This is a genomic window from Streptomyces sp. NBC_00224 (genome assembly GCF_041435195.1).
Classification (GTDB): Bacteria; Actinomycetota; Actinomycetes; order Streptomycetales; family Streptomycetaceae; genus Streptomyces.
On sequence record NZ_CP108106.1, the window covers coordinates 5,304,874 to 5,362,544 of the forward strand.

The window sequence follows — 57,671 nt, forward strand, 5'->3', positions numbered from 1 at the left end:
CCGCGGCAAGGTCGTCTTCCACGGCGCGGTGCCGCTGCTGCCCATCGACAACAACATCTCCTCCAGCGGCGCGATCAAGGTGTACGACGGCTACACCGACGCCAAGGGCAAGTGGGACCAGCTGGGCTTCGCCGCGTTCTTCGTGCCGACCTACGGCGGCAAGGGCAACGGGACGATGTTCTCCCAGTTCCCGGCGCTGGACTTCCCCGTCCTCAACGTCGGCGCGTACCACGGAAGCCTCGGGGTCAACTCCGGGCTGCCGCAGAACGTGTACCAGCTCGACACCGACAAGATGAAGCCGTTCAAGGACGACCAGGGCAAGGTCCTCAAGAAGACCCTGCTGCCCGGCGAGACGCTGTCCCTTCCCGAGGGCGCCGGGTCGATCACCTTCGACAAGGACATCAAGCAGTGGGCGAGCTTCCAGATCTCCCAGCAGCCGGGCAACAACCTCGCCCTGGCCGGCTCGGCCCTGGCGATCGCGGGCCTGGCCGGCTCGCTGTTCATCCAGCGGCGCCGGGTGTGGGTCCGCGCCGTACCCGGTAAGGACGGCGTCACCGTCGTCGAGATGGCGGGGCTTGGGCGGAGCGAGTCCGCGAAGCTCCCCGAGGAGCTGGCCGATCTCGCGGTCACGCTCATTCCAGAGGCGCCGACCGCGCCTGATCCCGCACCTGAGCCCGCCAGGGACCAGGTGGCAGAACCTGCCGAAGCTGAAGGGGCCGAGAAGTGATCCTCGCCGCCACAACCAACGAGAGCCTGGCGCACACCAGTAACTACCTGATCTATTCGGCGATGGCGGTCTATCTGCTGGCCTTCTTCGCGCACATGGCGGAGTGGATCCTCGGCAGCCGCAGCAAGGTCGCCCGCACGGCGGCCGCGCTCACCGCCGAGGCCGCGCAGGAGGACGGCGCCGGCACGGTGAAGGTGCAGGTCGCCAAGAAGGGCGGCGGCACCGCCGTACTGGAACGGCCCAAGGTCGTCACCCGCTCCTCGGCCGGCAACCGTGACGTGCCCGACGGGCCGGGCGCGGCCGCAGGCGATGTGAAGGGCGACCTCTACGGCCGTATCGCCGTGTCCTTCACCGTCCTCGCGTTCATCGTCGAGGCCTCCGGTGTGCTCACCCGCGCGCTCTCCGTGCAGCGGGCGCCGTGGGGCAACATGTACGAGTTCAACCTCACCTTCTCCACCGTCGCCGTCGGTGTGTACGTCACGCTCCTCGCGCTGAAGAAGAACGTGCGCTGGCTGGGCCTTCCGCTGGTCACCTCGGTCCTCCTCGACCTCGGCCTCGCTGTCACTGTCTTGTACACCGCCAGCGACCAGTTGGTTCCCGCCCTGCACTCGTACTGGCTGTGGATCCACGTCTCCACCGCGATCTTCTGCGGCGCGGTCTTCTACGTGGGCGCCGTCGCCACGGTGCTCTACCTCTTCCGGGACCGCTACGAGGCGAAGCTCGCGGAGGGCGGCAAGCCGGGCAACTTCGCCACCTCGGTCCTGGAGCGGCTGCCCGCCGCCGCCTCCCTGGACAAGTTCGCGTACCGGATCAACGCGGCGGTCTTCCCGCTCTGGACGTTCACGATCATCGCGGGCGCGATCTGGGCCGGCGACGCGTGGGGCCGCTACTGGGGCTGGGACCCCAAGGAGGTCTGGTCCTTCATCACGTGGGTCGCGTACGCCTGCTACCTGCACGCGCGCGCCACGGCGGGCTGGAAGGGCCGCAAGGCCGCGACGCTGGCGCTGCTGGCCTTCGGTTGCTGGCTCTTCAACTACTACGGCGTCAACATCTTCGTGAACGGCAAGCACTCGTACGCGGGCGTGTAGCCCCCGCACCACGGCGTGCGCGGGCGCCGCGCGCCCGTTCGGGTGACACTGGTGCCATGACGGATGTGATCCTTCATGGCACCAGTGAGACCCACGACGGCGCCTGGCTCCTCCGCTACGAGGTTCATCTGCCCCACCCGCAGGAGCGGGTCTGGGCGGCCGTGGCCACCCCCGAGGGCCTGCCCGGGTGGCTCTGCGCGGCCGATGTGCTGGAGCCCCGGCTCGGCGGCGCGGTGACGCTGCGCTGGCTGAACGCGGACCCCGACAACGACACGGCGGTCCACTCCGGCCACGTCACGGCCTGGGACCCGGAGACCGTCGCCGAGTACACGGTCGACCTGCACGGCCGGATCCGCTTCCACCTGGAGCGCACGGGTCCCTCCGCGACGGTGCTGCGCTTCACCAACGAGTTCCCCGGCGACGACGCGCTGCGCCTGGACTGCCTGGCGGGCTGGCACAACCACTTCGAGTTCCTCGCGGACGCCCTGGAGGGCCGCCCGAAGGACTGGTCGACGTGGTCGCCGGGGCAGTGGCAGAAGCTGCGGAACGCGTACGCGAGCGGCTAGGCGCGACTGGGCGCGACGCGGGCTCACTGCTTGGGGTCGTCGTCCTTGGGCCGGTTCAGGCTCGCCAGGAACTCCGGGTTGTCGTCCGGGGCCGTCCACGCGGGGCCCGGCGGCGTACGGCGCGGGCGGCCCGCGAACAGCCAGGCGACCGGGCCGACCAGCACCTCGCCGAAGAGCAGGATGATGATGACCCACACCACCTTGGGGAGGCCGCGGACCTCCTTCTCCGGGGTGTTCAGACAGTCGATGAACGCGTAGATCCACAGCGCCAGGACCAGCAGGAACGGCAGATACCTGAGCATGTTCGGGTGGTCCCCCCAGGGAACGGCGGCGGGGCGTCCGGCAGCCCCGGTGACCGGCCCAGGGTAACCGGTGCCCGATACTTGACCCCATGGCTTACGACGATCTTCGCTCGCTCCTCCGGGCGCTGGAGCGCGAGGGCGACCTCATCCGTATCAAGGCCGAAGTCGACCCGTACCTGGAGGTCGGGGAGATCGTCGACCGCGTCAACAAGGCCGGCGGGCCCGCGCTCCTCTTCGAGAACGTCAAGGGCGCCGCCATGCCCCTGGCCATGAACGTCTACGGCACGGACCGGCGGCTCCTCAAGGCCCTCGGACTCAAGTCGTACGAGGAGATCAGCGAGAAGATCGGCGGGCTGCTCAAGCCCGAGCTCCCGCACGGCTTCGTCGGCGTGCGCGAGGCCTTCGGCAAGCTCGGCTCGATGGTCCACGTCCCGCCGAAGAAGGTGAAGGACGCCCCGGTCCAGGAGGTCGTCCTCACCGGCGACGACGTCGACCTGGAGCAGCTGCCCGCGCTGTTCACCTGGCCGGAGGACGGCGGGTCCTTCTTCAACCTGGGGCTCACCCACACCAAGCACCCCGAGACGGGCGTGCGCAACCTCGGGCTCTACCGGCTCCAGCGCCACGACAAGCGCACCATCGGCATGCACTGGCAGATCCACAAGGACAGCCGCAACCACTACGCCGTGGCGGCCAAGAAGGGCGAGCGGCTGCCCGTCGCGATCGCCTTCGGCTGCCCGCCCGCCGTCACGTACGCCTCCACCGCGCCGCTCCCCGGCGACATGGACGAGTACATGCTTGCCGGGTTCATCCAGGGCAAGCGCGTCGAGATGGTCGACTGCAAGACCGTGCCGCTCCAGGTCCCGGCGCACGCCGAGGTCGTCATCGAGGGGTGGCTGGAGCCCGGCGAGATGCTGCCCGAGGGGCCGTTCGGGGACCACACCGGCTTCTACACGCCGCAGGAGCCGTTCCCGGCGCTCACCATCGACTGTGTGACCATGCGCCGGCGCCCGCTGCTCCAGTCCATCGTCGTGGGGCGGCCCCCGACCGAGGACGGGCCACTCGGCCGCGCCACCGAGCGGTTCTTCCTGCCGCTCCTCAAGGTGATCGTGCCGGACATCGTGGACTACCACCTGCCGGAGTCCGGCGGCTTCCACAACTGCGCGATCGTCTCGATCGAGAAGAAGTACCCCAAGCACGCGCAGAAGGTGATGCACGCGATCTGGGGAGCGCACATGATGTCGCTCACCAAGCTCATCGTGGTCGTCGACGCCGACTGCGATGTGCACAACCTGCACGAGGTGTCCTGGCGGGCCCTCGGCAACACCGACTACGCCCGTGACCTGACCGTCGTCGAGGGGCCGGTCGACCACCTCGACCACGCCTCGTACCAGCAGTTCTGGGGCGGCAAGGCGGGGATCGACGCGACCGCGAAGTGGCCCGAGGAGGGCTACACCCGGGACGGCGGCTGGCCGCACATGGTCGAGTCGGACCCGGACACGGCGGCGAAGGTCGACCGCCGCTGGAAGGAGTACGGGCTCTAGTGAGTGCCTCAGCCGCAGCAGTACCGCAGCCCGGCCGGACCAAGGCGTTCCTGCGCCTGGTCATGATCGAGCACTCGGTCTTCGCGCTGCCCTTCGCCTACATCGCCGCCCTCACCGCGATGTTCCAGCTGGACGAGGACATCCACTGGGGCAAGCTGCTCCTGGTCACCGTCGCCATGGTGGGGCTGCGGACGTTCGCGATGGCCTGCAACCGGATCATCGACCGCGAGATCGACGCCCGCAATCCCCGTACGGCCTCCCGCGAGCTGGTCACCGGCGCGGTGACCGTGCGCTCGGCCTGGACCGGCGCGCTCGTCGCCGTCGTCGTCTTCCTCGGCGCGGCCGCCCTGCTCAACCCGCTGTGTCTGGCGCTGGCGCCGATCGCCGTGATCCCGATGGTCGTCTATCCGTACGGGAAGCGGTTCACCAACTTCCCGCACGCGATCCTCGGTCTCGCGCAGGCGATGGGGCCGGTCGGCGCCTGGCTCGCCGTCACCGGTGAGTGGTCCGGGGACGCGGTGATCCTGGGGCTCGCCGTCGGCGTGTGGATCGGCGGGTTCGACCTGATCTTCGGCAGCCAGGACGTCCAGGCCGACCGCGCCCATGGCGTGAAGTCGGTGCCGGCCCGCTTCGGCGTCCCGGCCGCGCTGTACGGGGCGCGCGCCTGTCACGTCGTCACCACGGCGCTCCTCGTCTGGTACGCGCTGGCCACCGATGCCGGGGTGTTCTTCTGGGCCGGGCTCGTGGTCGTGGCGGTGGCGTTCGTCTACGAGCACACGATCGTCAAGCCGCACGACCTGTCGCGCCTCAACCGGGCGTTCTTCACCACGAACGGGTTCATCGGGATCTCGCTCTTCGTCTGCGCGCTCCTCGACCTGCTGGTGCGCGGGCTCTCGGCGTGACCGTTCCCGCCCCCGGGTGGCCGGATAGGCTCGGACACGTGGAGCAGGTGAACGTACACAGTCAGCGAGAGGCGGGGCAGCCGCGCACGCCCTGGGTCGTCGGCGTCTCCGGCGCGTCCGGGACGCCGTACGCGGCGGCCGTGCTGCGGGGGTTGCTGGACGCGGGCGAGAGCGTGGACCTGGTGGTCTCGCGGGCCTCGCGGCTGACGCTGCTCGACGAGACGGGGATCGCCTTCCGTGACGCGCACTGGCGCGAGGATCTCGCGAAGTGGCTGGCGCGGGGGGCGGACGGGAAGCCCGGGACCTTCGACGTGGACGAGGCCCGCCTCGACGGCGTACGGCACTGGAGCGCCGGGGATCTCGGCGCCGGGCCGTCGTCCGGTTCGTATCCGGTGAAGGGGATGCTGATCGTGCCCGCCAGCACGGCCTGTGTGGCCGGGGTGGCGCTGGGGCTTTCGAAGGACCTGTTGCAGCGGGCCGCGAGCGTGACGCTCAAGGAGCGGCGCCGGCTGGTGGTCGCGGTGCGGGAGACGCCGCTGAACGGGCAGACGCTCAAGCACCTGGTGACGCTGGACGAGGCGGGCGCCGTGGTGCTGCCCGCCTCTCCGGCGTTCTACGCGGGGGCGACGCACATCCAGGATCTGGTGGACTTCGTCGCGGGGCGGGTGCTGGACGCGGCGGGTGTGCCGCACAGCTTGTACCGCCGTTGGGAGGGCGAGCTGGGAGGAGGCTCCCGCCCTTCCGGTTAGCGCTTCTTGGCGGCGCGCTTCAGAGCGCGGCGCTTCGTCGCGGTGGGCTGGTGGGCACGCGAGCGGTTGGCCAGGTCCTGAAGCTCGCGCATACGGGCGTAGGCCATCTCGATCGTGTACACGGTGTCAACACTCCTGAAAGATCGTCTTTGATCTGCTGGAAAATGATGCAAGCAGCTGAATGATTCGCAGGGCGTCGACCCTGTGTGCCTTAGATTCTACACCTATACTCGCGGTATTGCTGAACAATGGAAGGCTTCAGGCATATGGACGCCGTGGACAGGCAGCTCATCCAGGCTCTGCGGGAGAACGGCAGGGCCTCGTACGCCGAGCTCGGCCGGCTCGTCGGTCTCTCCGGGCCCAGCGTCACCGACCGCATCAACCGTCTTGAGGCGGCCGGGGTGATCACCGGCTACCGCGCCACCGTCAACGCCGCCTCGCTCGGCCTCGGCGTGACCGCCCTCATCGGCATCTCGCTCTCCGACGCCGCCGACCACGAGGACGTCGCCCGACGGCTGCGCGACCTGGAGGAGATCGAGGACTGCTGGTTCATCGCGGGCGACGACTCGTACATGCTCAAGATCCGCGCCTCGGACGTCGACGGCCTGGAGAAGACCATCCGCCGCCTCGGCTCCACCAAGGGCGTCTCGCGCACCCGGACGACGATCGTGCTCTCCACCAAGTGGGAGAACCGGGTCGGCGAATTGCCCGAGTAGTCGGGGGCGTAACGTGGTGGAGGCTGTGTACGGAGATTATTGGGAGGCCGCCGCATGACCGCATCCATCACCGATGTGGGCTTCAAGCGCGAGCTGGAGGCTAAGGTCCGGGCCGGTGAGCGGCTGTCCCGCGAGGACGGCATCGCGCTTTACGAGTCGGACGACCTGGCCTGGCTGGGCGGCCTCGCGCACGAGGTGCGGACGCGGAAGAACGGCGACGTCGTCCACTTCAACGTCAACCGTCACCTCAACATGACGAACGTGTGCACCGCGTCGTGCGCGTACTGCTCGTTCCAGCGCAAGCCGGGCGAGAAGGACGCGTACACGATGCGCATCGAGGAGGCGGTCAAGCTCGCCAAGGCGATGGAGGGCGAGAACCTCACCGAGCTGCACATCGTCAACGGGCTCCACCCGTCGCTGCCCTGGCGCTACTACCCGCGTTCGCTCAAGGCCCTCAAGGAGGCCCTGCCGAACGTCGGCCTGAAGGCGTTCACGGCGACGGAGATCCACCACTTCGAGACGATCTCGGGGCTGACCGCGTCCGAGATCCTCGACGAGCTCATCGACGCCGGTCTGGAGTCGCTGACCGGTGGCGGCGCGGAGATCTTCGACTGGGAGGTCCGGCAGCACATCGTCGACCACGCCACCCACTGGGAGGACTGGTCGCGGATCCACCGCCTCGCCCACGAGAAGGGTCTCAAGACCCCCGCGACGATGCTGTACGGGCACATCGAGGAGCCCCGTCACCGCGTCGACCACGTGCTGCGGCTGCGCGAGCTCCAGGACGAGACGAACGGCTTCCAGGTCTTCATCCCGCTGCGCTACCAGCACGACTTCGTGGACATGAAGGACGGCAAGGTCCGCAACCGCCTCCAGGCGCGCACCACGATGGCGACCGGCGCGGAGGCCCTGAAGACCTTCGCGGTCTCCCGCCTCCTCTTCGACAACGTGCCGCACGTGAAGTGCTTCTGGGTGATGCACGGCCTCCAGACCACCCAGCTCGCGCTCCAGCACGGCGCCGACGACATGGACGGCTCGGTCGTCGAGTACAAGATCACGCACGACGCGGACAACTACGGGACGCCCAACAAGCTGACCCGGGACGACCTCCTCGACCTGATCCGCGAGGCCGGGTTCCGCCCGGTGGAGCGCAACACCCGGTACGAGATCATCCGCGAGTACGACGGTCCGGACCCCGCGCTGCGCGAGTCGCCCCAGGCGATGCGGCTCTGAGGGCCGATCCCCCTGAATTGATCGAATATCGGACGTGCTTCACTGGTCGGGCAGGATCGCCGTACGAGAGAGAAGGTCAGCCGTGAACATCGCCAAGCCGAGCGCAACCGTCCGGTACACCGCGATGCGCGTCGCCGTCTTCGTCGGCTGCCTGGTGTTCGTCGCCGCCCTGGTCCACTTCGGGGTCATGCCCGCCGGTCTCGGGGACGCCAACGTGATCTGGGTCGTCCTGCTCGCCCTGGTCCTGTCCGCGCCGCTCAGCTTCGTCCTGCTGCGCAAGCAGCGCGACGAGATGTCCGCGCAGATCGTCACCAAGGTCGAGTCGGCGAAGGCCCGCCTGGAGGCGAACCGTACCCAGGAGGACGGCGCGGTCCAGTAACCGCCCCGCACGTACCCTTGCCCGGGATCAGGACAGCGGCCCGGGAGGATACGGACTGATGGGTGCGGGTGAGGATTCGGGTTCGGCCTCGGGTCCGGGTTCGGCTTCGGGTCCGGGTTCGGGGAAGTCCCGGCGGATGCCGCGGGCCGTGCGCGAACAGCAGATGCTGGACGCGGCCGTACGCACCTTCGCCCGGCTCGGTTACCGGGCCGCCTCCATGGACGGGATAGCCGAGCTGGCCGGAGTCTCCAAGCCGCTCGTCTACCTCTACCTGAACTCCAAGGAAGACCTCTTCACCGCCGTGATCCGGCGGGAGTCCCGCGCGCTCGTGGAGGCCGTACGGGCCGGGGTCGAGCCCACGCTGCCCGCCGACGCCCAGCTGTGGTCCGGGCTGCGGGCCTTCTTCGTCCACACCGCCGAACACCCCGACGGCTGGGCGGTACTCCACCACCAGGCACGCACCCACGGCGAGCCGTTCGCCGCCCAGGTGGCGGTGATGCGCGAGGAGATCGTCACGTTCGTGACCGCCCTGATAGCGGCGGCGGCCCGAGAGGCCCACGGCGCGGGGGAGCTGGCGACCCGGGACGTGGCGGGCCTCGCCCAGGCCCTGGTGGGCGCGGCCGAGTCCATGGCGGGCTGGGCCAACGAGACGGAGGGAGTCTCGGCGAAGGAGGCGGCGGGGACGCTGATGAACTTCGCCTGGGCGGGCCTCGGAAACCTCATGCGGGGCGACCGCTGGTCCCCGTCCCGCTGACGCGAACGTGCCCGCCCCCGAGTGATCGGGAGCGGGCACAGTTCCGTACGAGCGGGTCTAGAACAGCCCCACCAGATCCTGCACCAGCGTCGCGTCCCCCACGATCGACGACGTGCCGTGGGCAGTCGCCGTGCCCGGGTAGAAGCGCAGGCCGCCCGGGGCCGCCTTGAAGACCGCCCAGAAGTCCGGGGTCTCCTGGCCGGTCGTCGGGACGAACTTCAGATACGTGCCGGTGTCGACGACCGTGCCCTGGGCGTTGCCCGCGCCCGCGAAGAACGGGATGTTCGTCGACTGCCAGGCGCTCGGGCCGTAGACGGTCCGGGCGCCGATGCCGTACGTCGTGTTGCCCGAGGTGTCCGTGGCGCGGGTGCCCGGGTACAGGTACAGCTTGCCGTAGTCGGCGTGCGCCGTGTCCGTGGTGACGTGGCGGCCGAGCAGGTCGGGGACGCCGTCGCCGTTGACGTCACCGGGGGCGGTGAAGTCGAAGCGGTCCCAGGAGGTGAAGCCGAACTGCTTGGCGGGGAGCAGCTTGTACGAGCCGGGCTCGGCCGCGAGCGGGCCCTCGGCGGTGCCGGAGTACAGCCACATCCCCTCGCCCTCCTGGACGACGAGGTCGGCGCCGGGCATGCCGTCGGCGTCGCCCGGGGCGAGGATCTGGCCGGTGCCCGACCAGGTGCCCGGGACCGTCCAGTCCTGGGTCGCGTCGCCGTCGCACGCGAGGATCTGCGCGGCCGTGCCCTTCACCACCGCGCCGCCCGCCACGTCCAGGCAGCGGCCGGAGCCCTGGTTGAGCAGGGAGCCGTCACCGCGGTCGAGCCACTGCTGGGCGGGGCTGCCGTCGCAGTCGTCCAGCTGGACCGGCGAGGCGAGGTCGGTGCCCGCGGCCGCCGCGCACTTGCCGAGCACCTTCAGGGCGCCGCCGGTGAGCTGGAAGTCCTGCGCGGTGGTGGCGTTGCAGGTGTAGATCTGGAGCGGGGTGCCGTTGGCGGTGCCCGACGACTTCACGTCGAGGCAGAGTCCGCCGGGGCCGGTCAGCGGGCCGTTGTCCTTGCCGGTGGGGCGCAGCAGCTCCTTGCGCCCGCCGCTCACCGGTACCCCGTTGCCGTCGCCGGGGTACAGGTACAGCTTGTTGCCGATCTTGGCGAAGAAGTCCTCGTACCCGTCCATCGTCTGGCCGTCGGTGGCGGCGATGACGTCGCCCCGGTGGGCGAGGCGCGCGCCGTTCCAGCCGCCCGAGGCGATGGTGCGCGCCGCCTTCAGGGTGCCGTCGCCCTTGCCGCCGAGCAGCCGCAGGGTGCCGTCGGAGGCGGTGGCCAGCAGGTCCGTCTGGCCGTCGCCGTCGAGGTCGCCCGCCAGGTCGCCGTGGACCCGCCCGGCCGCGTCGTGCACGAACGCGGGCCGGTCGGTGACGATCAGGGTGGAGTCGGTCGGGGCCGAACCGCCGTCGTACGCCGAGGTGTTGCCCGCCTTGTCGTACGCCTCCACATGCAGCTTGTTGTTGGGCCACAGGCTCGGCTTGACCGTCACCGTGGCGGTGCCGTCGGCGCCCGCCTTCACATACGTACCGCTGGGGCACTTGAGGTTCGAGACGGACAGCGGCTGGTTGAGCGCGTAGCAGAACCCGTCAATGCCGCTGCCGCCGCCGGTGTCGGTGGAGGCGAACTTGACCGTACGGTCGGTGCGCGCGGGCACCTCGGCCACGTCCAGGGCGTGGCCGTCGGTGGCGGTGACGGTGGGCTTGGCGGGCGCGGCCTTGTCCACTCCGAAGCCGCAGCTCGTGGTCCACGCCGAGGTGTCCAGGCCGTCACGGGACTGGACGGACCAGGTGTAGCGCTTGCCGGTGGCCAGCAGTGAGCCGTCGATCCGGGCCTGGGCGGTGCCGCCCGAGGTCACCGTCGAGGTGGGGGATGCGACCACCGCGCCCGTGTCGTGGTCCTTCAGCTGGAAGGCGCCGGTGATCTGGCCGCCCTCCGGGTCGGAGATCTTCGCGGTGAGGGTGAGGCCGGTGTTTCCGACGACCGGGAACGCGGCCGGGTCGGTGGCGCAGGCGACCTGCACCAGCCCGCTCGCGCCGGGTGCCCAGGAGCCCTGGTAGGCGGCCGAGGAGTCCACCTTCGGCGCGGAGTTGTACGTGATCTCCAGGCTCGGGTCGTTCTGGAACTTCTTCCAGCTCTGCTCGTTGCCCTCGAAGTCCTGGCGTGAGCGCAGGCCCAGCGTCATGTCGTTGTCGCCGGTGTCCGCGACCGCCTGCACCGCCGTCTTGATCGTGGCGGCGTCGAAGTCCTCGCCAGCGGCGGCGCACTGGGTCGAGGACCAGCCGTGGGCGAACGTCTTCTCCTGGAGGGTCTGCTTCCAGGCGGGCTGGTTGTTCCAGGTGGTGGAGGTGGAGATGGGGCCGGTGAGGCCGAGCTCCACCGGGGTCTTGGTGCACGACCACGAGTAGCTGTTGAAGACGTTGAACTTGGCCGAGATGATCTTCGACCCGGCCAGCCCCTTGGTGTTCAGCTGGAAGTACGAGCGGGCGGTGCCATTGGTCGACGTCTCGTGGCCGACCCGGGCGATCTTGTCGCTGAACGTGCCGCCGTTCCAGTACGCGGTGTTGGCGATCGAGGAGTTGCCCGACTGCTTATAGGCCATGGCCCAGTTGTTGCGGCCGCCGCCGGAGAAGATCGGGTCGATGACGACCGGGAAGACCGTCCCGGGGTCCTTCAGCATCGCCGCGTCCGGGGTGATCCGCAGCCGGTCGGCGGTGACCTTCGTACCCATCGCGACGAGCTTGGGCGGCGCGGTCTCGGCGGCCGGGCGGGCGCCGCGCACCAGCTGGGCCGCCGCCTGCTTCGGCAGGTGCGAGGAGTCCCACATGGTGGGCGCGGGGGCGCTGAACAGCCGGGCGCCGGACCGGGTGTCGGTGGCCGTCAGATTGCCCTTGGCGTCCGCCTTCAGACTGGCGCCCGCGGTGTGCAGCGCCAGCGAGAGCTCGGCCAGGCGCGGGTTGGTCGCGGCCTCGCGCGTCTTGACGACCAGGTGCTGGGCGAACCCGTCGACGTCGGCGCGCAGGGTGAGGTCCACACCGGGCAGCACCTCGGGGTAGAGGGCCGTGTCGCCCTCGACGCGGGGCTGCGGCAGCGCGTCCGGCCAGGAGACCGAGAGGGTCCTGCCGTTCTTCGTCATCGTGGCGAGCGGGCCGGTGCCGCCGCCGGAGAAGGAGATGCCGAAGGTGGCGGCGGCCGGGGCGAGGCGGCCGTCGGCGCCCTGCTTCAGCGTGGCGTCGGCGGTGCGCCAGGCTCCGCCGACCCGGGCGAAGGCAGGGCGTACGTACTGGCGCATGGTGAGCGACCCGTCCGGGTTGGCCAGCACCTGCGTCATCTCGTCACGGCGGTCCAGGATCTCGACCTGGCGGCCGGTCTTCTTCGCCTGTGCGCGCGCCTGCGCTTCCCCGGTACCGGAATTGTCGCTGCCGGAAGTGTCGCTACCTGAATTACTAATTCCGGCCACGGAATTCTTGATTCCATGTGCACTTGTCCGGTTCTGTATACCGCTGTTGGCGGTCTCGCCCGCAAATGCCGTCTGTGCCGCAGCCAGTTGAGCCAGGCCGCCCGCGCCGAGCGCGGCTGCCATCAGCGCGGCCGGCAGCCGTCTGCCCCGGCGCATGTGATGTCCCCTCACCAGTCCCCACCCTCATATCAGTTAATGCTGCTTGCAGAGCGGGAGCGTAACGCCGGAATAACGTCCGAACTAGCCTGTTCGCACCCTTGGCTGCGCCTTTGAGTGCGTATGCTTCGGCGATTGTTCTCCTCTCGTTACATCCCCTCCCAACTGCGATGTTCGCGCGGTGAATTGTTCTTCCGCCGGTAAATTCCTTGGTGTTAAGTTCCCCCAGGCGCCCCTCCCTTGGGGCGCCTTTTGAGCTGAATACGGAGAGTTGGAGAGTTCCAGGTGACTCGTTCAAGGGTGGGGACGTTGAGATACGACGAGGACTCGGGCGGATTCAGACGCCGCCGCGCCACTGCGGCGCTCGGCGCGCTCACGGCGAGCGCGGTGCTGGTCACGCTGCTGCCGAGCGTCGCGGCGGCCGCCGGGAAGGTCGACTTCTCGGTGCGGTCGGTGCAGAAGACGGCCTCGGTGCCCGGTTCCCAGCTGGGCAAGGGCGGTTCCGCCGCCAGGAGCGAGACCGCCGGGCGGCCTTGGCGGGCCCCCAAGGTGACCTGGCCGAAGGCCGGGGACAGTGAGGTCGACCTGAGCCAGGTCGCTCCCGATGCGTTGGCAAAGAGTGCGGCGGGCCGGAGCGTGGCCGGATCACGTCACGCGGCCGCGCCGGGGAGCCCCGTCGGGGTCGCCCCGCTCGCGCCGAAGGCAGCCAAGGGCGCCGTCGCCGCGGGGGGTGCGCCCGCCAAGGTCCGGGTGCGGATGGCGGACCGCGGGGCGGCCGACCGGCTGGGCCTGGACGGCGTCGTCCTCGGGGTCGCCCGTGACGACCGGGGGGCCGCGGCGGGCCGCGCGTCCGTCCAGCTCGACTACAACGCGTTCCGCGGGGCGTACGGGGCGGACTGGGCGAGCCGGCTGCGGCTGGTGCAGCTGCCGTCCTGTGCGCTGACGACGCCGGATCGGCCGGAGTGCCGTACGGTCCAGCCGCTGGCGACCCGCAACGACTCGAAGACCGGGCTGCTGACGGCCGAGGTGGGCCTGGCGGCGGACAAGAGCGCGGCCGGGCCCGCCGCCGCCTTCACCGTCCTCGCCGCCACCGCCGCCCCCGACGGGGCCAACGGGGACTTCAAGGCGACTTCGCTCTCGCCGTCCGGGAGTTGGGCTGCCGGGGGCAATGAAGGCGGGTTCTCGTGGGAGTACCCGCTCCAGGTGCCGCCGGTTCCGGGGGACCTGACCCCCAAGCTCGCCCTCGGGTACTCCTCGTCCTCCATCGACGGCCGTACCGCCTCCTCCAACAACCAGCCCTCCGCGCTCGGCGAGGGCTGGTCGATGGAGATGGGGTTCATCGAGCGGCAGTACCTGGGCTGCAAGGACGACAACGGCACGGGCACCAACGCCCCGGCCAAGTCCGGTGACCTGTGCTGGCGTTCGGACAACGCCATGATGTCCCTGAACGGCTCCTCGACCCCGCTGGTCAAGACCGGCACCGGCGACGTCTGGCGCCCCGCCGACGACGACGGCTCCCGTGTCGAGCGGATCAAGGGCACCGCCACCGACACCAACAACGGCGACGACGACAACGAGTACTGGAAGGTGACCACGCTCGACGGCACCCAGTACTGGTTCGGCAAGAACCGCCTCCCCGGCTGGGCCACCGGCAAGACCGAGACCGGGTCTACGTACACCGTTCCGGTCTATGGGAACCACGCCAACGAGCCCGGTCACGCCACCGCCTTCACGGACTCCGTCCGCACCCAGGGCTGGCGCTGGAACCTCGACTACGTGGTCGACCCGCACGGCAACGCGATGGCGCTCTTCTACACCCAGGAGAAGAACGCGTACGCCAAGAACTCCGGCGGCTCGACGACCACCAAGCCCAAGGCGGACGCGAGCTACACGCGCGGCGGCCACCTCGACCACATCGAGTACGGCCACCGCGCCGGACAGGTCTACGCGGCACAGCCCGCCGCCAAGGTGAACTTCACCATGGCCGACCGCTGCCTGGGCACGGCCGCCGACTGCGCCTTCGACAAGGCGCACGCCTCCAACTGGCCGGACACGCCTGTCGACGAGGTCTGCACGGTCGGCGCGGACTGCCTCAACGGCTCGCCGTCGTTCTGGTCGAAGAAGCGGCTGACCTCGGTCTCCACCCAGGTGCTCAAGGGCACGGGCTACGCCGACCTCGACACCTGGACCTTCGGCCAGAGCTTCCCCGGCACCGGTGACACCGGCGGCAACGGGCTGTGGCTCGACTCGATCGTCCGTACCGGCAAGGCGGGCGGCACCGCCCTGTCGAACCCGGCGGTGACGTTCGGCGGCACGCTGATGCCCAACCGCGTGGACGCCTCCGAGGGCCGCCCGCCGCTCAACAAGTACCGCATCACGCGGGTCGGTTCGGAGTACGGCGGAGACACCCTGGTCGAGTACTCACCCACCGAGTGCACCTACGCAAGCCCGCCCGCCGAGGCCACCAACGACAAGCGCTGCTACCCGAACTGGTGGACCCCCGAGGGCGGCTCCCAGCCGGTCAAGGACTGGTTCCACAAGTACGTGGTGACCAAGGTGACCGAGGACGACAAGGTCGCGGGCACCGACTCGGAGGTGACCGAGTACGAGTACCTGGGCGGCATCGCCTGGGCCAAGGACACCAGCGAGTTCACCCTCGACAAGCACCGCACGTACAGCGATTACCGGGGCTACGGCAAGGTCCGCACCCGCACCGGCACGTCGAACAGGACGCTGGAGGAGACCACCTATCTGCGGGGCGTCGACGGCGCCCAGGTGGCCGACTCCTTCGGCGCCCTGTACACCGACGCCGAGCAGTACAGCGGCAAGGAGCTGGAGAGCGTCAGCTACGACAAGGACGGCGGCAGGATCGTCGAGTCGTCGGTGGAGAAGCCGTGGTCGAAGCTGACCGCGACCCAGACCCGTCCGGGCACCACCGACGCGCACGCCTACCAGACGGACACCGACACCAGCACCGAGCGGACCCTGCTGGACAACGGCAGCTGGCGCACCACGCGCTCGTCCGCCACTTTCGACGCGTACGGCCAGAGCCTCACTCTCACCGACGAGGGCGACATCGCGGTCTCCGGTGACGAGCAGTGCACCCGCACCACCTATGTGGCGCCGGACACCACCAACTACCTGGTCTCCTACATCGCTTCCGAGCAGAAGACCTCCACCACCTGCGGCACGGCCCCCTCGGCGGCCACCATCACGGCCGAGACCCGCACCACGTACGACACCAGCGCGTACGGCGCCGCGCCCGTCGCGGGCAAGGCGATGCCCTCCAAGGTCGAGGAGCTGGACCGCTACAACGCCGGTCTGCCGGTGTTCGTCACCACCTCCACCGCGCTCTACGACGCGTACGGGCGGATGACGCAGACCATCGACGCCGCCAACGCCAAGACCACCACCGTCTACACACCGTCCACCGGCGCCCAGCCGACGACCGTGAAGACCACCGACAACAAGGGCTTCACGACCAGCGTCGACCTCGACGGTCTGCGCGGGCTCACGGTGAAGGCGACCGACGCCAACGGACGGGTCACCAGCCAGGAGTACGACGGGCTCGGGCAGCTCACCGCCGCCTGGAAGCCGGGCCGGACCAAGCCCGCCTCGGCCGACGTCACCTTCTCCTACCAGGTACGCAACGACGGCCCCACCGCCGTCACCTCCAACACGCTCCTGGAGAGCGGCAAGTACCGCAAGGCGGTGACCCTCTACGACGGTCTGCTGCGCAAGCGGCAGACCCAGACCGAGGCGTACGGCGGCACGGGCCGGCTGATCACGGACAGCTTCTACGACAGCCAGGGCCGCACCTACAAGGACAACGCCGAGTACTACAACGACCAGCCGGTCGCGGCGGGCGTCTTCGCGGTGGCCGACAACCAGGTCCCGGCGCAGACCGTGACCGAGTTCGACGGCATGGGCCGGGCCACCGCGTCCCTCGCGCTCACCAAGGGCACCGAGCGGTGGCGCACGACCACCACCTACGGCGGCAACTGGACGGCGACCGTCCCGCCGGGCGGCGCCACTGCCACGCTGGTGGTCAACAACGCCCACGACAAGCCGGTCGAGCTGCGCCAGTACAAGGACGGCAACCCGGTCATCGGCGCGAGCGCCGACAAGTACGAGGCGCTGAAGTACACGTACGACAGCGCCGACCGGCTCACCAAGCTGGTCGACGCGGCGGGCAACACCTGGTCGGCCGGCTTCGACCTGCGCGGCCGCCAGATCACCTCCTCCGACCCGGACAAGGGCGCGGTCTCCACGACCTACACGCCCGACGGCAAGACGGCGACGAGGAAGGACGCCCGGGGCACGGTCCTGGCGTACACCTACGACGAGATCGGCCGCCCCACCAGCCTGCGCAAGGACAGCGACACCGGCCCCAAGCTCGCCGAGTGGACGTACGACACGCTGACCGGCGGCAAGAAGATGCTGAGCTCGTCGACCCGCTGGGACAACGGCAACGCGTACACCACGGCCGTGAAGGGCTATGACGCGGCGGGCCGGGCCACCGGTTCGGTGATCACGGTCCCGGCGGCCGAGGGCAAGCTCCAGGGCACCTACGAGTTCGGCTCCACCTACACGCCGAACACGGGCCTCGCCAACACCACGGCCTTCCCGGCCGGTGGCGGTCTCCCGGCGGAGACGGTCCGCCAGGGCTACTCGGACTACGGCCTGGCGACCACGGTCGGCAACGGCACGGACGTGTACTCGCTGGGCAACCAGTACTCGCCGTCCGGCTCCATCCTGCAGACCGTGCTCGGCGCGGTCGGCGCCCGCACGGTCCAGACGTTCACCTACGAGGAGGACACCCGCCGGCTCAGCAGCGTGGTCAACGACCGCGAGTCGCAGGGCCCGCAGACCATCGACAACAAGGTCTACAGCTACGACCCGGCGGGCAACATCACCCGTATCCGCAACGACCGCGACGACAAGTCGGTCACCGACACGCAGTGCTTCACGTACGACTTCGCGGCGCGGCTCTCGCACGCGTGGACGGGCACCGACGACTGCGCGCTGAAGCCGTCCACGGACGTCCGCCCCAAGGTGGGCGGCATCGACCCGTACTGGTCTTCGTACACGTACGACACGGTCGGCAACCGGGCCTCCGAGGTCCAGCACGACGTGAGCGGCGACACCGCCAAGGACGTGCGGCGCGGCTACTCCTACCCGCAGCCGGGCGAGACCCGTCCGCACGGCATGGACACGGTCGGCATCACCGGACCCGGGGCGCGCACCGACTCGTTCGAGTACGACGCCTCCGGCAACACCACCCGCCGGGTGACGTCCGCCGGCGACCAGCAGCTGACCTGGGACGCCGAGGGCAACCTCGCCTCCTCGACGATCGGCGGCCAGACGTCCACGTTCCTCTACGACGTGGACGGCTCCCGGCTGCTGCGCCGGGACCCGGGCGCGGTGACCCTGTACCTGGGCGCCGAGGAGCTGACGCTGACCAAGGCGAGCAACTCGGTGACCGGCGTCCGCTACTACTCGGCGGGCAACGCCACGGTCGCGCGCGGCTCGGACGGCTCGATCACCTATCTGCTCGGTGACCACCAGGGCACCGACGAGGTGGCGGTCGACTCGGTGACCCTGTCGGTCACCCGGCGCGCCTCCGGCCCGTTCGGCACCCCGCGCGGCACCCAGCCGCAGACGGCCTGGCCGGGCGACCGGGGCTTCGTGGGCGGCACCGCCGACAAGTCCACGGGCCTCACGCACATGGGGGCCCGCGAGTACGACGCGGCCAACGGCCGGTTCGCCTCGGTGGACCCGGTCATGGACCTCTCCGACCCGCAGCAGATCAACGGGTACGCGTACGCCAACAACTCGCCGGTCACCGACAGCGACCCGAGCGGCGCGTTCCACATCGGCAAGATCTTCAAGAAGATCAAGCACGCGGTGAAGAAGGTCTACCACGCGATCAAGCGGATCGTCCGCCGCGTGGTGCACCGGGTCGCCAAGCGTTACACGCCCTACTACCGTGCCCTGCGCGCCATGTGGTCGCACGGCGAGAAGGGCACCCAGTTCGGCCACTTCAACGTGGGCAAGGGACCCGACCGGGGCGTCATCATGATGAAGTTCTTCATCCACACGAAGGACGCGATGAAGATCCCGGGCCTGGGCTACCAGCTGCTGGGCGACAACCGCGAGTACTCGAACGACCCGGACGCGGCTTACCGCATGGTCCTGTTCTGGGACACGGCCACGGGTGACGTGACCTTCAAGGTCTCGCCGTCCCACACCAAGCCGTCGACCAAGCACATCTCGTCGTACCTGATGAGCCAGGCCGGCGGCGGTTCCGGCTACGACATCGAGTCGCCGTCGAGGATGATCCCGGCGGACCCGCTGTCGCTCAACGACTACCCCTCGGAGAGCGTCACCGGCCGCAACATCGTGAACTACAGCTTCCTCGGGCAGTTCCACTCGAACTCGTCCAAGCTGGACCTCGGCATAGCGGGGGTGAACAGCTTGATGCCCCTGTTCTCGGTCGACACACATGTGACGATCGCCGCCAACAAGGGCTCGGTGACCGTGACCCGGAAGGGGGATCACTACCCCGACATGGAGGTCGTCCAGTACCGTCGGTCGCAGCCGCCGCAGGTCGTCGCGCACGACCGGATGGACAACGTCTCCGGTCTGGACTCGATGCCCTGGTACGGCAACAAGGACATGCGGTACTGGAACTCCGCCCAATGCCTGAAGGACCCGCCGAAGTGACCCACGCACCCTGGTTCCCGCGCTGCGCGGCTCGCTACGTCCCGCTCTGCGCGGCCGGCTGGTTCCTCGCGATGGCACTGACCCCGCGAGGGGAGCTGTCCTTCGGGGAGCAGCTGGCGGACGGCGTGAACCTGATGCTGTTCGTGGCGGCGGTCTCGCTGTTCCTGCTGCTCCTCCTGGGCGTGCTCAAGAGGTACGGAACGCCGGGCGGCTTCCGGACGGCGGCGGTCTTCCTCCTCCTCATGCCGGTGCTGCCACTGGCACTGGGCGGCGGCGGAGCGCTGTTCGGGATCATGTTCCTCACCCAGGTGGTCTTCGCGACGGCGGTCATGCCGAAGCCGGAGCTGCTGGCGGTGTGAGGTAGTCGAGCGAGTGGGGGCCCGGCGCCGAGGGTGGCGCCGGGCCCCTCTTCGTTTCGGAAGTACGGCCACGGCCGAAGAGGTTCCGGGGCGGGAGCGATTCCGCTTCGGGGCCTTGACGTGCGCGAGCTCGCAATTCCCGGAAGCCGGAGAGAATTCCCCGGCCAGCAGGGCCGAAAATCGGGGGTGAATTGCACCCCGCCCCGGCCATCCTCATTCCCGCCGTACGACGTGAAGTCCCCGTTACGGAACGGGCGGAGGCCACCTAGGTTGGGGCTCGCTCGATCAAAGCCGTCCCCTTGTACACCCAGGAGGATTCATGGCAGCCGAGTTCCTTACCCACGGCACGTACGCCATCAAGAACGCCGCGTACCAGGACCGCGTGATCGACGTGCGCGACGCCCGCTCCGAGCCCAACACGCCCATCATCGGCTACAGCTACCACAAGGGCGAGAACCAGCAGTGGGAGGTCGAGCAGTTCCCCGGCAACGTCTACCAGCTCCGGAGCAAGCTCATCACCGTCGGTGGCACCCCGATCTTCTTCGCGCAGAGCACCATCAGGGTCTACCCGCCGATGATCGCCACGCAGCCGTACCCCCAGCAGTGGTCGATCGAGCCGGTCGGCGACGGCCTGTTCCGGATCCACTTCCCGTACATGGACGGCGTGGCAACGCTGCCTGACGAGAGGGAGAAGGCGCAGCTCATCATCGCGCCCTGGGAAGGCCTCGAAAACCAGAAGTGGCGTTTCGAGAACGTCTGATCCTGACGGCTCGAACGGAACGGCGGCTGCGCCGACTTACAAGGTCGGCGCAGCCGCTTTTTTTTGTTTTACCGAGTGGCGTACGAGACGAATGCGGCCCAGGCGGACGGGAGTACGGTAATTTCCGGGCCGCCGGTGCGGTTGTTCTTGGAGTCGCGGATGTGGATTGCGGAGGGGTGGGTCGCGATCTCGATGCACGCGCCGCCTTCGCCGCTGCTGTAGCTGCTCTTGAACCAGTGGAGTTGCTCGGTGCTCATCGTTCCCCCAGCATCTTCTCGATCAGGGACAGAGACTCCCGTGGCGTGAGAGCCTGCGCCCGGATGATCCCATAGCGGTCGCTGAAGACGGCGACCTCGTGAGGATCGGTGATCAACCGGGGGTGTCCGTAGATCTCGATGTACGCGACCTGCTGCCGCCCCTTGGGGGTCAGCAGGATGAACGAGCCGTCCTGGCTGGGGTGGTCATCCCGATCCAGCGGCATCACCTGGAGCTCTACGGTTCGCAGCCTCCCGATGCGCAGGAGTTGTCGCAACTGGTTTGTCTGGACGTCCCGCCCTCCTGTCGGGCGGCGTAGTACCGACTCTTCCAGCACGAAGCTGGACGTAGGTGCGGGCCAACGCTCGAAGAGCTGCTGCCGGGCCATTCGGTCCGCCACCCGTTTCTCGATGGTCGCCTCGTCCAGCAGCGGCCGACGGTGGGTGAAGATCGCCCGCGCGTACTCCTCGGTCTGGAGCAGGCCCGGCACCGCTTGCGTGCTGTAGTCGTGGATGGCGACGGCCTCAGCCTCGGTCTTGGCGTAATCCCGGAACCAACCCGGATGCCGCACCCGGGACTTCGCCTGGGCCCGCTCGATCGACTTCTTCGCCGCGATCAGCAACCCATCCGCGTTCAGGACGTCGTCCGCCTTGTCGAGGAAGTCCGGCTGTGTGATCCGTACGCCCCGCTCCATCGCGGAGATCTGGCTCTCCGTGTACCCGACGATGCGGCCGAACTCCCGCTGCGTCAGCCCGGCCCGGACGCGCAGCAGCTTCATCTGCTCGCCCACGGCGGTGAACAGGTCCGAGGTGATGTCCTCTTCCTCCTCCATGCACCCCTCCATGGGTCACGGGCGAAGACTCGTACAGGGCGTGCGCCGGACCCGTACAGAAAAGCCGGTGTCGGGCCGACGACCCTGTTCAGCGTACGCACACCTCGTCACGCTCGGTGACATGAATCCCCAAATCACCACCCCCACGGTCGAGTTCGCGCGGTGGTTCAGCAGTACGCGCCGGGGCGCCCGCCTCGCCCGGATCCTCGCGCTCGGGCAGCTCGACGCCTGGGGCGTGCCGCACGGCAGCGAGGGGTCCGACGCCGCCGCCCTGATCGTGGCCGAGCTGGCGGCGAACGCCGTGCTCCACGGACGCGTGCCGGGCGAGGACTTCGAACTCCGGCTCGCACTCGGCACGGTACTCCGCATCGAGGTGACGGACACCAGGGCCGACCGGCTCCCGCGCCGCCCGGAACCCGCCGGGGACGCTGAGAGCGGACGGGGCCTGCTGCTGGTCGAGGCGCTGGCGAAGGCGTGGGGGGTGGACGGGCGGGGGCCGGAGAAGACGGTGTGGGCGGAGGTGGATGTGCGGGGTGCCTAGGTGGCGGGAACACGCACTGCTTCCCGGCGCAGCCGTGAAAGGGGCGGCGCGGTGCGGTGCTCGATTCTTCGGACAGCGAGACGATGGTCTTCCGCGACTTCCCAAGGGAAGGACATGTGCATGACGACGCTCGTACCCGAGACGCCGTGGGCGCTGCGGCTGGTCACCGACCGGCTACCGGCGGGTCCGCCCGCCTACGCGCGTGTGGAGCTGGATGAGGCCACGCAGACCGCCCGCTACACCGACGCTGCCGGGCAGGTGGTGGAGATGGGCAAGCACGGCACGTCCAGGACATCTGGCACTGCGACCGTGTCCGGCGGCGGGGACGGGCAGCAGCCCCAACCCCAGACCCAGGACGACAACACCACCGACTACGAATCGGACTGACCGATGCCCTCCACTGTCTTGGTCGTCACGTCGTTGGAGGACGTCACCGCGGACTGGGTCATCGAGGCACTGAACGAGCGTGAGGTGCCCGTGGTCCGAGTCGATCCCGCCGACATCGGTGCGGGGTTCTCCTTCGCGGCCCGCATCGATGCGGACGCGCCCGTCTGGAGTGGATGGTTGCGCACGGGCAGCCGGGAGGTGGAGTGGGAGGAGGTAGCGGCGGTGTACTACCGCCGCCCAACCCCGTACGCCGTTCGGTTCGGGCATCTGCCGTCTCAACAAAGAGACTTTGCCACTGCCGAGGCCCGTCACGGACTCGGCGGCGTACTGAACCACCTGCCCGGAGTGCTGTACGTCAACGACCCCGCCGCCGTTGCCCGTGCCGACTTCAAGCCCAGCCAGCTGATGCGATTCGTCGAACTGGGCCTGACGATCCCGCCGACGCTGGTCACCAATGCCGTCGAGGACGCACGGAAGTTCGCTGCCGAGCACGACTCGGTCATCTACAAGAGCTTTCGCGGGCTGCCCCCGGGTGAGGACGGCCACACCGGGGCCATCTGGGCCCAACGCGTCGATCCCGGCGCGTTCGACGACTCCCTGACCGTCACCGCGCACCTGTTCCAGGCCGAGGTCCCCAAAGCCATCGCGGTCGCGCTGCACGACTATCTGGCCTCGTTCGGGCTGGTCTTCGGTTGCTTCGACTTCGCCCTGACGGGTGACTCGCGCATGCCCGAAAGCTGGACGGCCCTTGAGTGCAATCCGAACGGCCAGTGGGGTTGGCTCCCCGACGCGGACGCCATCACTGAGGCGTTCGCCGACATCCTGAGCAGAAAGGAGTCGGACCATGGCCACGCCCGCCGACCCTGAGCCCGACGACGTGCGCCTGCGCGAGGCCATGGCCAACACCCTGGCCGAGGAAGGCATCCTCGCCGACCCCACCTGGCGAACCGCCGTTTCGACGGTGCCCCGACACCGTTTCGTGCCCGGCTTCTACCTGCCCGCCGACGAGCGCGACGCGAACGGGCTCGGCATCTGGAAGCCGGTCACTGCCGAACTCGATCACCGCCGGTGGCTGGCTGCGGCCTACTCCGACACCACGCTCATCACGCAGTTCGACGGGGAGGAACCCGACTGGGAGGCCCCTGCCACCCGGCGCGGAGGCGCACCGACGTCCTCCTCCACGCTGCCGTCGCTAGTGGTCCGGATGTGGACCGATGCGGACGTGCAGAAGGGGCACACAGTCCTGGAGATCGGTACCGGTATGGGCTACTCCACCGCGCTGGTCTGCGAACGACTCGGCTCCGCCGCGATCACCAGCATCGAGGTGGACAACCGGCGATTGGAGAACGCCGCGAACGCGCTTTACGGGTGCGGCTACACGCCCACCCTGGCGGTGGCGGACGGGCTGTACGGCTACTGGCCCGAAGCTCCCTTCGACCGGATCGTGGCCGCCTGCTCCTTCCGGGCCGTACCGCCCGCTCTGCTCGCCCAGACCAGACCTGGAGGAAAGATCCTGCTGACCCTCAGCGGCTGGCTCTACGGGTACGCGAGGGTGCTGCTCACCGTCGGCCGTGACGGCGACGCCGAGGGGCAACTGCTGGGCGGCACGGTCTCGTTCATGTCCGCGCGCACCCACGCGGCGCCGGCGTTCGGCAACCCCGCCCACTGGGCCGCAGGGCTTCCGGAGCGTGCACGACTCTCGCGGCATGCCCCCGAGCGGATCACCGCTGCCACCGATGAGGCGTTCCACCTGAGGTTCCTGGCCCAATGCGCTGTGCCCGATGCGCAGATGGTGACCGTTGGTGAGGTGGTGCACTTGGTCGATGCGGTGACGGGATCCGCCGCCACGCTCACCCCCGACAGGGTCGGCTGGACGGTGCGCGAGGGCGGGCCGGTCAGCCTCTGGGCGCGGATCGAGACCGTGCTCAGTGCCTATGACGCTGCGGGCCGACCGGAGCCGGAGACCTTCCGGCTGCACGTCCACGACACCGACCAGCGTCTGCGGCACCCCCGGATGCCCGGCCTTGCGCTCTCGGCCCCGTGACATGGGTATCGCAGTGATCTATTGGCGACCGGCGCCCTGGTCGCCGCAGTAGAGGCACCGCAGCCCTTGGACGTGGACACGTGGACCTGAAGGACCGCCGCTACGGCGAGCTCGTGAACGAGCGGCGGTAGGAGCGGGGTGGTACTCCCCGGCGCCGTACGAACTGTTCGCGCAGCACGGCGGCGCTTCCGTAGCCGACCCGGCGGGCGATCTCCTCGACGGGCAGGTCCGTGGTCTCCAGGAGCTCCTCGGCGCCGCTGAGGCGCAGGCCGCGCAGCCAGGCGTGCGGGGTGGTGCCGGTGGCGGCGGTGAAGCGGCGGGCGAAGGAGCGTTTGCTCATCAGGGCGCGCCGGGCCAACTCCGCGACGGGAAGCGGTTCGTGGAGGTGGGCGCGGGCCCAGGCGAGGACTTCGGAGAGCCGCTCGTCCTGGCAGTCCTCGGGGACGGGGGCGGCCAGGTACTGGGCCTGCCCGCCCTCGCGGTGGGAGGGCAGGACCATGTCCCGGGCGACGGCGTTGGCCACCGCGGCTCCGTGCTCCCGCCGCAGCAGGTGCAGACAGAGGTCGAAGCCGGCAGCGGCTCCGGCGCCCGTGATCACCTGCCCCTCGTCGATGTAGAGGGCCTCGGGCTCGACGGTGACATCCGGGTGGCGGCGGGCCAGCAGGTCGGCGAACCGCCAGTGGGTGGTGGCCCGTCGGCCGTCGAGCAGTCCGGCGGCGGCGAGCGCGAAGGTGCCGACGCAGTGGGCCGCGACGAGTGCGCCGCGCTCGTGTGCGGCCGAGAGCGCGTCGAGCACGGCGGGAGGGGGCGGCGTACGGAACTCCGCCCCCGGCAGGGCGATCACCAGATCCGCGGCGGCGAGCCGGTCCAGGCCGTGCGCGATGGCGAGCGGGACGCCGAGGTCGGTGGGGACGGGCCCGGGCCGGTCGGCGCACAGGGCGAAGTCGAAGCCGGGCAGCGCCTCCCCGTGCGGTCCGAACACCTCGCTCACGATGCCGACGGCGAGCATGCCGACGCCCGGGGGGACGTACGCGGCGACAGTCGTGAAGGGCGGCACGGGAGCAGTCTGGCACGGCTGGCAGGAATCCTGCGATAGGCGGCAGTCGTGCCACTCGTGGGGGACAGGGGCGCCCGGAAAGATCAAAGCCATGACAGACGCACCGCTCGGCCGCAGCGCCAAGTACACGATCCTGACCACCGGTTACGTCGGCTCCACCGGCCCCGGGGTCGCCGCCACCGTCTCGTACGTGAGGGACGGCGACCGGCACGTGGTCTTCGACCCGGGCATGGTGGCGAGCCGCGACGACATCCTCGGCCCGCTCGCGGAACTGGGGCTCGGCCCCGACGACATCACCGACGTGGTGCTCAGCCACCACCACCCGGACAACACCATGAACGTGGGCCTGTTCGGCCGGGCCCGGGTGCACGACCACAAGGTGGAGTACCTCGGCGACCAGTGGCGCAACCGGGACGCGGAGGGCTACGAACTCACCCCCTCGCTGCGGCTGATCCGCACCCCGGGGCACAGCCCCGAGGACATCACGCTGCTGGCGGGCACGGACTCGGGTGTGGTGGCGTTCGCGGGCGACCTGTGGTGGCACGCGGAGGGCCCGGCGGACGACCCGGTGGCCCCGGACCGCGAGGTGCTGCGGGTCTCGCGGGGGCGGGTGCTGGCGGTGGCGGATGTGATCGTGCCGGGGCACGGCGGGCCGTTCGCGCCGTCCGATGCGGTGCCGCGCTAGGTCCTCCGCCGGAGGTGCGTGATGCTTCGGTTCAGCCGACGGTCCGCAGGAGCTCACCGAACTCCGTCAGCATCTGCGTCACCGCGGTGTCCACCGCCTTCGACTTCGTGTCGAAGTTGAGGAAGCCGTGGACGAGGCCGGGGTAGCGGTGTCTGCGGACCGGGACGGCGGCCGCGATGAGCGCGTCCGCGTACGCCAGGCCCTCGTCGCGCAGCGGGTCGCACTCGCCGCAGCCGATCACCGCCGGGGGCAGGCCCTCGTGGCTGGTGGCCAGGAGCGGGGAGGCCGGGGGGAAGTCGGCGGCGGCGGGCTGCTCGCCGAGGTAGAGGCGGATGTCGTTCTCGACCTCGGCGGTGGTGAGGAGGTACCCGGTCGCGTTCTCGGTGCGGGAGGGGTGGGTGCGTTGGCGGCTCATGTCCACGCACGGGTACGCGAGGAACTGGGCGGCCAGCGGACGCCCTTCATCCCGGAAGGCGAGGGCCACGGCGGCCGCGAGCCCGCCGCCCGCGCTGTCGCCCGCCACGGCCAGCACCCCACCGCCGTACTCCGCGAGCGACTCCGCGACATGGCTGGTCACCGCCACACAGTCGTCGAACCCGGCGGGGAAGGGGAACTCGGGGGCGAGCCGGTACCCGACGCTCACCACGACCGTGCCCAGGTCCCGGCACATCCGGCGGCAGACCCCGTCGTGGGTGTCCAGGTCCCCGACGATGTAGCCGCCGCCGTGGAAGAAGACGACGGTGGGGGCGGGGTGCGACGCCTCGGGGCGGTAGACGCGGACGGGGACGCCCGCGACGCGGTCGTCCGTCACCGCACCCACCGGAAGCGGCGGGTCCGGAGCCACCGCGAGCGAGAGCATCCGGTTGCCCGCGCGCATCTCCTCGACGGTGGGCGGGGTCTCGGGCGGCGGGCCGTCGACCCCGAACTGCTTCAGCAGGGCTGCGATCTCAGGGTCCATGGGCATGTCGGCAGCATGCCCCGGCCGCGCCCCCCGCCCGCCTGGGCCGCGCCGCGCCCCGCCCGGATCGGGGGGCCGATTCACCCCGGCGGTGGCGTCGCCTGCGGCCCGGTGGCGGGCTGGTCGCGCAGTTCCCCGCGCCCCTTATCGGCCCGGGGTTCGTCTGCGGGTTGTGGTGGGTTGCTCGCGCCGTTCCCCGCGCCCCTGGAAGCGCCCCTGCGGGGCGCCCAGGGGGATTGCCGCGGAGCGGCATCTAAGGGGCGCGGGGAACTGCGCGACCAGCCACGCACGGTCCGCAGACGAACGACCCCTAACAGTTCCCCTGCGCGGACTTCCCCGCGAAGCGGTCCCCCAGCCAGTCGGCAGCCGGCAGTGCCCCAACCGTCACCCCACCGATGTGACCCAGCAACGGCAGTGCGTGCCACGACACCGACGCCCCCCGCCCGCACCAGTCGGACCGCAGGCCCTCCCCCACCCCGTACGGAATGAGCTCATCCAGAGTCCCGTGATACAGGTACACCGGCGCGTCCGGCGCCACCGTACCGAGGCGGGATTCGTTCAGACGGGCCTGCCAGTCCGGCTGCTCCAGGGGGTTCTTGACCGTCAGGTCGGTGACCTTCTTGAAGGAGCCGATCGCCGTGTCGACGGCCACGCAGTTCGACTTGAAGTAGTCGACCAGCGCCTTGCCCGCCGTGTTCAGGTACGTGTCGAGCTTCAGCTCGGGGAAGGCCGCGTCCTGGCCCGCCGCCGCCATGAAGATCAGCCCCGAGCCGAGGCCGCCGTCGTTGGAGTGGGCGACCTTCATCAGATCGGCCGGAACCCCACCCGTCGCCGTGCCCTTGACCTTCAGCTCCGGCGCGTACGACTTGTGCAGCTCGGCCGCCCAACTGCTGGCCTGGCCGCCCTGGGAGTACCCCATGATCCCTACGGGGGAGTCGGCGGAGACTCCCGGGATGCCCAGGCGCTGGGCCGCGCGCGCCGCGTCGAGGACGGCGGTGCCCTCGGCCCGGCCGACCGTGTACGTGTGGTCCCCGGGCGTGCCCAGCCCCTCGTAGTCGGTCACCGCGACCGCCCAGCCGCGCTGCACGATCTGGTTGATGAGGGTCGCCTCGATGGTCGTCCCGTACGGGAAGCCCGCGCTCGGCGCGCAGGAGTCGCCCAGGCCCACCGTGCCGACCGCGTACGTCACGAGCGGGCGCGGGCCGGTCCGGCCGTCGTTGGGCACGATCACCGTGCCGGAGACGGTGTTCGGGGCGCCCTTGGCGGTGGTGGAGCGGTAAGTGACGTGCCAGGCCTTGGTGTTGGTCCACTGGCCGGGCAGCGGGTGGAACGCGGTGGGCGCGGAGCTCACCACGTCCCCGGGCTCGGCGGCGGCACCGGAGTCGGACGCGAACGCGGTGGGGGTGGCTGCGGAGGCGAGCAGCCCGGCGGCGAGCGCACCGGCGACTGCGGTTCGGATGGGCGTGATGGGCGTGATGGGCATGACGGCTCTCCCAACGTCCTGTGGGGTGGGGGCAGTTGAGGAGACCGTAGTGACTGACCAGTAGGTACGGCGCTGACCGTATCGCTCACCTTCACTGGCCCAGCCGATACGCCCCCGGCGTCGTGCCCGTCCAGCGGCGGAACGCCCGGTGGAAGGAGGTGTCCTCGGAGAAGCCGAGCCGGGCCGCGAGTTCGGCGATCGGCTCGCGCCCCTCGGCAAGGCCCGCGATCGCCGCATCCCGCCGCACCGCGTCCTTGAGCTGCTGGAACGAGGTGTCCTCCTGCTGGAGGCGGCGCCGCAGGGTGGCCGGGGAGAGGGCGAGCCGGGCCGCCGTCTCGTCGAGCGACGGCAGCCGGGGCGAGGCGAGCAGCGCGCGGCCGAGGTCGCGGTGGACCTGCTCGGCCACCGTCGTCCCGTACGCCCGGCGGCTCAGCAGTTCGAAGGGTGAGCGCCGCAGCATCTGCTCCAGCGCCGCCTCGTCCCGTACGAGCGGCGCGGTCAGCCAGCGCGCGTCGAACACCGCCTCCGTACGCCCGTCCCCGAACCGGACCGGGCAGCCGAACAGCGACGGGTACTCGTCCTTGTGCGGGGGCGGCGGATAGCCGAACGACGCCCGCAGGAGCGGGATGCGGCGGCCCACCAGCCAGCTGCACAGCCGGTGCGAGATGATCAGCAGGCACTCGGTGAGGAACCGGTCCTCGTCCCGCCCGCCGAGGTCGTTGCGTACGGCGAAGACGGCCTCCGGCCCTTCGGCCGTCAGGGCGAGCTCGGGCCCGCCCGGGAAGAGCCGGTAGAACGCGATCCCGCGCCGCATCGCCCCGCCCAGATCGCGGCAGCCCAGCGAGGCGCAGCACATCATGGCGAAGGTGCCGGGGCGGCTCGGGGCCGAGCCGAGCCCGAGGAACTCGTCCTGGGTCGCCCGGTACAGCGCCCGGAACAGCAGCGCGAACTGGGCGGGCGTGACCCGCGCCCGGTCGTCGCCGAGCAGCAGCGGCGGGATGCCGGCGGACTGGAGGAGCGGCACGGTGTCGATGCCACGCCGCTCGGCGCCGCGCAGCACGGCGCGCACATGGTGCACGGTGATCGTCCCCTTGCCCATGGTCAACGACCGTAGCGGGATTGAGCGGTGCGGTCAGCGGGGGTGACGTTTCCGGTCATCCCCGATGGCCGACGGGCGTCCCTACCGTCGGGTACATGACGGGATCCCCGGTACGACCCCCGACCCTGGCCCTCTTCGCGGAGTGGACCGCCGAGCGGTACACCTCCCACCCGGCCCTGCGCTTCCGCTCGGGCAACGGCTGGACCACCGAGACGTACGAGGACCTGCGCACCACGGTCCGACACCTGGGCCGCGCCCTGCTGTCCCGAGGCCTGCGCCCCGGCGACCGAATCGCCATCCTCGCCGAAACAAGCCCCCAGTGGACCCACACCCACCTGGCCTGCCTGGCGGCGGGCGCGGTGGTGGTGCCGATCTATCCCACGGCCGGGGAGGAGGAGGTGAAGTGGGTCCTGAAGGACTCCGGGGCGAGGTTCGCGCTATACGAGAGCGAGGAACAGGCGGACAGACTGGAGGCCCTACGGCCCGAACTCCCGGGCCTGGAAGCGGTGTGGTCCCTCAAGGGGCGCGGGGAACTGCGCGACCAGCCCAAGACGGCCCGCAGTCGAACAACAACGCATCCGGCGCAGCCAGCGTCACTGGACCACCTCCTGGCCACCGCGAACGCCGTCCGCCCAGAGGACACCGCCACCCTGGTCTACACATCCGGCACCACCGGCCCTCCCAAGGGCTGCCGCCTCACCCACGGCAACCTCGGCGCGGTCCAGGACGCCACCCTCCCCCTCACCGAGGGCGGCCCGGGCGACAGGACGTACCTCTATCTCCCCCTCGCCCACCTCCTCGCCCAGCTCATCCAGTTCTCCACGCTCCTGTACGGCGGCGAACTCTGCTACTTCGGCGGCCGCGTCGAGGACATCGTGGCGGAGCTGGCCGAGGCGCGGCCCACGCATCTCCCCTCCGTACCAAGGCTGTTCGAGAAGGTGCACCAGGGTGTGCTCTCGCTCGCCGAGCAACTCCACGTCACCGACGAGAAGGAGCTGTCCGACCTGGTCCGGGCGGCCTTCGGCGGCAACCTCCGCTGGGCGCTCACCGGCGGCGCCCCGATCGCCCCCGAGACCCTCGACTTCCTGCGGGCGGGCGGGATCCAGGTGTTCGAGGGGTACGGGATGACCGAGTCGGCCGGCGTGATCACGCTCAACCACCCCGGTGCCGTCCGCCACGGCACGGTCGGGCGCCCCATCGACGGCTGCGAGGTGAGGATCGCCGAGGACGGCGAGGTGCTGGCGCGCGGCGCGAACGTCTTCCCCGGCTACCACGCCAACCCCACCGGCACCGCGGAGGCGCTGGACGGGGGCGGCTGGCTGCACACCGGCGACCTGGGCGCCCTGGACGCTGACGGCTACCTCACCATCACCGGCCGCAAGAAGGACCTGATCATCACGTCCGCCGGGAAGAACCTCGCCCCGTCCGAGGTCGAGTTGGCCATCGAACGGTCGCGGTTCGTCTCGCACGCGGTGATGGTGGGGGACCGGCGCCCGTACCCCGTGGCCCTGATCACCGTGGACGCGGCGGAGGTCGCGGGGAAGGACGCGGCGGCCGTACGGGCCCTGGTCCAGGAGGCCGTGGACGCGGCCAACGCCCGTGTCTCGCGCCCCGCCCGCATCCGCGCCTTCGCCGTCCTGGACGAGGACTTCACGGTCGAGAGCGGGGTGCTCACACCCACCCAGAAGGTCCGCCGCCGGGCGGTGACCGAACGGTACGCGCAAGAAATAGAACGCCTGTACGAGAGCGCCCAGAAAGCCCAGGCCTGAAGCCGGACAAAGGCAGGAGCCCTGTTCTGTACGTCGCCGTACGGAACAGGGCTCCTTGGGTACTGCTAGTCAGCGATCGCCGACCCGGGCAACTAGGCCGGGGTGACGTTCTCCGCCTGCGGGCCCTTCGGACCCTGCGTGACGTCGAAGTTCACGACCTGGTTCTCCTCAAGGGAGCGGAACCCGGCCGCGTTGATCGCGGAGTAGTGGACGAAGACATCCGGGCCGCCGCCGTCCTGGGCGATGAAGCCGAAGCCCTTTTCAGCGTTGAACCACTTGACGGTTCCGGTAGCCATAAGCCCTCCTTGGGCCAAAGGGTTGCCCTGCTCCAGAACCTGCTAAGAAGTCTGAAAACTACAAAAGCCTGCGGGTTACATGCTCCGCAGGCTCTGTACTGCAAGGGAAACCAAACTGCAACTTGCGAGGAGCGTAGCACGCAGTATTGGGGCTGCGGTAGAGGGAAAGATCACGTCACCCGGACGTTTGACGGGCCCTCGACGCGCTGACGAACCTACCCGCCGTAGCTGGACAAACCGGGCAGGTCTAGTCTCGCGATGTGGACCAAACAACCACCCGGCCACGGGTCGGGCACATCCAGTTCCTCAACTGTCTGCCGCTCTACTGGGGGCTCGCCCGCACCGGCACCCTGCTGGATCTTGAGCTCACCAAGGACAGCCCCGAGAAGCTGAGCGAACAGCTCATCCGGGGCGATCTGGACATCGCCCCGGTCACCCTCGTGGAGTTCCTGCGCAACGCCGACGAACTGGTGGCCTTCCCCGACCTCGCGGTGGGCTGCGACGGGCCGGTCATGTCCTGCGTGATCGTCTCGCAGCTGCCGCTGGAGCGGCTCGACGGCGCCCGGGTGGCGCTCGGCTCCACCTCGCGCACCTCCGTACGCCTGGCGCAGCTGCTGCTTGCCGAGCGGTTCGGGGTCGAGCCCGACTACTACACGTGCCCGCCCGACCTCGGCCTGATGATGCAGGAGGCGGACGCGGCGGTGCTGATCGGGGACGCCGCGCTGCGCGCCTCGCTGCACGACGCCCCGCGCCTGGGCCTCCAGGTCCACGACCTGGGGTCCATGTGGAAGGAGTGGACGGGCCTGCCGTTCGTGTTCGCCGTGTGGGCGACCCGCAGGGACTATCTGGCCCGCCGGCCCGAGGTCGTACACGAGGTCCACGAGGCGTTCCTGGCCTCCCGCGACCTCTCCCTGGAGGAGGTCACCAAGGTCGCCGAGCAGGCCGCCCGCTGGGAGGTCTTCGACGCGGAGCTCCTGGAGCGCTACTTCACGACGCTGGACTTCCGCTTCGGCGCCGAGCAGCTGAAGGGCGTACGGGAGTTCGCGCGCAGGACCGGGCCGACCACCGGGTTCCCGGCGGACGTCGCGGTGGAGCTGCTCAGCCGCTGAGCGCGCCCGCCCGGGCGGGCGTCAGGACGACGGGATCGGGGCCTGCAGCCGACTGCTGATCCACTGCATGGTCCCGTCGCCCATCCCCTTGATGTACGTGTGGGCGTTGTGCTTGCCGCCCTGGATCACCTGGAGATGGGTCTTCACCGGGCCCTTGCCGTACTTGGCGATGAAGCCCTTCAGGTTCGCCATGCCGCCCTCCTTGGTGCCTATCTGGAAGGCGAGGTCGACCTCGGGGCCGTTCTTGTCGATCAGGTCCTGGGCGAGCTTCTCCGGGTTGTTCGCCTGCTTCTCGGCCTCGTGGCCGGCCCACAGCGGGGAGTCCGGCACGGTGTCGGGGCCCGAGGCGATCACGGCCTTGAACTGGTCGGGGCGCTTGAGCACCGACTTCAGGCCGACGAACCCGCCGGAGGAGGAGCCCATGAGCGCCCAGCCGTCGCGGGACTTGAAGGTGCGGAAGTTCGCCTTCACGAAGTCCGGCACGTCCTCGGTCATCCAGGTGCCCATCTTGGGCTGGCCCGGTATGTCACTGCCGTCGTAGTAGTACTTCGCGTCCGGGTTGAGGACCGGCATCACCACGACGAACGGAACACCCTTGCCCGCCTTGGACCACTCGGTGATGCTGCTCTGCAGCTTGAGGTCGGTGCCCATCCAGTAGTTCTTGGGGTAGCCGTTGCCGCCGGGCAGGGCTATGAGCACCGGGAAACCGCTCTTGGCGTACTTGGGGTCGAAGTACTGCTTCGGCGCCCAGACCCACACCTTGCCCGTGAAGCCCGACTTCTTGCCGTGCAGCGTGGTCACACCGATCTTGGTGCCGTCCTCCAGCGTGTTCTGCGTGGTGAACTGCGCCTTCGGGCCGGTCGGCAGCAGGGTCTTGGACACGACCTCGGAGGCCTTCTCGTCCCGCGCCTTGCCCTGCCCCGGGTCGGCGGCGCCGCTGCCCTTGGGCGCGGGCGTCGACGAGGCGCCAGGGTCGTCGAAGCTGACCGGTTTGCCCTCGTCGGAGCAGCCGGAGACCAGCGCGACCGAGCCGAGGACGGCGGCGGCTATCAGTGCGGTGGTACGGCGATTCATGCGGTGCTCCGAGAGGTGTGGGGCATTTAACGGCCAACCGTGAGGTTTCCCGTGCGAACTCCGCAGAGAGAGACGACCGGCCGTTCGATTCGGTTCGCCGCCGTACGCCCCGGATCCGGCCCGGCCGAGTGATCCGGCGCACGTCACGCTCTACCCTGCTGTGCGACCGTACTTGACGGCATGGGGGAAGGCAGATCGCGATGCAGCCGCTCGAAGCCGGCGAACCGCGCACCATAGGCGCCTACCGGCTGCTCGGCAGACTCGGCGCGGGCGGCATGGGCCGGGTCTATCTGGGCCGCAGCGCCGGGGGCCGCACGGTCGCCGTGAAGGTGGTCCACCCGCACTTCGCCCTCGACGAACAGTTCCGCGCCCGGTTCCGCCACGAGGTGGAGGCGGCCCGCCGGGTCGGCGGCGCCTGGACCGCGCCGGTCCTGGACGCCGACCCCGAGGCGGCGGTGCCCTGGGTCGCCACCGGCTATGTCGCGGGCCCCTCGCTGGCCCAGGCCGTCACCGCGCACGGGCCGCTGCCCGAGCACGCGGTGCGCGCGCTGGGCGCCGGGCTCGCGGAGGCGCTGGCGGCGGTGCACGCGCTCGGACTCGTCCACCGCGATGTGAAGCCCTCCAACGTGCTGCTCACCCTCGACGGCCCCCGACTGATCGACTTCGGCATCGCCCGCGCCACGGACGGCACGGCCTCGCTCACCGCGTCGGGCGTCTCGATCGGCTCGCCGGGCTATATGTCGCCCGAGCAGATCCTCGGCAAGGGCGTCACCGGCGCCGCCGACATCTTCTCGCTCGGCGCGGTCCTGGCGTACGCGGCGACGGGCGCGCCCCCGTTCCCGGGCGACTCCTCCGCCGCGCTGCTCTACAAGGTGGTGCACGAGGAACCCGAGCTGGACGGGCGGCTCGACGGGGAGCTGCGGGCGGCGGTGGACGCGTGCCTCGCCAAGACGGCGGCGGCCCGCCCCGCCCCCGCCGAACTCGCCCGGCGGCTCGCCCCGGACGGCGCGGCCGCCCTGGTCGCGGGCGGCTGGCTGCCGGGGGCGCTGGTGGAGGAGGTCAGCCGGTCGGCGGTACGCCTGCTCGACCTGGAGCCGGAGGCGCCGGACGCGGAGGCATCGGGCCCGGTGGCGTTCACCAGCCCGGCGGTGGGGGTCTTCGGGCCGCCGGACGCGTCGTACACGTACGAGAACGGGAACGGGGGATGGGGGCCGGAGGCCCTCCAAGGGGCGCGGGGAACTGCGCGACCAGCCACATCCAGCCCGCAGACGAACGGGGGCCCGGGGGCGCAGCCCCAGGGGAACGAACTCACCTTCCACAAGCGCACGCGCCGCGTGAGCTGCACGGTCGTGCTGGCGGTCGCGGGGGCGCTGGCGGCGGCCACGGTTGGCAGCGTCTTCCTCTTCGACCTGATGCCCGGCGGCGACCAGAAGCACGACTCGGCGGCGTCGAGCGGCCCGCGCACGCCGGGCGCCTCGTCGGACCCGGGCACGGACCCGGGCACGGGTGCGACGGGCGGCCCGGCGGTGTCGGAGGTGCCGAAGGCGTTCCTCGGGACCTGGAAGGGCCCGATGACGGAGTCCACGACGGGGCAGCCGCACGGCGATCTGACGGCGGTGTTCACGGCGGGCGGCACCGGCAAGGACGTCCTCCACACCTCCTCCAGGATCAGCGTCCTGGGCACGACCGTGGAGTGCTTCGGGGTGGGCAAGCTGGTCTCCGGCACGGCGCAGCGCGTGACGATCGAGGAGCGCACCGACCCGGCGCGCCAGGGCACGGCGGGCCTGTGCACCAGCGGCACGGCCGTCCTGGTCTTCACCCGCAACGCGGACGGCACGCTCAAGTACGAGTCGCGGGAGGCGGGCGCGGGCAAGCCGTACGCGACGCTGGTCAAGGAGACGGGCTGACCACGACCGACCCGGGACCGGCGCGCGGCCACCGGCCCCGGCCCCCGGACCGAAGCCGGGCCACCCCGCTGGCGTAGGCTGGCTCGGTCCGTCCGCAACCCTGCCGAAAGGGACACCCCGGTGACTGAGAAGGCCGACCTTCAGTCCGTCCTCGACCGTGCCGCCGCGGGTGGACGCATCACCCCCGAAGAGGCGCTCGACCTCTACCGCTCGGCGCCGCTGCACGCGCTGGGCAGCGCCGCCGACGCGGCGCGCCGCCGCCGGTACGCCGGGACCGAGCACATCGCCACGTACATCATCGAGCGCAACATCAACTACACGAACGTGTGTGTCACGGCGTGCAAGTTCTGCGCCTTCTACGCGGCCCCCAAGGACACCAAGAAGGGCTGGACCCGCGACCTCGACGACATCCTGCGCCGCTGCGCGGAGACCGTCGAGCTGGGCGGCACCCAGATCATGTTCCAGGGCGGCCACCACCCCGACTACGGCGTCGAGTACTACGAGCACCACTTCTCGGCGATCAAGAAGGCGTTCCCGCAGCTGGTCATCCACTCCCTCGGCGCCTCCGAGGTCGAGCACATGGCCCGGATCTCCAAGGTGTCGGCAGAGGAGGCGATCCAGCGCATCCACGCCGCCGGTCTCGACTCCTTCGCGGGCGCCGGCGCCGAGCTGCTGCCCGAGCGGCCGCGCAAGGCGATCGCCCCGCTCAAGGAGTCCGGCGAGCGCTGGCTGGAGATCATGGAGGCGGCCCACAAGCTGGGCGTCGAGTCCACCTCCACCATGCTGATGGGCACCGGCGAGACCAACGCCGAGCGCATCGAGCACATCCGGATGATCCGCGACGTACAGGACCGGACGGGCGGCTTCCGCGCGTTCATCCCGTACACCTACCAGCCCGAGAACAACCATCTGAAGGGCCGGACGCAGGCGAGCGTCTTCGAGTACCTGCGGATGCTCGCGGTCGCGCGCCTGTTCCTCGACAACGTCGCGCACATCCAGGGCTCCTGGCTCACCGTCGGCAAGGAGGCGGGCCAGCTGTCGCTGCACTACGGCGCGGACGACCTCGGCTCGATCATGCTGGAGGAGAACGTCGTCTCCTCGGCGGGCGCCAAGCACCGCTCCAACCGCATGGAGATCATCGACCTGATCCGCAAGGCGGGCCGCGTCCCGGCGCAGCGCGCCACGACGTACGAGCACCTGCTCGTCCACGACGACCCGGCGAACGACCCGGTCGACGAGCGCGTCATGTCGCACATCTCGTCCACGGCGATCGAGGGCGGCACGGCCCATCCGGAGCTGAAGCTGCTCGCGTCCAACTAGGGCCTGTTCGTTGCTGACTCTGCACGCCCCCGCCGTGGGCGACGCGGTCGTGGTCGAGGGCTCGGTGGTGGCCGCGATCGGGCCGTACGAGGAGCTGGCGGCGGCGTACCCGGCCGCTCGGGTGCGGCGGTGGCCGGGGGTGCTGCTGCCCGGCCTGGTCAATCCGTACGGGCCCGAGCTCCTGGAGCGGGCCTATCACCCGGACCCGCGCGAGGCCGACGAACTCGGCACGGAGCCGATCCTGGACCCGGCCTTCGCGATGGACGACGCCCGCCGGGGCGGGAGCGCCCGGCGCGGGGTGCAGCGGATGCTGGCGCACGGGGTGGTGGCGGTGGCGGGCGAGCTTCGCTCGCGGTCTGTGGTGGAGGCGGTGCGGCGGTCGGGCGTGGCCGTGGTGCCGCGCGCGTCCCTTCCGTCCGGGACGCCGTCGCTGGCGGCGGGGGTGGTGTTGCCGCCGCTGCGGGTGGGTGACGCGGCGCGGTTCGCGGTGTTCGAGGGGGCGGTGTGTGTGGCGACGGTGCTGGACGGTCGGCTCGTGTATCGCGCGCGTTGATTCCCCCACCCCACCCCTTCCCGAAACTCTCCGAGGGCGCTCGCTCGTCTGCGGACCATGGGTGGCTGGTCGCGCAGTTCCCCGCGCCCCTGAGATGCGCCCCTTCGGGGCGCCCCTTGAGGGGCGCGGGGAACTGCGCGAGCAACCCAGCACGGTCCGCAGCCGAAGGGATCCCTCGGAGAGGGACACCGCGCGCAGCGCGAAGGGGGGCGGGCGCGCCCGGGGCGGAGCCACAGGCACAATGAAGGGGTGACCCGCGCAACTCTGGACAAGCAGCCGCACGAAGTCGCCACGATGTTCGACGACGTCGCCGCGAACTACGACCTCACCAATGACGTGCTCTCGCTCGGCCAGGCCCGGCTGTGGCGCAAGGAGGTCGCGAAGGCGGTCGACGCGCGCCCCGCCCAGAAGGTCCTGGACCTCGCCGCCGGCACGGCCACCTCGTCCCTCCCCTTCGCCGCCACCGGCGCGTACGTCGTCCCGTGCGACTTCTCCATCGGGATGCTGAAGGTGGGCAAGGGGCGCCACCCGCACCTGCCGTTCACGGCCGGCGACGCGACCGCGCTCCCGTTCAAGGACGACACCTTCGACGCCGTCACCATCTCCTTCGGGCTGCGCAACGTCCAGGACACCGACGCGGCCCTGCGCGAGCTCTTCCGAGTGACGCGCCCCGGCGGGCGCGTGGTCATCTGCGAGTTCTCGCAGCCGACCTGGAAGCCGTTCCGTACGGTCTACAGCGAGTACCTGATGCGGGCGCTGCCGCCGGTCGCCACGGCCGTGTCGTCCAATCCGGACGCGTACGTCTACCTCGCCGAGTCCATCCGCGCCTGGCCCGACCAGCCCGCGCTCGCCGCGCGGCTCCAGCAGGCCGGCTGGTCCAAGGTCGCCTGGCGCAACCTCACCGGCGGTGTGGTGGCGCTGCACCGCGGCTACAAGCCCCAGTAACCCGGCGAGCGGCACACCACCGTGGACTACCAGGCCGTCCTCCATCAGATCGCGGACGACGTCGCGCCCCTCGTGGGGCGCGGCACCCCCGCCGCCTACATTCCCGCCCTCGCCGACGTCGACCCGTCCCGCTTCGGGATGGCCGTGGCCGACCTCGACGGCAAGGTGTACGGGGTGGGGGACTGGCAGCGGCCGTTCTCCGCGCAGTCGATCACCAAGGTCTTCACGCTCGCCCTGGCGCTCGCGCGCGGCGGCGACAGCCTCTGGGAGCACGTCGGCCGCGAGCCGTCGGGCAACCCGTTCAACTCGCTCGTCCAGCTGGAGTACGAGAACGGGATCCCGCGCAATCCGTTCATCAACGCGGGCGCGCTGGTCGTCACCGACCGGCTCCAGACCCTCACGGGTGACGCCAGCAGCGAGCTGCTGGAGTTCCTGAAGGAGGAGACCGGCAACCCGGAGCTCGCCTTCGACGCGGTGGTGGCCGAGTCGGAGTCGGCGCACGGCGACCGGAACGCGGCCCTGGCCCACTTCATGGCCTCGTACGGCAACATCGCCAACGACGTACCCACGCTCCTCGACCACTACTTCTGGCAGTGCGCCATCGAGATGAGCTGCGCCGACCTGGCACTCGCGGCCCGCTTCCTGGCCCGCCACGGCCTGCGCGCCGACGGCTCGCGGCTGCTGTCGCGCAGCGAGGCGAAGCAGATCAACGCGGTGATGCTGACGTGCGGGACGTACGACGCGGCGGGCGACTTCGCGTACCGCGTCGGCCTCCCCGGCAAGAGCGGCGTCGGCGGCGGAATCGTCGCGGTCGTCCCCGGCCACTGCACGCTGTGCGTGTGGAGCCCGGGGCTGGACGCACGGGGCAACTCGGTGGCGGGGGTCGCGGCCCTGGACCGCTTCACGACCCTGACCGGCCTGTCGGTGTTCTGAGTCCCTTCGACTGCGACCCGTCGCTGGCTGGGCGCGCCGTTCCCCGCGCCCCTGGCGGGGTTGCCCCCGAGCTTGGCCGAAAGTCGCTCACCCGACGGGGTTTAGGGGCGCGAGGAACTGCGCGACCAGCCCAAAACGGCCCGCAGCCGAAAGAGGGTTTAGGGGCGCGGGGAACTGCGCGAGCAACCGACCACGGCTCGTAGACGAACTCCGGGCACAGAAGGGGCGCGGGGAACTGCGCGACCAGCCCACCACCGGCCCGCAGAGGACCTCCGGGCCAAGACGGCCGTCACAGCGACAGCCGGAAGCAATACCCCTTCCGCCCACCCACCGGCGTCACAAACGTCTCCCCCAACCGCATCCCCAGCCGCCGCGTCACGGCGACGGACCGCTCGTTCCGGGCGTCGACCATCGCCACCACACCCTCCACCCCCGCCGCCCGCACCCGCTCAAGAGTGGCCCGGGCCGCAGCCGTCGCGTACCCCTGGCCCCACGCGGACCGGGCCAGCCGCCACCCGATCTCCACCTCCCCCACCGGCCCCCACGCATGGGGCCACGGCTGCGCCCCGGTGAAGCCGAGCACCCGGTCGTCCTCCCCAAGGAGGGTCCAGAGGCAGAACCCCCGCTCCGCGTCGTGCTTGCGCTGCCGCGCCGTCAGCTCCTCGTACACCGACAGCTCCGCCGCCGCACCCCCGTGGAACTCCATGACCTCCGGGTCGTCGAACACCTCGTGCCACGCGTACGCGTCCTCCTCGGTCGGCACGCGCAGCCGTACGACGGGCAAGGACGGCAAGGACGGCAAGGTCGGCGGGGACGGCAGGGACGGCGGGGACTTCTCCTCGGACAAGCTCATGGCGGGGCAACCCTTCGCGATAACGATCAACAGCCACCCATAGACTGCACAAGTCCCGTGCTTTCCGGCACGCAAAATCGAGTCTTCGGGAGAACCCGCTGTGATCGAGCCCCTCTCCGAGCACACCGCGGACGTGATCGTCGTCGGGGCCGGCCCCGCCGGATCGACGACCGCGTACTACCTGGCCAAGGCCGGACTCGACGTACTGCTGCTGGAGAAGACCGCCTTCCCGCGCGAGAAGGTGTGCGGCGACGGGCTGACCCCGCGGGCCACCAAGCAGCTGGTCGCCATGGGCATCGACATCTCCGAAGAGGCCGGCTGGCTGCGGAACAAGGGCCTGCGCATCATCGGCGGCGGCGTCCGGCTCCAGCTGGACTGGCCGGAGCTCGCCAGCTACCCCGACTACGGACTCGTCCGCAAGCGCGACGACTTCGACGAGCAACTGGCCCGCCAGGCGCAGAAGGCCGGGGCGCGGCTGTACGAGCGGTGCAACGTCGGCAGCCCGATCATCGACGACCGCACCGGCCGCATCACCGGCGTCAACGCCAAGCTGGGGGAGGAGAAGCGGGAAGTCACCTTCCACGCGCCGCTCGTCGTCGCCGCCGACGGCAACTCCACCCGGCTCTCCCTCGCGATGGGCCTGCACCGCCGCGAGGACCGCCCGATGGGCGTGGCCGTACGGACGTACTTCGAGTCGCCCCGCCACGACGACGACTACCTGGAGTCCTGGCTTGAGCTGTGGGACCGGCGCGGGCCCGGCGAGGACCGGCTGCTGCCCGGCTACGGCTGGATCTTCGGCATGGGCGACGGCACCTCCAACGTCGGCCTCGGCGTGCTCAACACCTCCGACTCCTTCAAGGAGCTGGACTGGCGCGAGGTCCTCAAGGCCTGGTGCGCCTCGATGCCCGAGGACTGGGGCTACACCCCCGAGAACATGACCGGCCCGATCCGCGGCGCCGCGCTCCCCATGGCCTTCAACCGCCAGCCGCACTACACCAAGGGCCTGTTGCTGGTGGGTGACGCGGGCGGCCTGGTCAACCCGTTCAACGGCGAGGGCATCGCATACGCCATGGAATCGGGGCAGATCGTCGCGGACGTCATCGTCCAGGCGCACGCCCGCGCGACCCCGGCCCAGCGCGAGCTGGCCCTGCACAATTACCCGAAGATCCTCAAGGACACCTACGGCGGCTACTACACGCTGGGCCGCGCCTTCGTGAAGCTCATCGGCAACCCGAAGGTCATGAAGATCGCGACGCAGCGCGGTCTGACCCACCCGCTGTTGATGAAGTTCACGCTGAAGATGCTCGCGAACCTGACCGACCCCACGGGCGGCGACGCGATGGACCGCATCATCAACGGCCTCTCGAAGGTGGCTCCCAAGTCCTGAGAGGCCCTGAGAAGGCCTGAGAAGCCCTGAGCGCGTCTCGTGCGCCGCTCGTACCGGCTCGTATCGGCAGAAGGGCCGGTGCCCCCTCTTCGGGGAGCACCGGCCCTTCTGTGCGTCTGTGAGCGCCAGGACTGGAGCAGGACTAGAGAACGCGGACCGCGCCGCTCGGCTTGTCCCAGTCCATGCCGCGCTCGACCACACCGGTCGAGGAGTTCTGCGCGCCGACGAACTTGCCGCCGCCCACGTAGATCGCCACGTGGTACGCGGAGCCCGCGCCGCCCCAGTACAGGATGTCGCCCGCCTGGAGGTTGGAGAGGGAGACCTGGCGGCCCGCGGTCGACTGGTCCTGCGAGACGCGGGGGAGGTCGATGCCCACCTGGCGGTACGCGGCCTGCACGAGGCCCGAGCAGTCGTACGCGCTGGAGCCCGTGGCTCCCGACACGTACGCCTTGCCGACCTGCGCCAGCGCGAAGTTCACGATGGTGGCGGCCGAACCCGTCGCGGTGGAGGACGAGGTGGTGGAGCTGCTGCCACCGGTCGACGTGCTCAGGGTGGTGCGCGCGGAGGAGCGGGAGGCGCGCTCGGCGGCGGCCTCTTCCTTCGCCTTGGCCTCGGCCTCGGCCTTCTTCTCCGCCTCGGCCTTGGCGTCCGCGTCGGCCTTGGCCTTCTTGGCGACCTTGGCGGCGCTGGAGGCGGCCGCGTTCTGCTGGGCCTTCAGCTGGAGGTCGGTGGCGACCTGCTGGGTGGCCTCGGCGGAAGCGGCGGCGGTGCTCGCGAGCCCGGTCGTGAGCGTGGGCATCTCGATGGTCTCGGTCACCGGCTGGGCGGCCTGCGCCTGACCTGTGGCGCCTGCCACCGCGATGGTGCTGAGGACGCCACCGGCAACTCCGGCACGGAGCGCGAGCTTCGAGGCGCTGCGGCGGGGCTTCCGGTGGCTGGGTATGTGAGCGGTGTGGGACATGAGGACAACCGCTATCAGGGGTTCACGGTTCCCTTCAAGAAACGTGTGCTGCGCCACAGTTGCGGTCGGAACGGACGAATCCGCTTCCTCTGAGCCCTTATTGACGCCGTAACGGGCAATACGGGCATGCGTGATCAGGGCTGTGATCATGTGGTTTTTATAAATAGTCCGAATTGCCTGGCGCCTACCATCCGTTCACACCGTTGGCCAAGCCCGGTTTAATCGGTGACGGATTCGTGTGACGCAGGTCACTTCGTATCCGCCCGTCGGCCGTCCCGTGACCGGCTCGTGATCAACGAGGCGCGGGTGGGGTGGCGGGGGCGGTCGGCCCGGAGTCGGTTCTAGATCACTTCGAGCCGATCCGGGGCGGTCCCGGATCGATCCGGAGTTCGTGAACGCGTGCACAGGTCCACCCTCCGGCGAAGCCCTCACCCGCATGAGTGAGCCGCGATCCCTTACCACTCGAACGAGTCCATCGCCAATTTGCCTGTAGGGCCCATGTCTTGATAGTGCCGCACCCCTTGCGACCAGCGGTAACAGGAGTAGATGCTACGCCTTGTGATCACTCGGCCGCTTCGGGTGTGAAGATCACTGCTCATCCGACTTCATGATCCTTCGTCAGGTGGTGGAGATCACAAAGCCGTTGGCGTACCCCGTGTCGCAGATCACAGACCACCAGGCATAAGATGCGGGGCAGTCGGGCTTGTGAACTGCCTCACATGTGCGCGATCTTCGCGCGGCGAGGGGGTGGCAGCGATGCCCGTGTGCGGTCCAACGGTCAAGGACGACTGGAAGGAGCGAGGAGCGTGAATGCCTACGCGCCCATCCTCGTGCTCGGCGCCCTAGGGGCTGGGTTTGCGATCTTCTCCGTGGTCATGGCCACGCTTATCGGCCCAAAAAGGTATAACCGGGCGAAACTTGAGGCGTACGAGTGCGGTATCGAACCGACGCCCACGCCGGCCGGAGGCGGCCGCTTCCCCATCAAGTACTACCTGACGGCGATGCTCTTCATCGTCTTCGACATCGAGATCGTCTTCCTCTACCCCTGGGCCGTCACCTTCGACGCCCTGGGGGTTTTCGGGCTCGTGGAGATGCTGCTCTTCGTGCTCACCGTCTTCGTCGCCTACGCGTACGTGTGGCGGCGCGGCGGCCTGGAATGGGACTGAGGGGCTGAGGGGCACCTATGGGACTCGAAGAGAAACTGCCGAGCGGCTTTCTGCTGACCACCGTCGAACAGGCCGCGGGCTGGGTGCGCAAGGCGTCCGTCTTCCCCGCCACCTTCGGCCTGGCCTGCTGCGCCATCGAGATGATGACGACGGGCGCCGGCCGGTACGACCTGGCCCGCTTCGGCATGGAGGTCTTCCGCGGCTCACCGCGCCAGGCGGACCTGATGATCGTGGCGGGCCGGGTCAGCCAGAAGATGGCCCCGGTCCTGCGGCAGGTCTACGACCAGATGCCCAACCCCAAGTGGGTCATCTCCATGGGGGTTTGCGCATCATCGGGCGGAATGTTCAACAATTACGCGATTGTGCAGGGCGTTGACCACATTGTGCCGGTCGATATCTATTTGCCCGGTTGCCCGCCCCGGCCCGAGATGCTGATCGACGCGATCCTCAAGCTCCACCAGAAGATCCAGGGCTCCAAGCTCGGGGTGAACGCGGAGGAAGCCGCCCGCGAGGCGGAGGAGGCCGCCCTCAAGGCGCTGCCCACCATTGAGATGAAGGGGCTGCTGCGGTGAGCGACGACCGTACTCCCGAGGCGCCGGAGAACGGCGGCCTGCCCGCCCAGCGCGACGACACCGGCGACGTCATCGGCGTCCGCAAGGGCATGTTCGGCGCGGCCAACGGCGGCGACACCAGCGGCTACGGCGGCCTGGTGCGCACCGTGACCCTGCCGGGCGCCTCCTCCCGCCCCTACGGCGGCTGGTTCGACGAGGTGGCCGACGAACTCGAAGGCGCCCTGGAGGAGCAGGACCTGCTCCCCGAGAACGCCATCGAGAAGACGGTCGTCGACCGCGACGAGCTCACCTTCCACATCGCGCGCGAGCACCTCGTACGCGTGGCACGCACCCTGCGCGACGACCCGGCCCTGCGCTTCGAGCTCTGCACGGGTGTCAGCGGCGTCCACTTCCTGGGCGACAAGGGCCGCGAGCTGCACGCCGTCTACCACCTGCGCTCGCTCACCCACGGCCGGCTGATCCGCCTCGAAGTCACCGCCCCGGACAGCGATCCGCACATCCCGTCGCTGGTCGGCGTCTATCCGACCAACGACTGGCACGAGCGCGAGACCTACGACTTCTTCGGCCTGGTCTTCGACGGCCACCCCGCCCTCACCCGGATCATGATGCCGGACGACTGGCAGGGCTTCCCGCAGCGCAAGGACTACCCCCTCGGCGGTATCCCCGTCGAGTACAAGGGCGCCCAGATCCCGGCTCCGGACCAGCGGAGGTCGTACAGCTGATGAACACCGACAGCGCAACTTCGCGTGCTTCCGCCAGGGAGACGACGGAGGGGACCGTATATACGGTCACCGGCGGCGACTGGGACGAGATCGCCCGCACTGCCGCCCGCGCCGACGACGAGCGCATCGTCGTCAACATGGGCCCCCAGCACCCCTCCACGCACGGCGTGCTCCGCCTCATCCTGGAGATCGACGGCGAGACGGTCACCGAGGCCCGCTGCGGCATCGGCTATCTGCACACCGGCATCGAGAAGAACCTCGAATTCCGCAACTGGACGCAGGGCACCACCTTCGTCACGCGCATGGACTATCTGACGCCGTTCTTCAACGAGACGGCGTACTGCCTGGGCGTGGAGAAGCTGCTCGGCATCACCGACCAGATCCCCGACCGCGCCTCGGTCATCCGGGTGCTCCTGATGGAGCTGAACCGGATCTCCTCGCACCTGGTCTGCATCGCCACCGGCGGTATGGAGCTGGGCGCGACCACGATCATGATCTACGGCTTCCGCGACCGCGAACTCATCCTCGACGTCTTCGAGCTCATCACCGGTCTGCGGATGAACCACGCGTTCGTCCGCCCCGGCGGGCTCGCCCAGGACCTTCCCCCGGGCGCGGTGGACCAGCTCCGCGAGTTCGTGAAGACGATGAAGAAGAACCTGCCGGAGTACGACAAGCTCGCCACCGGCAACCCGATCTTCAAGGCCCGTATGCAGGACGTCGGGTACCTCGACCTGACCGGCTGCATGGCGCTCGGCGCGACAGGACCGATCCTGCGCTCCGCGGGCCTGCCGCACGACCTGCGCAAGACCGACCCGTACTGCGGCTACGAGACCTATGACTTCGAGGTCCCCACCGCCGACAGCTGCGACGCCTACGGCCGCTTCCTGGTGCGCCTGGAGGAGATGCGCCAGTCGCTGCGGATCGTCGAGCAGTGCCTGGACCGCCTGGAGCCCGGCCCGGTCATGGTCGCCGACAAGAAGATCGCCTGGCCCGCCCAGCTCGCGCTCGGCCCGGACGGACTCGGCAACTCCCTCGACCACATCAAGAAGATCATGGGCACCTCCATGGAGTCCCTGATCCACCACTTCAAGCTGGTGACCGAGGGCTTCCGGGTCCCCGTCGGACAGACGTACGCGGCTGTCGAGTCGCCCAAGGGCGAGCTCGGGGTGCACGTCGTGAGCGACGGCGGCACCCGCCCCTACCGGGTCCACTTCCGCGACCCGTCCTTCACCAATCTCCAGGCCATGGCGGCGATGTGCGAGGGCGGCCAGGTCGCCGACGTCATCGTCGCCGTCGCGTCCATCGACCCCGTGATGGGAGGCGTCGACCGGTGACCGAGACCACGCCGACGAGCCTGGGCATGCCCCAGCTGCCCGCGCCCGATTTCCCGGCCGACGTCCGCGCCCGGCTCGAAGCGGACGCCAAGGAGGTCATCGCCCGCTACCCGGACAGCCGCTCCGCGCTGCTGCCCCTGCTGCACCTCGTGCAGTCGGAGGAGGGCCATGTCTCCCGCACCGGGATGCGCTTCTGCGCCGAGATGCTGGACCTCACGACCGCCGAGGTGACCGCCGTCGCCACCTTCTACACGATGTACCGGCGCAAGCCCTCCGGCGACTACCAGGTGGGCGTCTGCACCAACACCCTGTGCGCGGTGATGGGCGGGGACGCCATCTTCGACGAGCTCAAGCGCCACCTCGGCGTCGGCAACGACGAGACCACCACCGACGGCAAGGTGACTCTCGAACACATCGAGTGCAACGCCGCCTGCGACTTCGCGCCCGTGGTGATGGTCAACTGGGAGTTCTTCGACAACCAGACTCCAGAGTCGGCCAAGCGCCTGGTCGACGACCTGCGCGCGGGCAGGCCGGTGGAGCCCACCCGAGGGGCTCCGATCTGCACCTACAAGGAGACCGCCCGGATCCTGGCCGGCTTCCCCGACGAGCGCCCCGGCGCCGTCGCGGCGAGCGGCGGCGCGGGCCCGGCCTCCCTGGTCGGTCTGCGCCTGGCGAAGGGCGAGACCCCGCACCCGCGCGTGGTCCACCCGCGCGGCGAGGGCCCCCGCGACGAACCGCAGCCCGGCTCCGAGCACCTGAGCTCGCATGCCCACCCGTCACCCGACCACCGCCCCTCAACGAGTCCCTCCGGGACGCCGAATACCTCGCAGCAGACCTCTGCGTCCGACCCCGCGCACCCGGCGGGCCCGGTCGACGAGGAGGGGGAGTGATGACCTTGGCAGCCGAACTGAGTGGGAACGGGAACGGAAGCAGCCCCGAAAAGCTGCTGGCACCCGTTCTGTCGGCCTTCTGGGACCAGCCCGAATCCTGGACCCTGGAGACCTACCGTCGGCACGACGGCTATGAGGGGCTGCGCAAGGCCCTGGCCATGTCGCCGGACGACCTCATCGCGTACGTGAAGGACTCCGGGCTGCGCGGCCGGGGCGGCGCGGGCTTCCCCACGGGCATGAAGTGGCAGTTCATCCCGCAGGGCGATGGCAAACCGCACTATCTAGTTGTCAACGCCGACGAGTCGGAGCCCGGGACCTGCAAGGACATCCCGCTCCTCTTCGCCAACCCGCATAGCCTCATCGAGGGCATTGTGATCGCCTGTTACGCGATCAGGTCGTCGCACGCGTTCATCTATCTGCGCGGGGAAGTCGTCCCCGTACTACGGAGGCTGCACGAGGCCGTGCGGGAGGCCTACGCGGCCGGCTACCTCGGCAAGGACGTCCTGGGCAGCGGTCTCGACCTCGAACTCACCGTGCACGCGGGCGCGGGCGCGTACATCTGCGGTGAGGAGACCGCCCTGCTGGACTCCTTGGAAGGCCGTCGCGGTCAGCCCCGGCTGCGTCCCCCCTTTCCTGCGGTCGCCGGTCTCTACGCGTGCCCCACTGTTGTCAATAACGTCGAGTCCATCGCCAGCGTTCCCGCGATCCTCACTCGCGGAAAAGACTGGTTCAAATCGATGGGGAGCGAGAAGTCGCCCGGCTTCACGCTGTATTCGCTCAGCGGGCACGTCGCCAACCCGGGCCAGTTCGAGGCCCCGCTCGGCATCACGCTGCGCCAGCTGCTCGACATGAGCGGCGGGATGCGCCCGGGCCACCGGCTCAAGTTCTGGACCCCGGGCGGCTCCTCGACCCCGATGTTCACCGACGAGCACCTCGACGTCCCGCTGGACTACGAGGGCGTCGGCGCGGCCGGCTCGATGCTGGGCACCAAGGCGCTCCAGTGCTTCGACGAGACCACCTGTGTCGTACGGGCGGTCACCCGTTGGACCGAGTTCTACGCCCATGAGTCCTGCGGCAAGTGCACACCCTGCCGCGAAGGCACGTACTGGCTCGTCCAGTTGCTCCGCGACATCGAGGCGGGCAAGGGCGCCATGGGCGACCTCGACAAGCTCAACGACATCGCCGACAACATCAACGGCAAGTCGTTCTGCGCGCTCGGCGACGGCGCCGCCGCGCCCATCTTCTCCTCGCTCAAGTACTTCCGCGCGGAGTACGAGCAGCACATCACGGGCCGGGGCTGCCCCTTCGACCCGGCCAAGTCGACCCTGTGGGCCGACACCCCGCACCGCACCACGGAGGTGAACGCATGACGGTGACGACTGGCGCTCCCTCCGGCGGCTCAGAGGCGGCGGTGCCGCCGCAGGACCTGGTCTCGCTGACCATCGACGGCATCGAGATCAGCGTCCCCAAGGGCACGCTGGTGATCCGGGCCGCCGAGAAGCTCGGCATCGAGATCCCCCGGTTCTGCGACCACCCGCTGCTCGACCCGGTCGGCGCCTGCCGCCAGTGCATCGTGGAGGTGGAGGGCCAGCGCAAGCCGATGGCGTCCTGCACCATCACCTGCACCGACGGCATGGTGGTCAAGTCGCAGCTGACGTCGCCGGTGGCCGAGAAGTCCCAGCGCGGGGTGATGGAGCTGCTGCTCATCAACCACCCGCTGGACTGCCCGGTCTGCGACAAGGGCGGCGAGTGCCCGCTGCAGAACCAGGCCATGCAGGTCGGCGACCCCGACACCCGCTTCGAGGGCAGGAAGCGCACGTACGAGAAGCCGGTGGCGATCTCGACGCAGGTGCTGCTCGACCGCGAGCGGTGCGTGCTGTGTGCGCGGTGCACCCGATTCTCCGAGCAGGTCGCGGGCGACCCGATGATCGAGCTCCTGGAGCGCGGCGCGCTGCAGCAGGTCGGCACCGGAGAGGGCGACCCGTTCGAGTCGTACTTCTCCGGCAACACCATCCAGATCTGCCCGGTCGGCGCGCTGACCTCGGCGGCGTACCGCTTCCGCTCCCGCCCCTTCGACCTGGTCTCCTCGCCGTCGGTGTGCGAGCACTGTGCGGGCGGCTGCGCCACCCGCACCGACCACCGGCGCGGCAAGGTCATGCGCCGCCTGGCGGCCAACGACCCCGAGGTCAACGAGGAATGGCTGTGCGACAAGGGCCGGTTCGGCTTCCGGTACGCACAGAAGCGGGACCGCCTGACCACCCCGCTGGTGCGCAACGCGGCCGGTGAGCTGGAGCCGGCCTCCTGGCCCGAGGCGCTGGAGGCGGCCGCGGCCGGGCTCACGGCGGCCAGGGGCCGGGCCGGGGTGCTCACCGGCGGACGGCTGACCGTCGAGGACGCCTACGCGTACGCCAAGTTCGCCCGGATCGCCCTCGACACCAACGACGTCGACTTCCGCGCGCGCGTGCACTCCGCCGAGGAGGCCGACTTCCTGGCGGCGAAGGTCGCCGGGCGCGGCCACCTCACCGGCGAGGGCGTCACGTACGCCTCGCTGGAGAAGGCGCCCGCGGTGCTGCTCGTCGGGTTCGAGGCGGAGGAGGAGGCGCCCGGCGTCTTCCTGCGGCTGCGCAAGGCCTGGCGCAAGCACGGCCAGCGCACCTTCTCGCTCGCCACGCACCTCACCCGGGGCCTGGCGAAGGCGGGCGGCACGCTGCTGGCCGCCGCGCCCGGCACCGAGACCGAGTGGCTCGACGCCCTGGCGGGCGGGTCCGGTCTGGACGGCGACGGCTCGGCCGCCGCCGGGGCGCTGCGGGCCACCGGTTCCGTCATCGTCGTCGGCGAGCGGCTCGCGGCCGTGCCGGGCGCGCTGACCGCGGCCGTACGGGCCGCCGCCGCGACCGGCGCCGAACTGGTGTGGATCCCGCGCCGGGCCGGCGAGCGGGGTGCGATCGAGGCGGGCGCCCTGGCGGCGCTGCTGCCCGGCGGACGCCCGGCCACCGATCCACGCGCGCGTGAAGAGGTCGCCGCCGCCTGGGGCGTACGCGAACTGCCGCACCGGTTCGGTCGGGACACCGGCCAGATCATGGAGGCCGCGGCCACCGGCGAACTGGGCGCGCTGCTCGTCGCGGGCGTCGACCCGGCCGACCTGCCGGACCCGGCACGCGCGCGTGAAGCACTCACCGGGGCCTTCGTGGTCTCCCTTGAGCTGCGGCCCAGCGAGGTCACCGAGCGGGCGGACGTGGTCTTCCCGGTCGCGGCCGTCGCCGAGAAGTCCGGCTTCTTCCTCAACTGGGAGGGCCGCGCGCGGATGTTCGAGGCCGCGCTGAAGCCCGAGCAGATGACCCGGCGCCTGGCACCCGCCGACGCGCGCGTGCTGCACATGCTGGCGGACGCCATGGACGTGCACCTCGCGCTCCCCGACAACCGCGCCGCGCGCGCGGAGCTGCGGGGCCTGGGCCACTGGGGCGGTCCTCGCGCCACCGAGCCGCTGGAGACGGCGCACGTGCTGCCCCGGCCCGCCGACGGCGAGGCGGTCCTCGCGGGCCACCGGCTGCTGCTCGACCTGGGCACCCTCCAGGAGGGCGACGAGGCGCTGGCCGGGACCCGGCACGCGGCCCCCGCCCGCCTCTCGGCGGCCACCGCGGCCGAGACCGGCGTCAAGGACGGCGATCTGCTGGAAGTGAGCGGCCCCGCGGGCGCGGTCCGGCTGCCGCTGAAGGTCACCGAGATGCCCGACCGGGTGGTGTGGCTGCCGCTCAACTCGACCGGCGCCGGCGTGTACGCGGACACGGGCGCGGTCCCGGGCCAGGTCGTCCGTATCGGCCCGGCGGCACAGAACGCCGCCACCGCCGCACCGGAGGTGCAGCCGTGACCGACTTCCCCGTCCGCCCCGCGGCACCGGGCGCCGCCGTCCACGTACCGGAGGTGCGAGCGTGACCCCGACCTTCCTCGCGGCCGAGGACCTCTCCCTGTTCGGCCGCGACCCCTGGTGGCTCATCGCCCTCAAGGCCGTGTTCTGCTTCGCGTTCCTGATGGTGACCGTGCTGTTCTCGATCGTCTGGGAACGCAAGGTCGTCGCCTGGATGCAGCTGCGCATCGGGCCCAACCGGCACGGCCCCTGGGGGATGCTCCAGTCCCTCGCCGACGGCATCAAGCTGATGCTGAAGGAAGACGTCATCGTCAAGCGGGCCGACAAGGTGGTCTACGTCCTGGCCCCGATCATCGCCGCGATCCCGGCCTTCATGGCGATCGCCGTGATCCCCTTCGGGCCGTCCGGCAACGAGGTGTCGATCTTCGGCCACCGCACCACGATGCAGCTCACCGACCTGCCGATCGCGATGCTCTACATCCTCGCGTGCGCCTCGGTCGGCATCTACGGGATCGTGCTCGCGGGCTGGTCCTCCGGGTCGACGTACCCGCTGCTCGGCGGGCTCCGCTCGTGCGCGCAGATGATCTCGTACGAGATCGCGATGGGCGCCGCGTTCGCCTCGGTCTTCCTCTACTCGGGGTCGATGTCGACCTCGGAGATCGTCGCCCAGCAGCACGACCGCTGGTACATCGTGCTGCTGCCGGTCTCCTTCATCATCTACGTCGTCACCATGGTGGGCGAGACCAACCGCGCCCCCTTCGACATGCCCGAGTCCGAGGGCGACCTCGTCGGCGGCTTCAACACCGAGTACTCGTCGATCAAGTTCGCGCTGTTCATGCTGGCCGAGTACGTCAACATGGTCACCGTCTCGGCGGTGTCGACCACCCTCTTCCTGGGCGGCTGGCGGGCCCCGTGGCCCGTGTCCACCTTCTGGGAGGGCGCCAACCACGGCTGGTGGCCGATGCTCTGGTTCGTCATCAAGGTCCAGCTGCTGCTCTTCTTCTTCATCTGGCTGCGCGGCACGCTGCCCCGCGTCCGCTACGACCAGCTGATGAAGCTCGGCTGGAAGGTCCTCATCCCGGTCTCGGTCGTCTGGCTGATGCTGGTGGCGACCGTGCGCGCGCTGCGCAACGACGGACACGACTTCTCCAAGATCGTGCTGTACGTCGGGGGCGCGGTCGTCGCGGTCCTGCTGCTCTCGCTGGTCGCGGACGTCTTCCGGGGCCGCCAGGAGGAGTCGGCGGCCGAGGACGGGCCACCCGCGTTCGACCCGATGGCGGGCGGATTCCCGGTGCCACCGCTGCCCGGACAGACCCTTCCGCCGGTGCCGCGCCGACGCCCGAGGCACGAGCGGGAGTTGGTTGTCAGTGGTGGGTCCGATACTGAGAGTGACCGTGACGGAAGGGAGGACGAGGGTGTCTAAGTCATCGGAACCGGCGGAGACTTCGGGGGATCCCGGGGCTTCGTCCGAGGCCAAGTTCCTGAACCCGGTGGCCGGCTTCGGCGTGACCTTCAAGGCCATGTTCAAGAAGCGGCTGACCGAGCAGTATCCGGAGCAGCCAAAGACCACGGCCCCCCGCTTCCACGGGCGCCACCAGCTCAACCGGCACCCGGACGGCCTGGAGAAGTGCGTCGGCTGCGAGCTGTGCGCCTGGGCCTGCCCGGCCGACGCGATCTACGTGGAGGGCGCGGACAACAAGCCCGAGGAGCGCTACTCGCCGGGCGAGCGGTACGGAATCGTCTACCAGATCAACTACGCCCGCTGCATCCTGTGCGGGCTGTGCATCGAGGCGTGCCCCACGCGCGCGCTGACGATGACCAACGAGTTCGAACTGGCCGACAGCAGCCGCGCGAACCTCATCTACACCAAGGAGCAGCTGCTCGCCGGGCTCGAAGAGGGCATGGTCGACTCGCCGCACGCCATCTACCCGGGCATGACCGAGGGCGACTACTACCGGGGCCTGGTCACCGAGGCCGCGCCCGGCACGGTCCGCCAAGTGGCCGTCTCCAAGGGCGAGCAGCCCGCCGACGGGGAACAGCCCGAGGAGGTGGACGCATGATGCAGCTCGCCGTCTCCGCCACGACGACCTCCACCGGGGAGGCGTTCCAGTTCTGGGTCCTCGCCACCGTCGCCGTCATCGGCGCGCTGTGCACCGTACTGATGAAGAAGTCCGTGCACAGTGCGCTGAGCCTGGCCGGGACCATGATCATCCTGGCGGTCTTCTACCTCGCCAACGGGGCGTACTTCCTGGGCATCGTCCAGGTCGTCGTCTACACCGGCGCGATCATGATGCTCTTCCTCTTCGTGGTGATGCTGGTCGGTGTCACCGCCGCCGACTCGCTGAAGGAGACCATCAAGGGCCAGCGCATCTGGGCCGCGGTCTGCGGGATCGGCTTCGGGGTGCTCCTCATCGCGGGCATCGCCAACGCCTCCCTGAAGCACTTCGACGGACTGAAGCAGGCCAACGCGGGGGGGAACGTGGAGGGCCTGGCCGCCCTCATCTTCACCAAGTACGTGTTCGCCTTCGAGATCACCGGCGCCCTGCTGATCACCTCGGCGGTCGGCGCGATGGTGCTCACGCACCGCGAGCGCACCGAGCGCGCCAAGACCCAGCGCGAGCTCTCCGAGCAGCGCGTCCGCGACGGCAAGCACCTGCCGCCCCTGCCGGCCCCGGGTGTCTACGCCCGGCACAACGCGGTGGACATCGCGGGCCTGCTGCCCGACGGCACGCCGTCCGAGCTCACCGTCAACCAGACACTGCGCGGCCGGGGCCAGATCCGCGACGTGTCCAGCGAGGCGCTGTCCGACCTGAAGGCGCTGGAGCAGCGCTCCGCCGAGCGGCTCGGCCGTGAAGAGGAGGCCGCGAAGTGAACCCCGTCAACTACCTGTACCTGTCCGCCCTGTTGTTCACCATCGGCGCGGCCGGCGTGCTCATCAGGCGGAACGCGATCGTGGTCTTCATGTGCGTCGAGCTGATGCTCAACGCCTGCAACCTCGCGTTCGTGGTCTTCTCCCGGATGCACGGCAACCTCGACGGCCAGATCATCGCCTTCTTCACGATGGTCGTCGCCGCGGCGGAAGTCGTCGTCGGGCTCGCGATCATCGTGTCGCTCTTCCGTTCCCGCCACTCGGCCTCGGTCGACGACGCCAGCCTGATGAAGCTGTAAGGGGTCGCTGAATCGTGGACAACCTGATTGCGCTGCTCATCGCGGCGCCTCTGCTAGGAGCGGCCGTCCTGCTGTGCGGCGGGCGGCGGCTCGACGCCGTCGGACACTGGCTGGGCACGCTGCTCGCCGCCGTGTCCTTCGGCCTCGGTGTGGCGCTCTTCGCCGACATGCTCGGCCGCTCGGCCGACAGCCGGGCGGTGCACAAGCACCTGTTCAGCTGGGTCCCGGTGGAGGGCTTCCAGGCCGACGTCGGCTTCCAGCTCGACCAGCTGTCGATGACCTTCGTCCTGCTGATCACCGGTGTGGGCACGCTGATCCACATCTACTCGATCGGCTACATGGAGCACGACGAGAACCGCCGCCGCTTCTTCGGCTATCTCAACCTGTTCCTGGCGGCGATGCTGCTCCTGGTCCTCGCCGACAACTACCTGCTCCTGTACGTCGGCTGGGAGGGCGTCGGTCTGGCGTCCTACCTGCTCATCGGCTTCTGGCAGCACAAGCCCAGCGCGGCTACGGCGGCCAAGAAGGCGTTCCTGGTCAACCGGGTCGGCGACATGGGCCTGTCCATCGCGATCATGGTCATGTTCACCACCTGGGGCTCCTTCGCGTTCTCGACGGTCTTCAACGAGGTGGGCGAGACCGGCGACGGCCGCAACACCACCATCGGCCTGATGCTGCTGCTCGCCGCCTGCGGCAAGTCCGCCCAGGTGCCGCTCCAGTCCTGGCTCGGTGACGCGATGGAGGGCCCGACCCCGGTCTCGGCCCTGATCCACGCGGCGACCATGGTGACCGCGGGCGTCTATCTGATCACCCGCTCCGGCGTCATCTTCAACGCGGTGCCGGACGTGCAGACGGTCGTGGTGATCGTCGGCGCGGTCACGCTGCTCTTCGGTGCGATCGTCGGTTGCGCGAAGGACGACATCAAGAAGGCCCTGGCGGGCTCGACCATGTCGCAGATCGGCTACATGATCCTCGCCACCGGCCTCGGCCCCATCGGCTACGCCTTCGCGATCATGCACCTGGTCACCCACGGCTTCTTCAAGGCCGGGCTCTTCCTCGGCGCGGGCTCCGTGATGCACGGGATGAACGACGAGGTCGACATGCGCAAGTACGGAGGCCTGCGCAAGTACATGCCGGTCACCTTCGTCACCTTCGGCCTCGGCTACCTCGCCATCATCGGCTTCCCGGGTCTGTCCGGCTTCTGGTCCAAGGACAAGATCATCGAGGCGGCGTTCGCCAAGGGCGGCACCGAGGGCTGGATCCTCGGCGCGGTCACCCTGCTCGGCGCGGCCATCACCGCGTACTACATGACGCGCGTGATGCTGATGACGTTCTTCGGCGAGAAGCGCTGGAACGAGGAGGAGACGCACCCGCACGAGTCGCCCGGCACCATGACGATCCCGATGATCGTCCTGGCCTTCGGCTCGGTCCTCGCGGGCGGCCTGTTCAGCGTCAACGAGTCGTTCGTGAAGTGGCTGGAGCCGGTCACGAGCTTCTCGCACGGCGACTCGCCGGTGAGCGCCGGAGTCGTCACCGCGGCCACCGTCGTGGTGCTGCTGATCGGCGTGGGCCTCGCCTGGGCGCAGTACGGCCGCAAGCCGGTCCCGGTCGTCGCCCCGCGCGGCTCGCTGCTCACCCGGGCCGCCCGCCGCGACCTGCTCCAGGACGACTTCAACCACGTGGTCCTGGTCCGCGGCGGCGAGCACCTCACCCGCTCGCTGGTGTACGTCGACCACACCCTGGTCGACGGAGTGGTCAACGGCACCGCGGCGGGGTTCGGCGGGCTCTCCGGCCGACTGCGCAAGCTGCAGAACGGCTTCGCCCGTTCGTACGCGGTCTCGATGTTCGGAGGTGCGGCGGTGCTCATCGCCGCCACCCTGCTGATGAGGGCGGTGTAAGACATGTCGTTCCCCCTCCTTACCGCGACGGCGGCGCTCCCGGCGGTCGGCGCGATCGCCACCGCCGCCGTCCCGGCCGAGCGGCGGACCGCCGCCAAGTGGCTGGCGCTGCTGGTCTCGCTGGGCACGCTGGTCCTGGGCGCCGTCCAGCTCGTACGGTTCGAACCGGGCGGCGACCGCTACCAGTTGACGGAGTCCCACTCCTGGATCAAGGACTTCGGCGTCCGCTACGAACTGGGCGTGGACGGCATCGGGGTGGCGCTGATCGCACTCACCGCGCTGCTGATCCCGTTCATCATCGTGGCCGGCTGGCACGACGCGGACCCCCTGGAGACCAGCAACAGCCGCTGGCGGCCCACCCAGGGCTTCTTCGCCCTGATCCTCGCCGTCGAGGCGATGGTGGTGCTCTCCTTCGAGGCCACCGACGTCTTCCTCTTCTACATCCTGTTCGAAGCCATGCTGATCCCGATGTACTTCCTCATCGGCGGCTTCGGCGACCGCGCCCACGAGCACGGCGACGAGGCGGCGGCCACCCAACGGTCGTACGCGGCGGTCAAGTTCCTGCTCTACAACCTGGTCGGCGGCCTGATCATGCTGGCCGCGGTGATCGGGCTGTACGTGGTGGCCGGGACGTTCTCGCTCGACGAGATCGCGGCCGCGCGCGCGAACGGCTCGCTGGACATGGCGACCAACACCGAGCGGCTGCTGTTCCTCGGCTTCTTCTTCGCCTTCGCGGTGAAGGCCCCGCTCTGGCCGCTGCACACCTGGCTGCCGAACGCGATGGGCGAGGCCACGGCCCCGGTCGCCGTGCTGATCACGGCGGTCGTCGACAAGGTCGGCACCTTCGCGATGCTCCGCTTCTGCCTCCAGCTCTTCCCGGAGGCGTCGAAGTGGGCCACGCCGGTGATCCTGGTCCTCGCCGTGATCAGCATCATCTACGGGGCGCTGCTCGCGGTCGGCCAGCGGGACATCAAGCGCCTGGTGGCGTACGCGTCGATCTCGCACTTCGGGTTCATCGTCATGGGCATCTTCGCGATGACCACCCAGGGCCAGTCCGGCGCCACGCTGTACATGGTCAACCACGGGATCTCGACGGCCGCGCTGATGCTGGTGGCCGGCTTCCTGATCTCGCGCCGCGGCTCGCGTCTGATCGCG

Annotated in this window: 52 protein-coding genes (2 of these 52 only partly in view); 39 read left to right on the forward strand and 13 right to left on the reverse strand. The window is 70.0% G+C overall.

The window, feature by feature from the left end; translation table 11 throughout:
* The 3 genes in view from OG965_RS23650 to OG965_RS23660 are tightly spaced (at most 56 nt apart) and all read left to right on the forward strand, a layout consistent with a single transcriptional unit that may run on beyond the window.
* Positions 1-727, forward strand: the final stretch of a protein-coding gene (locus OG965_RS23650; RefSeq protein WP_371654077.1) for a cytochrome c biogenesis protein ResB. 1,058 nt of this gene lie to the left of the window's left edge; the window shows 727 of its 1,785 coding nt (coding positions 1,059-1,785); its start codon lies beyond the left edge, outside the window; the stop codon is at positions 725-727.
* Complete coding sequence (gene ccsB, locus OG965_RS23655) at positions 724-1,815, forward strand: c-type cytochrome biogenesis protein CcsB (RefSeq protein ID WP_371654078.1); 1,092 nt, start codon at positions 724-726, stop codon at positions 1,813-1,815. The genes OG965_RS23650 and ccsB overlap by 4 nt, the downstream gene beginning before the upstream one ends.
* A 56-nt stretch (positions 1,816-1,871) precedes the next feature.
* Positions 1,872-2,381, forward strand: coding sequence for an SRPBCC domain-containing protein (locus tag OG965_RS23660; RefSeq protein WP_371654079.1), 510 nt, complete (start codon positions 1,872-1,874; stop codon positions 2,379-2,381).
* Between the two features lie 23 nt (positions 2,382-2,404).
* On the opposite strand, the gene OG965_RS23665 is transcribed toward OG965_RS23660, so the two are convergent.
* On the reverse strand, positions 2,405-2,683 hold the full coding sequence (locus tag OG965_RS23665) for a PLD nuclease N-terminal domain-containing protein (protein WP_371654080.1): 279 nt from the start codon (positions 2,681-2,683) through the stop codon (positions 2,405-2,407).
* Between the two features lie 89 nt (positions 2,684-2,772).
* Between OG965_RS23665 and OG965_RS23670 the strand changes: the two genes are divergently transcribed.
* The 3 genes from OG965_RS23670 to OG965_RS23680 are packed head-to-tail and all read left to right on the forward strand — an operon-like array spanning position 2,773 to position 5,875.
* Complete coding sequence (locus tag OG965_RS23670) at positions 2,773-4,224, forward strand: menaquinone biosynthesis decarboxylase (protein ID WP_371654081.1); 1,452 nt, start codon at positions 2,773-2,775, stop codon at positions 4,222-4,224.
* The gene (gene mqnP / locus OG965_RS23675; RefSeq protein WP_371654082.1) at positions 4,224-5,126 is read left to right on the forward strand and encodes a menaquinone biosynthesis prenyltransferase MqnP; all 903 of its coding nucleotides are present in this window, start codon (positions 4,224-4,226) and stop codon (positions 5,124-5,126) included. Before OG965_RS23670 ends, mqnP begins: the two co-directional genes overlap by 1 nt.
* 38 nt (positions 5,127-5,164) lie before the next feature.
* Positions 5,165-5,875: a UbiX family flavin prenyltransferase gene (locus OG965_RS23680; RefSeq protein WP_371654083.1), complete on the forward strand. Its 711-nt coding sequence runs from the start codon at positions 5,165-5,167 to the stop codon at positions 5,873-5,875.
* Here OG965_RS23680 and OG965_RS23685 read toward each other — a convergent pair.
* A complete protein-coding gene (locus OG965_RS23685) occupies positions 5,872-5,997 on the reverse strand; it encodes a hypothetical protein (protein ID WP_267890376.1) in 126 nt (41 codons plus the stop codon). The genes OG965_RS23680 and OG965_RS23685 overlap by 4 nt on opposite strands.
* Before the next feature lie 144 nt (positions 5,998-6,141).
* On the opposite strand from OG965_RS23685, the gene OG965_RS23690 reads away from it, so the two are divergent.
* The 4 genes from OG965_RS23690 to OG965_RS23705 all read left to right on the forward strand — a co-directional run bounded on the left by OG965_RS23690 (position 6,142) and on the right by OG965_RS23705 (position 8,957).
* A complete protein-coding gene (locus OG965_RS23690; RefSeq protein ID WP_067160265.1) occupies positions 6,142-6,591 on the forward strand; it encodes an Lrp/AsnC family transcriptional regulator in 450 nt (149 codons plus the stop codon).
* Positions 6,592-6,645: 54 nt separating this feature from the next.
* Positions 6,646-7,824 carry an aminofutalosine synthase MqnE gene (gene mqnE, locus OG965_RS23695; RefSeq protein ID WP_371654084.1) on the forward strand — a complete coding sequence of 393 codons (1,179 nt, stop codon included), beginning with the start codon at positions 6,646-6,648 and terminating at the stop codon, positions 7,822-7,824.
* 82 nt (positions 7,825-7,906) lie between these two features.
* Entirely contained in the window at positions 7,907-8,203 is a 297-nt protein-coding gene (locus OG965_RS23700) for a DUF4229 domain-containing protein (RefSeq protein ID WP_371654085.1), read from the forward strand.
* Positions 8,204-8,339: 136 nt separating this feature from the next.
* Complete coding sequence (locus OG965_RS23705; RefSeq protein ID WP_371654086.1) at positions 8,340-8,957, forward strand: TetR/AcrR family transcriptional regulator; 618 nt, start codon at positions 8,340-8,342, stop codon at positions 8,955-8,957.
* A 57-nt stretch (positions 8,958-9,014) separates the two neighbouring features.
* On the opposite strand, the gene OG965_RS23710 is transcribed toward OG965_RS23705, so the two are convergent.
* Positions 9,015-12,608, reverse strand: coding sequence for a ricin-type beta-trefoil lectin domain protein (locus OG965_RS23710; protein WP_371654087.1), 3,594 nt, complete (start codon positions 12,606-12,608; stop codon positions 9,015-9,017).
* A gap of 300 nt (positions 12,609-12,908) precedes the next feature.
* On the opposite strand from OG965_RS23710, the gene OG965_RS23715 reads away from it, so the two are divergent.
* The 3 genes from OG965_RS23715 to OG965_RS23725 all read left to right on the forward strand — a co-directional run bounded on the left by OG965_RS23715 (position 12,909) and on the right by OG965_RS23725 (position 20,453).
* Positions 12,909-19,334 (forward strand): RHS repeat-associated core domain-containing protein, encoded by a 6,426-nt coding sequence (locus OG965_RS23715; RefSeq protein WP_371654088.1) that lies wholly within the window; start codon positions 12,909-12,911, stop codon positions 19,332-19,334.
* Positions 19,331-19,693, forward strand: a complete 363-nt coding sequence (locus OG965_RS23720) for a hypothetical protein (protein WP_371654089.1) — start codon at positions 19,331-19,333, stop codon at positions 19,691-19,693. Before OG965_RS23715 ends, OG965_RS23720 begins: the two co-directional genes overlap by 4 nt.
* A 319-nt stretch (positions 19,694-20,012) precedes the next feature.
* A complete protein-coding gene (locus OG965_RS23725) occupies positions 20,013-20,453 on the forward strand; it encodes an RICIN domain-containing protein (protein ID WP_371654090.1) in 441 nt (146 codons plus the stop codon).
* A 68-nt stretch (positions 20,454-20,521) separates the two neighbouring features.
* Here OG965_RS23725 and OG965_RS23730 read toward each other — a convergent pair whose 3' ends face one another.
* Complete coding sequence (locus OG965_RS23730; protein WP_371654091.1) at positions 20,522-20,710, reverse strand: DUF397 domain-containing protein; 189 nt, start codon at positions 20,708-20,710, stop codon at positions 20,522-20,524.
* A complete protein-coding gene (locus OG965_RS23735) occupies positions 20,707-21,540 on the reverse strand; it encodes a helix-turn-helix transcriptional regulator (RefSeq protein ID WP_371654092.1) in 834 nt (277 codons plus the stop codon). The genes OG965_RS23730 and OG965_RS23735 overlap by 4 nt, the downstream gene beginning before the upstream one ends.
* 121 nt (positions 21,541-21,661) lie before the next feature.
* On the opposite strand from OG965_RS23735, the gene OG965_RS23740 reads away from it, so the two are divergent.
* From OG965_RS23740 to tgmC, 4 genes are all read left to right on the forward strand, one after another.
* On the forward strand, positions 21,662-22,081 hold the full coding sequence (locus tag OG965_RS23740) for an ATP-binding protein (RefSeq protein ID WP_371654093.1): 420 nt from the start codon (positions 21,662-21,664) through the stop codon (positions 22,079-22,081).
* Between the two features lie 120 nt (positions 22,082-22,201).
* Positions 22,202-22,468: a putative ATP-grasp-modified RiPP gene (locus OG965_RS23745; protein WP_371654094.1), complete on the forward strand. Its 267-nt coding sequence runs from the start codon at positions 22,202-22,204 to the stop codon at positions 22,466-22,468.
* A gap of 3 nt (positions 22,469-22,471) precedes the next feature.
* Positions 22,472-23,335: an MvdC/MvdD family ATP grasp protein gene (locus tag OG965_RS23750; RefSeq protein WP_371654095.1), complete on the forward strand. Its 864-nt coding sequence runs from the start codon at positions 22,472-22,474 to the stop codon at positions 23,333-23,335.
* Positions 23,313-24,512: an ATP-grasp peptide maturase system methyltransferase gene (gene tgmC, locus OG965_RS23755; protein ID WP_371654096.1), complete on the forward strand. Its 1,200-nt coding sequence runs from the start codon at positions 23,313-23,315 to the stop codon at positions 24,510-24,512. The genes OG965_RS23750 and tgmC overlap by 23 nt, the downstream gene beginning before the upstream one ends.
* A 100-nt stretch (positions 24,513-24,612) precedes the next feature.
* On the opposite strand, the gene OG965_RS23760 is transcribed toward tgmC, so the two are convergent.
* A complete protein-coding gene (locus OG965_RS23760; RefSeq protein ID WP_371657033.1) occupies positions 24,613-25,521 on the reverse strand; it encodes a GlxA family transcriptional regulator in 909 nt (302 codons plus the stop codon).
* 139 nt (positions 25,522-25,660) lie between these two features.
* Between OG965_RS23760 and OG965_RS23765 the strand changes: the two genes are divergently transcribed.
* Entirely contained in the window at positions 25,661-26,254 is a 594-nt protein-coding gene (locus tag OG965_RS23765) for an MBL fold metallo-hydrolase (RefSeq protein WP_371654097.1), read from the forward strand.
* A gap of 31 nt (positions 26,255-26,285) precedes the next feature.
* On the opposite strand, the gene OG965_RS23770 is transcribed toward OG965_RS23765, so the two are convergent.
* The 3 genes from OG965_RS23770 to OG965_RS23780 form a co-directional block, all read right to left on the reverse strand.
* Complete coding sequence (locus tag OG965_RS23770) at positions 26,286-27,218, reverse strand: alpha/beta hydrolase (protein ID WP_371654098.1); 933 nt, start codon at positions 27,216-27,218, stop codon at positions 26,286-26,288.
* 304 nt (positions 27,219-27,522) lie between these two features.
* A complete protein-coding gene (locus OG965_RS23775) occupies positions 27,523-28,695 on the reverse strand; it encodes a lipase family protein (protein ID WP_371654099.1) in 1,173 nt (390 codons plus the stop codon).
* A gap of 91 nt (positions 28,696-28,786) precedes the next feature.
* On the reverse strand, positions 28,787-29,794 hold the full coding sequence (locus tag OG965_RS23780; RefSeq protein ID WP_371654100.1) for an AraC family transcriptional regulator: 1,008 nt from the start codon (positions 29,792-29,794) through the stop codon (positions 28,787-28,789).
* Positions 29,795-29,889: 95 nt separating this feature from the next.
* On the opposite strand from OG965_RS23780, the gene OG965_RS23785 reads away from it, so the two are divergent.
* Positions 29,890-31,563 carry a long-chain fatty acid--CoA ligase gene (locus OG965_RS23785; protein WP_371654101.1) on the forward strand — a complete coding sequence of 558 codons (1,674 nt, stop codon included), beginning with the start codon at positions 29,890-29,892 and terminating at the stop codon, positions 31,561-31,563.
* A 92-nt stretch (positions 31,564-31,655) separates the two neighbouring features.
* Here OG965_RS23785 and OG965_RS23790 read toward each other — a convergent pair whose 3' ends face one another.
* Complete coding sequence (locus OG965_RS23790; protein ID WP_006347360.1) at positions 31,656-31,859, reverse strand: cold-shock protein; 204 nt, start codon at positions 31,857-31,859, stop codon at positions 31,656-31,658.
* Between the two features lie 260 nt (positions 31,860-32,119).
* On the opposite strand from OG965_RS23790, the gene OG965_RS23795 reads away from it, so the two are divergent.
* Entirely contained in the window at positions 32,120-32,968 is an 849-nt protein-coding gene (locus tag OG965_RS23795; RefSeq protein WP_371654102.1) for a menaquinone biosynthetic enzyme MqnA/MqnD family protein, read from the forward strand.
* Between the two features lie 21 nt (positions 32,969-32,989).
* On the opposite strand, the gene OG965_RS23800 is transcribed toward OG965_RS23795, so the two are convergent.
* Complete coding sequence (locus OG965_RS23800) at positions 32,990-34,042, reverse strand: alpha/beta hydrolase (RefSeq protein WP_371654103.1); 1,053 nt, start codon at positions 34,040-34,042, stop codon at positions 32,990-32,992.
* A 200-nt stretch (positions 34,043-34,242) separates the two neighbouring features.
* On the opposite strand from OG965_RS23800, the gene OG965_RS23805 reads away from it, so the two are divergent.
* From OG965_RS23805 to OG965_RS23825, 5 genes are all read left to right on the forward strand, one after another.
* On the forward strand, positions 34,243-35,949 hold the full coding sequence (locus OG965_RS23805; RefSeq protein ID WP_371654104.1) for a serine/threonine-protein kinase: 1,707 nt from the start codon (positions 34,243-34,245) through the stop codon (positions 35,947-35,949).
* 120 nt (positions 35,950-36,069) lie between these two features.
* Positions 36,070-37,269, forward strand: coding sequence for a cyclic dehypoxanthinyl futalosine synthase (gene mqnC, locus OG965_RS23810; RefSeq protein WP_371654105.1), 1,200 nt, complete (start codon positions 36,070-36,072; stop codon positions 37,267-37,269).
* A gap of 10 nt (positions 37,270-37,279) precedes the next feature.
* Positions 37,280-37,822 carry a hypothetical protein gene (locus OG965_RS23815; RefSeq protein WP_371654106.1) on the forward strand — a complete coding sequence of 181 codons (543 nt, stop codon included), beginning with the start codon at positions 37,280-37,282 and terminating at the stop codon, positions 37,820-37,822.
* A 249-nt stretch (positions 37,823-38,071) separates the two neighbouring features.
* Complete coding sequence (locus tag OG965_RS23820) at positions 38,072-38,767, forward strand: demethylmenaquinone methyltransferase (RefSeq protein ID WP_371654107.1); 696 nt, start codon at positions 38,072-38,074, stop codon at positions 38,765-38,767.
* 21 nt (positions 38,768-38,788) lie between these two features.
* A complete protein-coding gene (locus OG965_RS23825; protein WP_371654108.1) occupies positions 38,789-39,700 on the forward strand; it encodes a glutaminase in 912 nt (303 codons plus the stop codon).
* A gap of 289 nt (positions 39,701-39,989) precedes the next feature.
* Here OG965_RS23825 and OG965_RS23830 read toward each other — a convergent pair whose 3' ends face one another.
* Positions 39,990-40,553 carry a GNAT family N-acetyltransferase gene (locus tag OG965_RS23830; RefSeq protein ID WP_371654109.1) on the reverse strand — a complete coding sequence of 188 codons (564 nt, stop codon included), beginning with the start codon at positions 40,551-40,553 and terminating at the stop codon, positions 39,990-39,992.
* 100 nt (positions 40,554-40,653) lie between these two features.
* Between OG965_RS23830 and OG965_RS23835 the strand changes: the two genes are divergently transcribed.
* Entirely contained in the window at positions 40,654-41,940 is a 1,287-nt protein-coding gene (locus OG965_RS23835) for a geranylgeranyl reductase family protein (protein ID WP_371654110.1), read from the forward strand.
* 142 nt (positions 41,941-42,082) lie between these two features.
* On the opposite strand, the gene OG965_RS23840 is transcribed toward OG965_RS23835, so the two are convergent.
* Complete coding sequence (locus OG965_RS23840) at positions 42,083-42,901, reverse strand: C40 family peptidase (protein WP_371654111.1); 819 nt, start codon at positions 42,899-42,901, stop codon at positions 42,083-42,085.
* Positions 42,902-43,707: 806 nt separating this feature from the next.
* Here OG965_RS23840 and OG965_RS23845 point away from each other — a divergent pair.
* From OG965_RS23845 to OG965_RS23905, 13 genes are all read left to right on the forward strand, one after another.
* Positions 43,708-44,067: an NADH-quinone oxidoreductase subunit A gene (locus tag OG965_RS23845; protein WP_007383963.1), complete on the forward strand. Its 360-nt coding sequence runs from the start codon at positions 43,708-43,710 to the stop codon at positions 44,065-44,067.
* Positions 44,068-44,084: 17 nt separating this feature from the next.
* Entirely contained in the window at positions 44,085-44,639 is a 555-nt protein-coding gene (locus OG965_RS23850) for an NADH-quinone oxidoreductase subunit B family protein (protein WP_067163033.1), read from the forward strand.
* Positions 44,636-45,361: an NADH-quinone oxidoreductase subunit C gene (locus OG965_RS23855; protein WP_371654112.1), complete on the forward strand. Its 726-nt coding sequence runs from the start codon at positions 44,636-44,638 to the stop codon at positions 45,359-45,361. The genes OG965_RS23850 and OG965_RS23855 overlap by 4 nt, the downstream gene beginning before the upstream one ends.
* A complete protein-coding gene (locus tag OG965_RS23860) occupies positions 45,361-46,695 on the forward strand; it encodes an NADH-quinone oxidoreductase subunit D (RefSeq protein ID WP_371654113.1) in 1,335 nt (444 codons plus the stop codon). Before OG965_RS23855 ends, OG965_RS23860 begins: the two co-directional genes overlap by 1 nt.
* Positions 46,696-46,721: 26 nt before the next feature.
* Positions 46,722-47,585: an NADH-quinone oxidoreductase subunit NuoE gene (gene nuoE, locus OG965_RS23865; protein WP_371657034.1), complete on the forward strand. Its 864-nt coding sequence runs from the start codon at positions 46,722-46,724 to the stop codon at positions 47,583-47,585.
* Entirely contained in the window at positions 47,585-48,955 is a 1,371-nt protein-coding gene (gene nuoF, locus OG965_RS23870) for an NADH-quinone oxidoreductase subunit NuoF (RefSeq protein WP_371654114.1), read from the forward strand. The genes nuoE and nuoF overlap by 1 nt, the downstream gene beginning before the upstream one ends.
* Positions 48,952-51,453: an NADH-quinone oxidoreductase subunit G gene (locus OG965_RS23875; protein ID WP_371654115.1), complete on the forward strand. Its 2,502-nt coding sequence runs from the start codon at positions 48,952-48,954 to the stop codon at positions 51,451-51,453. Before nuoF ends, OG965_RS23875 begins: the two co-directional genes overlap by 4 nt.
* A gap of 61 nt (positions 51,454-51,514) precedes the next feature.
* Positions 51,515-52,873 (forward strand): NADH-quinone oxidoreductase subunit NuoH, encoded by a 1,359-nt coding sequence (gene nuoH, locus OG965_RS23880; RefSeq protein WP_371654116.1) that lies wholly within the window; start codon positions 51,515-51,517, stop codon positions 52,871-52,873.
* Positions 52,866-53,510, forward strand: coding sequence for an NADH-quinone oxidoreductase subunit NuoI (gene nuoI, locus OG965_RS23885; RefSeq protein ID WP_371654117.1), 645 nt, complete (start codon positions 52,866-52,868; stop codon positions 53,508-53,510). Before nuoH ends, nuoI begins: the two co-directional genes overlap by 8 nt.
* Positions 53,510-54,322, forward strand: a complete 813-nt coding sequence (locus OG965_RS23890; protein WP_371657035.1) for an NADH-quinone oxidoreductase subunit J — start codon at positions 53,510-53,512, stop codon at positions 54,320-54,322. The genes nuoI and OG965_RS23890 overlap by 1 nt, the downstream gene beginning before the upstream one ends.
* Positions 54,319-54,618 carry an NADH-quinone oxidoreductase subunit NuoK gene (gene nuoK / locus OG965_RS23895; protein ID WP_067163047.1) on the forward strand — a complete coding sequence of 100 codons (300 nt, stop codon included), beginning with the start codon at positions 54,319-54,321 and terminating at the stop codon, positions 54,616-54,618. Before OG965_RS23890 ends, nuoK begins: the two co-directional genes overlap by 4 nt.
* Before the next feature lie 14 nt (positions 54,619-54,632).
* Positions 54,633-56,516 (forward strand): NADH-quinone oxidoreductase subunit L, encoded by a 1,884-nt coding sequence (gene nuoL, locus OG965_RS23900; protein WP_371654118.1) that lies wholly within the window; start codon positions 54,633-54,635, stop codon positions 56,514-56,516.
* Between the two features lie 3 nt (positions 56,517-56,519).
* On the forward strand, positions 56,520-57,671 hold the 5' portion of the coding sequence (locus OG965_RS23905) for an NADH-quinone oxidoreductase subunit M (protein ID WP_371654119.1). 420 nt of this gene lie beyond the right edge of the window; the window shows 1,152 of its 1,572 coding nt (coding positions 1-1,152); the start codon lies at positions 56,520-56,522; its stop codon lies beyond the right edge, outside the window.

Bases quoted from the DNA above. Each gene is read 5' to 3' on its own strand.
- OG965_RS23705 (WP_371654086.1), top strand. From the start codon at position 8,340: ATGCCGCGGGCCGTGCGCGAACAGCAGATGCTGGACGCGGCCGTACGC.
- OG965_RS23710 (WP_371654087.1), bottom strand. From the start codon at position 12,608: ATGCGCCGGGGCAGACGGCTGCCGGCCGCGCTGATGGCAGCCGCGCTC.
- nuoF (WP_371654114.1), top strand. From the start codon at position 47,585: ATGACCTTGGCAGCCGAACTGAGTGGGAACGGGAACGGAAGCAGCCCC.
- nuoE (WP_371657034.1), top strand. From the start codon at position 46,722: ATGCCCCAGCTGCCCGCGCCCGATTTCCCGGCCGACGTCCGCGCCCGG.
- OG965_RS23730 (WP_371654091.1), bottom strand. From the start codon at position 20,710: ATGAGCACCGAGCAACTCCACTGGTTCAAGAGCAGCTACAGCAGCGGC.
- OG965_RS23670 (WP_371654081.1), top strand. From the start codon at position 2,773: ATGGCTTACGACGATCTTCGCTCGCTCCTCCGGGCGCTGGAGCGCGAG.
- OG965_RS23775 (WP_371654099.1), bottom strand. From the start codon at position 28,695: ATGCCCATCACGCCCATCACGCCCATCCGAACCGCAGTCGCCGGTGCG.
- OG965_RS23890 (WP_371657035.1), top strand. From the start codon at position 53,510: ATGCAGCTCGCCGTCTCCGCCACGACGACCTCCACCGGGGAGGCGTTC.
- OG965_RS23740 (WP_371654093.1), top strand. From the start codon at position 21,662: ATGAATCCCCAAATCACCACCCCCACGGTCGAGTTCGCGCGGTGGTTC.
- OG965_RS23735 (WP_371654092.1), bottom strand. From the start codon at position 21,540: ATGGAGGAGGAAGAGGACATCACCTCGGACCTGTTCACCGCCGTGGGC.
- OG965_RS23785 (WP_371654101.1), top strand. From the start codon at position 29,890: ATGACGGGATCCCCGGTACGACCCCCGACCCTGGCCCTCTTCGCGGAG.
- OG965_RS23770 (WP_371654098.1), bottom strand. From the start codon at position 27,218: ATGCCCATGGACCCTGAGATCGCAGCCCTGCTGAAGCAGTTCGGGGTC.
- OG965_RS23665 (WP_371654080.1), bottom strand. From the start codon at position 2,683: ATGCTCAGGTATCTGCCGTTCCTGCTGGTCCTGGCGCTGTGGATCTAC.
- OG965_RS23830 (WP_371654109.1), bottom strand. From the start codon at position 40,553: ATGAGCTTGTCCGAGGAGAAGTCCCCGCCGTCCCTGCCGTCCCCGCCG.
- OG965_RS23690 (WP_067160265.1), top strand. From the start codon at position 6,142: ATGGACGCCGTGGACAGGCAGCTCATCCAGGCTCTGCGGGAGAACGGC.
- OG965_RS23860 (WP_371654113.1), top strand. From the start codon at position 45,361: ATGAACACCGACAGCGCAACTTCGCGTGCTTCCGCCAGGGAGACGACG.
- OG965_RS23790 (WP_006347360.1), bottom strand. From the start codon at position 31,859: ATGGCTACCGGAACCGTCAAGTGGTTCAACGCTGAAAAGGGCTTCGGC.
- OG965_RS23750 (WP_371654095.1), top strand. From the start codon at position 22,472: ATGCCCTCCACTGTCTTGGTCGTCACGTCGTTGGAGGACGTCACCGCG.
- OG965_RS23805 (WP_371654104.1), top strand. From the start codon at position 34,243: ATGCAGCCGCTCGAAGCCGGCGAACCGCGCACCATAGGCGCCTACCGG.
- OG965_RS23660 (WP_371654079.1), top strand. From the start codon at position 1,872: ATGACGGATGTGATCCTTCATGGCACCAGTGAGACCCACGACGGCGCC.
- OG965_RS23875 (WP_371654115.1), top strand. From the start codon at position 48,952: ATGACGGTGACGACTGGCGCTCCCTCCGGCGGCTCAGAGGCGGCGGTG.
- tgmC (WP_371654096.1), top strand. From the start codon at position 23,313: ATGGCCACGCCCGCCGACCCTGAGCCCGACGACGTGCGCCTGCGCGAG.
- OG965_RS23780 (WP_371654100.1), bottom strand. From the start codon at position 29,794: ATGGGCAAGGGGACGATCACCGTGCACCATGTGCGCGCCGTGCTGCGC.
- OG965_RS23840 (WP_371654111.1), bottom strand. From the start codon at position 42,901: ATGTCCCACACCGCTCACATACCCAGCCACCGGAAGCCCCGCCGCAGC.
- OG965_RS23800 (WP_371654103.1), bottom strand. From the start codon at position 34,042: ATGAATCGCCGTACCACCGCACTGATAGCCGCCGCCGTCCTCGGCTCG.
- OG965_RS23850 (WP_067163033.1), top strand. From the start codon at position 44,085: ATGGGACTCGAAGAGAAACTGCCGAGCGGCTTTCTGCTGACCACCGTC.
- mqnE (WP_371654084.1), top strand. From the start codon at position 6,646: ATGACCGCATCCATCACCGATGTGGGCTTCAAGCGCGAGCTGGAGGCT.
- OG965_RS23760 (WP_371657033.1), bottom strand. From the start codon at position 25,521: ATGCTCGCCGTCGGCATCGTGAGCGAGGTGTTCGGACCGCACGGGGAG.
- OG965_RS23765 (WP_371654097.1), top strand. From the start codon at position 25,661: ATGACAGACGCACCGCTCGGCCGCAGCGCCAAGTACACGATCCTGACC.
- OG965_RS23745 (WP_371654094.1), top strand. From the start codon at position 22,202: ATGACGACGCTCGTACCCGAGACGCCGTGGGCGCTGCGGCTGGTCACC.
- OG965_RS23725 (WP_371654090.1), top strand. From the start codon at position 20,013: ATGGCAGCCGAGTTCCTTACCCACGGCACGTACGCCATCAAGAACGCC.